The following is a 56,255-nucleotide window of genomic DNA, read 5'->3' on the forward strand; positions in this document are numbered from 1 at the left end:
ACGGCCAGCACCGGGGCACTGATCTGGCGGTAGATCGCCAGCGCCTCATCGACGCGGTAAAGCTGGGCGCTGGTGATCTTGTGCGCGGCTTCGCCGAGGATCTGCCATTTGCCCGCCGCGTCCGGCCGCGCCCAGTGCTGCGCCAGCCAGCCGGCCTTGTCGGCCGACAGGCGCGGGTTGGTCTTCATCAGGCGGCGTGCGACGCCGGCCACATCGTCATAGGTCTTGAGCGCCAGTTCGCCGCGCTGCAGGGTTTTGAGCTCGTCCATCCATTTGGCATAGCGGCCCGGCGCCTGTTCGGGCTGGCTGGGCGGCAGGCCGAAGCCTTCGAGGTTGATGAGCCGGCGTATGCGCGCGGGCCGCACACCCGCATACAGCATGGCGACGTTGCCGCCCATGCTGTGGCCGACCAGGTCGACGGGCCGCTCGCCCGCGTAGTGGTCGAGCAAAAAATCGAGGTCGGCGAGGTAGTCGGCGAACCAGTAGTTGTCGGCGGGGCTGCCCTCGGGGCCCGAGGCCGTCAGCCCGAAGCCGCGCCAGTCGGGCGCGATGATGCGGCGGCCTTGCGTGAAAGCATCCGAGAGGGCGTCGACCATGAACTGGTAAGAGGCGGCCACGTCCATCCAGCCATGGACCAGCACCAGCGGCGGCAGTTTGGAGTTTGCATCAACAGCACTGTCCCAGATCCGAACGTGGTAGTTGAGGCCGCGTATAGGGACAAACTCGCTGCGGGAAGATCGTTTTTCTTTGTACATTGGTCTGCATGATAAAGAGACATGATTCGAAGCGCAGTCAACACAGGGACAAGCTGACAGGCGCACAGCCCGATCATTACGCGGCAATGCATGCCGGCTTTCGCTGGCAAGTGGACGAATACTTCAACATTGCCGAGGCCTGCTGCGGCCGCTGGGCACGGGCCGAGCCCCGGACCGCCATACGCGTGCACAGGCCGGGCGCAAAAACCGTGCTTCACAGCTACCAGGAACTGCAGAAAGCCGCCGATGCGCTCAGCCAGGTGTTGACGGGCCTGGGCGTGCAGCGCGGCGATCGCGTCGCCATCGTGATGCCGCAGCGCCTGGAAACCGCGGTGGCCTATATGGCCGTGTTCCAGATGGGCGCGGTGGCCATGCCGCTGTCCATGCTGTTCGGTCCCGAGGCACTCGAGTACCGGCTGCAGGACAGCGATGCCGTGGTGGCCATCTGCGATGAAAGTTCGATTGACAGCCTCAAGGCCATTCGCGGTAATTGCCCGGCGTTGCGCACGGTGGTGGCCGCGGGCACGGCGCGGGGCCAGGGCGACCTGGACTACGAAAGTGCATTGGCGGCGCACAAGGGCGCGTTCACGGCGGTCAAGACCAAGGCCGAAGAAGGCGCGATCCTGATCTACACCAGCGGCACCACCGGCCCGCCCAAGGGCGCGCTGCTGCCGCACCGCGCGCTCATCGGCAACCTGCCGGGTTTTGTCTGCAGCCACAACTGGTTTGGCTTTGACGGTAAAACCAATAAAAAATCGGATGCCGTGTTCTGGTCGCCGGCCGACTGGGCCTGGACCGGCGGGCTGATGGATGCGCTGCTGCCCAGCCTGTATTTCGGCCGGCCCATCGTCGCCTTCAACGGCCGCTTCAGCCCCGAGCTGGCTTTCAGCCTGATGGCGGAGCAGGGCGTGACGCACACCTTTTTGTTTCCCACCGCGCTCAAGGCCATGATGAAGGCCTATCCCAAGCCTGCACAGCATTTCAGGATGACGCTGCAGGCCATGATGAGTGCCGGCGAAGCGGTGGGCGACGCCGTGTTCAGCTACTGCCGCGAGCAACTGGGCGTGACCGTCAACGAGATGTTCGGCCAGACCGAGATGAACTACGTGGTTGGCAACTGCAGCATGAACAGGGTTCATGGAGAGCGCAGCGCCGGGCCGCCCCAAGCAAGCTCAGCCCCCTCGGGGGGCAGCGCATTACACGAAGTGAAAAGCGTGGGGGCGTTTGCAGGTTGGTCGGCGCGCCCCGGCAGCATGGGCAAGGCCTACCCGGGCCACCGCGTCGCGGTGATCGACGACGAGGGGAATGAATGCGCGGTCGGTGTGCCTGGCGACGTGTCGGTGAACCGCTATGACGTGCACGGCGACCCGGACCCGATTTTCTTCCTGGGTTACTGGAAGAAAGACGCGGCCACAAATGGCAAGTTCACCGGCGACTGGTGCCGCACCGGCGACCTGGCGCGCCGCGACGCCGAAGGCTATCTCTGGTACGAAGGCCGGGCCGACGACGTGTTCAAGGCCGCCGGCTACCGCATAGGCCCCGGCGAGATCGAGAACTGCCTGGTCAAGCACGCGGCCGTCGCCAATGCGGCCGTGGTGCCCAAGCCCGACCGCGAACGCGGCGCGGTCGTCAAAGCCTATGTGGTGATTGCGCCCGACCAGGTTGCAGCCCGCGCGGCATATCCTGGCGGTGCGGCGCGCTTTGAGGAAGAGCTCACCGCGAAGCTGCAGGCCCACGTCAAGAACATGCTGGCGCCTTACGAGTATCCGAAGGAGATTGAATTCATTGACGCGCTGCCCATGACGACGACGGGCAAGGTGCAAAGGCGGCTGCTGCGCTTGCAGGAGGAAGAAAGATTCAAGGCGCAGCCGTCAACTTGAAACGACCATAAAAAAAGCACCTCAAGAGGTGCTTTTTTGTTCCAGCAGGGGCCGCGGAACTGGCTTTGCCAGGCCGCTAGCGCCTGTCCCCTGCAAGGGGAGAGGAGGCTACACGCAGTGAGCCTCAACAGGGGTGTGAAATTACCGGGCTGCGACCTGTTCGGCTACGTAAATCTCTACGCGGCGATTCTTGTCACGGCCTTGCTGCGTGGCATTGTCGGCCACCGGCTCACGCGAACCGCGGCCGTCCGTCACGATGCGGGTGCGGGCCACGCCGCGGCTGACCAGGTAGTCGCGGGCCGAATCGGCACGGTCTATCGACAGCGGGTTGTTGATGGCGTCGGAGCCGGTGTTGTCGGTGTGGCCGATGATGGTGACCGTCGTGACCGGGTTCTGGTTCAGGCTGGTGGCGAACTGGTTCAGGATGGGCGCGAAGTTGGACTTGATGGCCGAGCGGCCCACGTCAAACGACACGTCGCTGGGGATGTCCAGCTTCAGGCGGTTGTCGGTGGTCTGGCTCACGGCCACGCCGGTGCCCACGGTCGCTTGTTCCATCGCGGCTTTCTGGTCCTGCATTTTCTTGGACCAGATGTAGCCGCCGCCCGCGCCGACCGCGCCGCCCAGCACCGCGCCGGTAGCCGCGCCCTTGGAGCCGCCGGTGGCCGCACCCAGCAGCGCACCCGCAACCGCACCGATGCCGGCGCCCTTGGCCGTGCCCGACTGGGTTTCAGTCATGTTGGCGCAACCCGAAAGGGTGAAAGCGGCCAGGACCGCGCAGGTCAGGGAAGTGATGGTCAGTTTGTTCATGGAAATGCTCCTCGGGAAGATTGGACGATGCCGTTGTGAAGCTGTCTTGATGGATTCAGGATTCAGCCCGAACGGATTAAATCGTTGGTGTGTGAATACTAGGCAGGCAATTGGTGAGGAGTTGTAAGACAAGGGCGCGAATTGGGCTTCCAGCAAGCCGCGTGCGAAGCCCTTAAACTAGCCGCTTTGTGATCTTCGTCACATGGTTTTCCATTGACGCACAGCGCTTTCCTCCCGCCAATCCCCCTCTCCTTTACCGAAACTCCCATGAATAAAGTTCAACTCGGCTCCAGCGACCTGCAGGTGACCCCCATTTGCCTGGGCACCATGACCTTCGGCGAACAGGTGGATGAAAAAACCTCGCATGCCATCCTGGACCGCTCGCTGGAGCGCGGCGTCAATTTCATCGACACGGCAGAGATGTACTCGGTGCCGGCGCGCGCCGAAACCTGCGGTTCAACCGAAACCATCATCGGCAACTGGTTTGCCAACAACCCGTCGGCCCGCGCCAAGCTGGTGCTGGCCACCAAGGTCGCCGGCCCTTCGCGCGGCATGCCCTGGGTGCGCGAAGGCGGCGGCATGACGGCCAAGGACATCGTGGCTTCCTGCGACGCCAGCCTCAAGCGCCTGCAGACCGAGGTGATCGACCTGTACCAGATCCACTGGCCCGAGCGCCACGTGCCGGCCTTCGGCGCGCTGTACTACAACCCCGCGCAGGAGCGCTCCGCCACCCCCATCCATGAGCAGCTCGAAGCGCTGGCCGGCCTGGTGAAGGCGGGCAAGGTGCGCGCCATTGGTCTCTCGAACGAAACGCCTTACGGCGTGCACGAGTTCGTGCGCCTGGCCGAGCAGCACGGCCTGCCGCGTGTGGCCGCGGTGCAAAACCCGTACTGCCTGATCAACCGCACCGTGGAAAACGGCCTGGACGAAACCATGCACCGCCTGGGTGTCTCGCTGCTGGCCTATTCGCCGCTGGGCTTCGGCCTGCTGACCGGCAAGTACGACGAGTCGGGCACCGAAGGCCCGAACGCGCCCAAGGAAGCGCGCATCGCCAAGTTCGAGTCCACGCGCAAGCAGCGCTGGGGCCGCCCCGAGGCGCTGGCCGCCGCGCGGCGCTACAACGCGCTGGCGCGCGCCAACGGCCTCACGCCGACGCAACTCGCGCTGGCCTTCTGCTACACCAAGTGGCAGGTCGCGAGCACCATCATCGGCGTGACCTCGGTGGCCCAGTTGGATGAAGACCTGGACGCCTTCAGCACCAAACTGAGCCCCGAAGTGCTGGCCGAGATCGACAAAATTCGCTGGGAAGCGCGGGATCCTGCATTGTGAAAAGGCTCACGCGGTCTGCAGTCTTTTTTAGCTTGCTTGCCGCTGGCTCCCTGAGCGTCGCCTTGTCGAAATTCACGGGGGAACGGATCATCAATTTCAGGACCAACGAGTACTTGTTTGATCAGCGCTCCATCACGGCATTGAAAAGACACCTGTGCGCGGCGCAGGCGGATGGGGTTTCGATTGAACCCATCGTCGTGGTGGGGGACGCTGAGGATTCCGAGCGCGATGCCAATGCGTTGGCATGGGCAAGAGCCTCGAAAGTGGCTGCTGCACTGGAAGAAATCGGCATACCCAGAAAACTTCTTTTTGTCGGCATCAATCGGGCGGGTGGCCTGTCGCCAAGATTGGCTGATACCGGGAATCGAAAAGGAGTAGAGGTTTCCTTTCAAGGTTTCAGGGGAAAGCCGGTACTGGACTCTTGTGGTGAGGGCTTCAAGCCCTCTTAGCTTATGAAACGGCACGTCAGTGAAACGCCGGCCACGCAGCTGCTGAAGGCCAACAAGGTTGCCTTCACCGAGCACCCCTACGAATACCTGGAGCACGGCGGCGCCCAGCACAGCGCGGAGGTGCTGGGTTTTGATCCTTTCACCGTTGTCAAAACCCTGGTCATGCAGGACCAGGACGCCAAGCCCTTGCTGGTGCTGATGCACGGCAACCGCAAGGTGTCGACCAAAAACCTGGCGCGGCAAACAGGCGCCAAGTCGGTCGAACCGTGCAAACCGGAAGTTGCGAACCGCCACAGCGGCTACCTGGTCGGCGGCACCTCGCCCTTCGGCACGCGCAAGGCCATGCCGGTCTATATCGAGGAAAGCATCCTGGCCTTGCCTAAAATCGCCATCAACGGCGGGCGGCGCGGCTACCTCATCGGGATTGACCCGCAGGTCTGCGTCACATTGCTCGGTGCAAAATCGGTGAACTGCGCCTTAGAACCTGTTCTCAGCCTGGACAATGCCGCGGGCTACGGCTGAACTTCGGCCTGGGGCCGGCGGCCACCACACATAAAGAGGGAGACCCATGATTTACGCATATTCAATCGGCGCCACGCTGCTGGCTTACCTGCTTGGTTCACTGTCTTTCGCGGTGATTGTCAGCAAGCTCATGGGCCTGAGCGACCCACGCAGCTACGGCAGCAAAAACCCGGGCGCCACCAACGTGCTGCGTTCCGGCAGCAAACCGGCCGCCGTGGCGACGCTGCTGCTGGACGCCCTCAAGGGCTGGCTGCCGGTGGTGCTGGTCAAATGGTTCGGCGCCGACTACGGCCTGGGCGACGGCACGGTGGCCGCCGTCGGTTTCGCGGCCTTCCTCGGGCATTTGTACCCGGTGTTCTTCCAGTTCAAGGGCGGCAAGGGTGTCGCGACGGCGGCGGGCGTGCTGCTGGGCGTCAGCTGGATACTGGGCCTGGCGACGCTGGCCACCTGGGTGATCATCGCCTTCTTTTCGCGTTATTCCTCGCTGGCGTCCCTGGTCGCCGCGGTGTTTGCGCCCCTGTACTACCTCTTCGGCGACCGCGAGGCCTGGTACGTCGACAAGGCCATCCTGGTGGTGATGTTCGCCATCAGCGCGTTGCTGGTGTACCGCCACCGCGAGAACATCAGCAAGCTGATCAAGGGGACGGAGTCGAAACTGGGCGGCGGCAAAAAAAGCTGAGGCGCCATCACGGCGGGAATTGCCACCGTCCCTTGTGCCTAGAAGCGCCGGGTCAGGACCATCTCTTCATTGGTGCGATTCATCTGGAAGCGCGTGAGGAAGCTGTTGCCCAGCAAGACGAAGGGCATGTCGCGCGAGGCCACCACGGCGGGCACGTTGAAGACTTCCACATCGCCCACGCGCACGGAGCCGAGGTTGACCTGCCAGCCCACCGTCGTACCGTTGGCGGTGCTCAACTGGACGGTACGGCCCGCTTTGTAGTCGACGCCCATGCGGTCGGCGTCGGCCGCCGACATGGAAATGACGCTGGCGCCGGTGTCGACCAGGAACTGGGTGGTCTTGCCGTTGATCTGGCCGCTTGTCATGAAGTGCCCGTTGCTGCCCGCCATGAGCACGATTTTGTTGCCCTGTCCCGATTGGGTGCCCGCGCCGCCGCCGGCGCCGCTGCTCACGGGCGCCTCGCCCACCCGCAATGCGTGGCGCTTGCCGGAGAGTTCGACGACCGCCTGGTCGCCCGCGGTGGACACCACTTTGACGCCCTGGTGCGTCTCGCCGGGGGCCACCGTTTTGGGGGCGCCGCCGTCAACGATCAGCAGGGCCTTGTTTCCCAGCATGCCGGCCAGCTTGACCGATTGGGCCTGGGCCGCGCCGTGCAGCAGGGCCGAAGCCCCAAGCAGCAGAAACGCCAGCGTGCGCAATGCGCCACCCGGTGTCCACGCGAGGGACTTCATGGCTAGTCGCGGAAGTTGTTGAAGCTCAGCGGAAAGTCGCTGATCTCGGTACGGATCATGGCCATGGCGGCCTGCAGGTCGTCGCGCTTGGCGCCGGTCACGCGCACCGCGTCACCCTGGATAGAGGCCTGCACCTTGACCTTGCTGCCCTTGATGAGCTGCTGGATCTTCTTGGCCTGCTCGGCCTCGATGCCGTTGCGCACCTTGGACACCTGCTTGACCTTGTCGCCGCCGATTTTTTCGGACTTGCCGATGTCCAGGAAGCGGATGTCGACGCCGGCCTTGGTGAGCTTGTTGCGCAGGATGTCGTTCATCTGGTCGAGCTGGAAGTCGCTGTCGCCGACCAGCGTGATGTCTTTTTCCTTCAACTCGATGGAGGCGGAAGTGCCCTTGAAGTCAAAGCGCGTGCCGATTTCCTTGCCGGTGTTTTCCACGGCGTTTTTGACCTTGACCAGATCGGCTTCAAGAACGGTGTCGAAAGAGGGCATGGTGCGAGTCTTTGTTACGGGTGTTGGGGTGAGACAATCCCACGGATGTTAGTCGAGAAAAACGTTCCACTCCAGCATTCCAACAGCTTTGGCATCGTGGCCAAGGCCCTGAGCCTGATCCGCGTGGCCGATGAGGCCGATATCGCCGCCGTGCTTCAGGACCCGGCCCTGAAAGCCGCGCCCAAGTTCGTGCTGGGCGGCGGCAGCAACATCGTGCTGACCGGCGACGTCAAGCCGCTGGTGCTCAAGGTCGAAATCATGGGCAAGCGCCTCGTGGGCGAAACCGCCAGGGCCTGGATCGTGGAGGCGGGCGCCGGTGAAAACTGGCACGACCTGGTCACCTGGACCCTGCAAAACGGCTACCCGGGGCTGGAAAACCTGGCGCTGATCCCCGGCACGGTCGGCGCCTCGCCCGTACAGAACATAGGCGCTTACGGCGTGGAGCTGCAGGACCGCTTTGAATCCCTGGACGCCGTGGACCTGACGACGGGTCAGGCTTTTACCCTCAATGCCGCGCAATGCGCCTTCGGCTACCGCGATTCGGTGTTCAAGCACAGCAGCGCCGCGCCCGGCCCGGCCGGCCACGGCTTCGGCCTGGCGGACAAGGCCCTCATCACCCGCGTGCGCTTTGCCCTGCCCAAGGCCTGGAAAGCGGTGCTGGGCTATGCCGACATCGAGAAAAAGATGCAGCAGCTGGGTGTGCAGGCGCCCGAGGCGCTGCAGATTTACGAATGGATCTGCGAGATCCGCAAGGCCAAACTGCCCGACCCGCAGGTGATCGGCAATGCCGGCAGCTTCTTCAAGAACCCCACGGTCTCGCCCGAGCAGTGCGCCGACATCATCCAGCGCGAACCCAAGATCGTCCATTACCACCTGGCCGACGGCTCGGTAAAGCTGGCCGCGGGCTGGCTGATAGACGCCTGCGGCTGGAAAGGCAAGTCCATCGGCAACGCCGGCGTGTATGAGAAACAGGCGCTGGTGCTGGTCAACCGCGGCGGCACGGCCGACCCGGTGACCGGCGGCGAGGTCATGACTCTGGCCAAGGCCATACAAACCAGTGTCTACGAACGCTTCGGCATCCTGCTGGAGCCCGAACCGGTGGTGGTTTGATGGAGGGCCCAGCGGCGCATGAGCCGGTAGAGGGCGTTACAGCATGAGCACCCCCGGCACCCAGTACGCACTCTTTGAGTCGGCCGAGCCCATGCCGGTTGAGCAGCAGGTCGTCGCACCCGCAGATCGTCGATTCAGCGACTATGTGGTGTACGTGGATGAAAGTGGCGACCACTCCCTGGCGAGCATCGACCCCGACTACCCTGTATTTGTGCTGGCGCTATGTATTTTTCACAAGCGACATTACAGTGAAAAAATCATCCCTGCCGTTGAAAAACTCAAATTCAACTACTTCGGACATGACAGCGTGGTGCTGCACGAAAACGAGATTCGCAAGCAAAAAGGTGATTTCGCGTTTCTGAGCCACTTGCCAACGCGTAAGGAGTTCTTGGGACGCTTGTCATCCATCATGGATGCGAGCAACTTCATTTTGATTGCCTGCGTTGTGGACAAGGTCCGGCTAAGCCGAAGCGCCGGTGTGGCATCCAACCCCTACCATGTCGCCCTCGGCATCTGCCTGGAGGCGCTGCGCAACTTTCTCGCGGAGAAAAAGCAGGACCAGCTGAAAACCCATGTAGTGGTGGAGTGCCGGGGCAAGAGAGAAGACAGTGAACTGGAGCTTGAATTTCGGCGTATCTGCGATGGCGACAACCCGGGGAATAAGCACCTGCCGTTTGACATTGTGTTTGCCGACAAGAAGACCAATCTGGCTGGCTTGCAGCTAGCTGACCTGGTGGCCCGACCCTTGGGACTGAATTACATTCGCCCCGGGCAGGTGAATCAAGCCTTCGACTTGCTGAAACGCAAGTTCTATTGCGACGGAGGGCGAGATCACGTCGGCGTCAGTTACGACAATGTAGGGCTGATAATTTACCCACCCCAAAAAGCGAAAAGCCCCGATGAACCCACCGAGGCTGTAGCGCCGACCGGGAACCCCCAATCCACTTGAATGTTAGTTTAACCTAACGTACACAAATTGTGTAGGGCGTTAGCAGCCACTATGCTTTTGATAGCTTCTTGCAAACATCCCACAAGGGCTAGAGGCCAATTTGACGCAGAGATTCCGCCACGGCCGGGGCTTGCGCAGCTACAGTTACGCGGCTTACATTGCGCAGTTGGCTGAATAAGAAATCAGAGGGGAGGGGCGCATGCTGATTCATCATGGAGAGAGTGGGATATGGCTCAATTTACTGTATAAATGGCCAGTATTCAGGTGTTTCAACCATAAAGAAGTAACCCCATGACCAGAAAGCAGGCACCTGCCCTTGGGAAGGCTGCGGTTTCCCTCACCCGTTCCTCCGCTGCCGAATATTTGACCTTTGTTGCACCCAGTGGGCAGGATGGTGTGGAGGCCATTTATGCGGATCAATCCATCTGTTTGACCCAAAAGATGATGGGTACGCTGTACGACGTTAACGTGCGCACGGTGAATGAGCACCTGAAGAAGATCTTTTCCGACAGCGAGTTGCAAGAGGACTCAGTTATCCGGAAATTCCGGATAACTGCCTCGGACGGCAAGAGCTACGACACCCAGCACTACAGCCTGGTGGCCAGCGGTGAGCGCATCACACTTGAAACCATTCTGACTCCGGCTCCAGTGGAGCCAAGTAGCCCGAAAGGCAAGTCCATCGGCAATGCCGGCGTCTACGAGAAACAGGCGCTGGTGCTGGTCAACCGCGGCGGCACGGCCGACCCGGTGACCGGCGGCGAGGTCATGACCCTGGCCAAGGCCATACAAACCAGTGTCTACGAACGCTTCGGCATCCTGCTGGAGCCCGAGCCGGTGGTGGTCTGAGGCATGGCGCGGCTGGGCAATACCTACCGGGGGCTGCGGATGCCTCTGTGGCGCCGGCTGGCGCTGCGGTATTCAGGTTTGTCTGCCGTGTTGCTGGGCCTCGTCTGGGCTTGCCTGTTCCTGGTTTCGGTATTGTCTGGCTTGCATCCGGACGGGGCCATGCTGCTCATTCTTGTGCTGGCCTTTCCACTGTCTCTTGTCGCCATATGGGCGACCTCGGAGCGTCGCCGGCTGGTGCGTGAAGCGCCGCTGCCGTACTTTCTGAAGCAAAAGCTGGTCACCACGTACCCGCACCTCACCCTGCGGGACGCCGAGCTGGTCGAGCGCGGGCTGCGGCAGTTTTTCACCGCCTGCCAGCGCAGCAACAAGCGCTTCGTCGCCATGCCCTCGCAGGTGGTCGACAGCATGTGGCATGAGTTCATCCTCCACACCTCGGCTTACCGCGAATGGTGCGACCTGGTGATTGGGCGCTTCATCGACCATGTGCCGGCCGAAGTGCTGGGCCGGAAAGCCTCAACCAACGACGGCCTGCGCCGCGCCTGGTTCTGGTCCTGCCGCGACGAATCCATCAACCCCAAACAGCCCAGCCGTCTGCCGCTGCTGTTCGCGCTGGACGCCAAGTTCGCGATCCCCGGCGGCTTTGTGTACCTGGCCGATTGCCGCGGCGTGCGCCGTGACGGCGAACAGGCGCAGGCACAAGCCTATTGCGGGGAAAGCTTTTCGGACGGCAGCTACAGCGGCGACGCCGATGGGTTCGGCGGCAGCGAGTCTTCAAGCAGCAATGGTGACAGTTCCGGCAGTAGTTCCGACGGCAGCAGCGGATGCGGCTCGGGTTGCGGCGGCGGGGGTGACTAGCTGGGTGTCACCATCCGCGCGCTGTTCAAGCCTGTTTTCATACTTGCGCTTCGTATTAAAGATTGGTTTAAAAAGCCGCCCAAAGGCGGCTTTTTGACATACGCTATGTTTTTAATAGCTGCTTGCACCCGTCAGGCGGGGCTTAGTGCAATTTTGATACCGAAAATCCTGATTTTGGAGCCTTCAGAGCAGCTTTTAAAGCTTGTGGGTGCATTTGCCCCTGCAGCGCTTGTCAAAGGGCCAAAAAGAGGGAGATATTTAACACAAGGTTTTTTCACGTTAAAAATCATCCAAATATTTAACATGAAGGGGCCGGAGCCAGGCAAGGCGGTGTACTTCATCAATGACCCCTTGGTGAAGCTGCTCACGGAAGCAGAGGCCCCACAGGCGTAAGCCCTGACGCCGCGGGATATAGTCATCGCCAATAGGGGGAGAACACATGCTGCTCAAATCGGCCGACGACAAAAACAAACGCCTGGCATTGCTGGAAGACCTGCAAAAGTCCAACTTGCTGGACGCCCGCCAAAAAGAGTGGCTGCGCATTGAACTGCGCAACCTGACCGCCGGCATCAAGGGCGAGCGAGAAGCGGCCTTTCACCTCGACGGCCACTACAAGGACGGCCAAAACAACGTCCTGCTCCACGACTTGCGGTTCCAGATCGATGGGGAGGTGGCCCAAATTGATCATCTGGTCATCAATCGCACCGGCTACATGGTGCTGATTGAAACCAAAAACTACTCAGGCGACCTGGAAGTCAACGCCCATGGCGAATTCACCGTGCGATACGGCAGGGAGCGCTACGGCATTCCATCCCCTTACGAGCAAAGCCGCCGCCACGCCCGCATCCTGGGCAAGCTGCTGGAACGGCTTGAAATCAGCACCCGCACCGACAAGCTGCCCGAGTTTCATAACGTGGTGCTGATGCACCCGCAAGCCATCATTCAGCGGCCGGACGCCAAGGCATTTGACACCAGCTTTCTCATCAAGGCCGACCAGTTCCGCGCCTGGCATGAAAAGCTGGTGGACCGCATCGGTACGGGTGCTGTGCTCAAGGCCATGCTCAACATCCGCAGCCCAGACACCATCAAGGAATGGGGCGAGAAGCTTAAGCGCCAGCACCGTCCGCCAGACCTGCTGGACCTGCCAGACTTTATGCAACCCAAGCCTCAGTTGGCCAAGGCTGTGATGGAACCTCGGCCTTCACCGCCGGTGTTTGCAGCAGAACCCGCCGCCCCGGCACCCGCACAGCCCGATGCCTCATTGGCCAAAAAGCTGATCTGCGCCCATTGCCGTGAGAAGATCAGCTTCCCCGAAGGCAAGTTTTGCTGGAACAATGCCAAGCGTTTTGGTGGGTTGCAGTATTGCCGGGAGCATCAGGGGCTGTTTGCCCAATAACGAGGGAAGAATGGACAAGGACCAACTCAGTGAGCGCGATATCTGCACAAAGTTCATTACGCCGGCCATCGTGCAGGCTGGGTGGCAGCAGCATCAGTTCCGCGAAGAGGTGAGGTTCACTGACGGTCGTGTCATGGTGCGCGGAAAACTCGCAGCGCGTATCAAAAATCCAGACTCCAAAGGCGGTCCTAAACGTGCGGACTTTGTGCTCTACGCTAGGCCAAACGTTCCTCTCGCGGTGGTGGAGGCAAAGCAGGCGAAGTTTTCTGTTGGCCATGGCATGCAGCAAGCTTTGACCTATGCCGAAATGCTGGATGCCCCATTTGCCATCAGCAGCAATGGTGATGGTTTTTTGCTGCACGATCGTACGGGTATTACGCAACCCGTTGAACGCGAACTGCAGTTGAGCGAGTTTCCAGCATTCGATGACTTGTGGCCTATTTACCAGCAATGGAAGGGATTGACCGCACCAGCTGCTGTAAAACTCATTGAGCAACCGTATTACACAGACGGTAGTGGTCGTGAGCCGCGCTATTACCAGCGTGTGGCGATCAACCGCGCCGTCGAAGCGATAGCCAAAGGGCAGCAACGTGTGCTGCTGGTCATGGCTACCGGCACTGGCAAGACCTACACCGCATTTCAGATCATCTGGCGTATGTGGAAAGCAAAGGCCAAGAAACGAATATTGTTTCTTGCAGACCGCAACATCCTCGTCGATCAGACCATGCAACAGGATTTCGCCCCCTTTGGCGAGGTCATGCACAAGGTCACCAATCGCGAGATCAAGAAAAACTACGAGATCTACCTTGCTCTTTATCAGGCGGTTACTGGCAAGGAGGAGTGGAAGCAGATTTACAAGCAGTTTCCGGCTGATTTCTTCGATCTGGTTGTTGTTGATGAGTGCCATCGCGGCAGCGCCGCTGATGATTCCGCATGGCGCGACGTGCTCGACTATTTCAGAAGTGCCACGCACTTGGGCCTGACAGCCACGCCAAAGGAAACTAAGGAGGTCAGCAACATCACCTACTTTGGTGACCCTGTCTACACTTACTCGCTAAAGCAAGGCATTGAGGACGGTTTTCTCGCTCCCTACAAGGTCATCCGCATTGCCACCGATGTCGATGCGGTCGGCTACATGCCTGAAAAAGGAAAACTCGACAAGTTCGGCCAAGCAGTTGAGCAACGCCAATACAACACAAAAGATTTCGACCGCACGCTGGTGCTGGAGAACCGCACCAGGCTCGTTGCCAGCAAAGTGTGGGAATACCTCAAGGCCACCGACCCAATGGCCAAGACTATTGTGTTCTGTGATGACCAAGATCACGCCGAACGCATGCGGCAAGAGCTGGTGAAGCTCATTCCCGCCGCCGCCAGCAACCGCCGCTACGTGATGCGCATCACGGGCGATGACAATGAAGGCAAGGCTCAGCTCTCTTATTTCATAGACAACGACGAGCCTTACCCGGTCATTGCTACGACGTCCAAGCTGTTGACCACCGGCGTAGATGCGAAGACCTGCAAGCTCATCGTTCTGGACCAGAACATCAACTCGATGACCGAGTTCAAGCAGATCATCGGCCGTGGTACCCGCCTGCGTGAGGACTACCAAAAACTATACTTCACCATCATGGATTTCAAAGGCGCCACCCGCCTGTTTGCCGATCCTGATTTTGATGGCGAACCCGTGGTGATTTACGAGCCCACACCCTACGAACCCGTGGTGCCCCCAGAAGATACGACCCCATCGGGGGTTGGCGAGCCTCCGACCCCACCTTATGACCCCAGAACCATTGGAGGTGATGACACACCACCCGGTGGCAATACTGGCGGTGGTGGCGACGGTCGCACCAAGTATGTGATTGGCGATGTAAACGTGCATGTAGCTGTTGAACGTTCGCAATACCTCGACGCCGATGGCAAGCTCATCACCGAGGATTACCGCGTCTTGCTCAAAGATGAAATTCGCAAGGCGCTACAAGCGGAGTTCGGCACGATGTCGGATTTTTTGCGCCGCTGGAATGCCGCAGAGCGTAAGCAAGCCGTACTCGAAGAACTGGCCGATCATGGTGTACCTTTGGAAGTCCTGCAGCAGGCCGTCAGCAACGGCGAAGAACTGGACGCCTTCGACCTCGTTGCCCATGTTGCCTTCAACCAGAAGCCGCTCACCCGTCGCGAGCGCGCCAACAATGTCAAAAAGCGCGACGTGTTTGGTCAGTACGGCGAACAGGCGCGTGCCGTCCTAGAAGCCCTACTGGAGAAATTTGCCGACCACGGCGTGCAAGACATTGAAGACGCCAAAGTGCTCGAATTACCGCCTTTCGACCAATTTGGCAGCAAAACCCAAATTCGGCGCGGTATCTTCGGCGGCGTCGACCAATACACCCAAGCTGTGCAAGCACTTGAGCAAGCGCTCTATGAGCAGCCAGACCAGAAGCAAGCCTGAGCACCCGCCTCAGGTTCGATGAAAGAAAAAAAGACCCAATGAATCTCAGCAGTACCATCAAGTCCATTCAGGACATCATGCGCAAGGACGACGGTGTCGACGGCGATGCTCAACGCCTCGGCCAGCTCACGTGGATGCTCTTCCTCAAAGTGTTCGATCAGCGCGAAATTGAATGGGAAGACGACGCAAAGAGCGTCCGCAAGAAATACAAATCGCCTTTGCCAGAAGAATTCCGTTGGCGGAATTGGGCGGCTTATGTGTCTGGTAAAGATGGCAAGAAGCAGCCGCAAATTGCACCCAGCGAAATCATCAGCTTCGTCAACAACAAGCTGTTCCCCAAGCTCAAAGAACTGGATGCCAGCAAAGGCCCCCAGCATGCCGTGATCCGCAGCGTCTTTGAAGACGCCAATAATTACATGAAGTCCGGAACCCAACTCCTCGCGGTCATCGAGAAGCTGGAGGAAGCGATCCACTTTGACGACTTCAAGGAACGCGCGCAGCTTGGTGACGTATACGAGCAGCTTCTCAACGACTTGCGCGGTGCGGGCAATGCGGGAGAGTTCTACACCCCGCGCGCCATCACCGAGTTCATGGTCGAGCGCGTCAATCCTAGGCTTAAGGGCAATGAAAAAGTGCTGGACCCAGCCTGCGGAACCGGCGGCTTCCTAACAGCAGCGATTGATCACTTCAGCAAACAGATCAACACCAAATCCAAGGCTGACGACAAAAAGAAGATCGAAACCCTGATTCGCGGCTTCGAGAAAAAGCAGCTTCCCCACTTGCTCTGCACCACCAACATGCTGCTGCACGGCATTGACGTGCCCAGCCAGATCGAGCACCGCAACACCCTTGGCCGCCCCTGGAACGACTGGGCTGCGCACGAAAAGGTGATGTGTCTGATCACCAATCCGCCTTTCGGTGGATATGAAGACGATGGCGTAGGCAGTGACTACCCCGCAGCCGTCCGCACCCGCGAAACCGCCGACATGTTCATAGCGCTCATCGTCAAAAAGCTATTGGCAGAAAACGGTCGCGCAGCGGTTGTACTACCCGATGGCTTCCTGTTTGGTGATGGCATCAAAGGTACGCTCAAAGAAATGATGCTGCGAGACTGCAATCTGCACACAATCATCCGGTTGCCGAAGGGGGTGTTCGCGCCTTACACCACCATCAAGACCAACCTGCTCTTCTTCACCAAGGGTGCTGTGGTGGGCGAAGGTGAAGAGCACTTTCACACCGACACCATCTGGTTCTACGATCATCCCTACCCACCGGGTTACAAGAGCTACTCCAAAACCAAGCCCATTCAGATCGGGGAGTTTGATCCCATCAAAGAATGGTGGGGAAGTGAAGCAGGCAACTTTGCCAAGCGCGAAGCCTACGACGCCGATCCAGACATTACTGAAAAGCGAGCCTGGAAGTACGAGTTTGGCAAGACGCGCAAGCAGGCCAGCGCAGTTGCCCAGCCGCACTGGCATCGCTCGGAGCAGCTCAACAATGAAGCCAGCGCGCTCGAAAGCCGCGCACGTGATCTGCGAGACTCTATCAAGGGCATCACCGACCACGCCCAGCGCCGCCCTGTAGAAGATCAGATGGAAATGTTGTGGCCGCAGATCGAAGGCTTGCGCCTGCAAGCCCGCGACGCTCAAGCCGCAGGCGACCGCCTCTACTGGCCCATCTACAACCTCGACCGCAAGAACCCTTACGCAGCCGGAGAGGAAACTCACGACCCCGACCTGCTGCTGGAGAAGTACAAAGCCCTGCTCGGCCAGATCGAAGAAACCGAAAATCAGCTCAAAAGCGAGCTGGCTGCAGCTTTGGCGCATCACTTTACGGCGGAGGCCGCAGAAGAATGAGTTCCTGCTGCAAAACATCTCCGACACCGGCGACGCTTCCAGGGCGAATGGACAACGAACTGTTCAAGGACGAGCGAACGCCACGCGGCAAGCAAATTGTCTTCGCAGTGTCGAGACAATTGGAGACCGAATACCTCACCGCCCTGTCACCCAAGGAAGTGCTGCAAGCCAGGCTGCACGAAGCCGTTGCGCAATCGTGCGCGCGGCTGGAAAACCGCAGCGGGGAGCGCCATTGATGGACGCGCAACAATTTCTGGCCGAGTTCGGGCATATCGCGAATGCGCCAAACGGTGTTCTGCGTTTGCGTGAGCTGGTGCTTGTTTTGGCTATGCAGGGAAGGTTGCTGCCGCAACTACCGAATGAGCAAGCGAATGAACTTTTTGATACTGTAAAAAGAGAAAAACAGGAGTCCGTCAGTTCCGGTTTGATACGCCGTCCCACACCACTGCCTGGACTTATGAAGCGAGAAGAGCCTCATTCGATTCCAGGCAACTGGCTATGGGTAAGGTTCGGCGACATCGCAACACACAACTCAGGCAAGACGCTCGATTCGGTGCGAAACAGCGGCTTGCCGCGTGACTACATTACGACATCAAATTTGTATTGGGGCAGGTTCGATCTTACGAATGTAAGAACGATGCTCATTCGCGAGGAAGAGTTGGAAAAATGCTCGGCCAGGAAAGATGATTTGCTGATCTGCGAAGGTGGTGAAGCTGGACGAGCTGCAGTATGGACAGCCGACTACGAAGTTTGCTTCCAGAATCATGTCCATCGTGCAAGATTCTTCGGATCGATCAATCCGTTCTTTGCCTATCGCTTCTTCGAAAAACTGAATGCGACAGGTGAGAACAATGCTCATCGCAAAGGGATCGGGATTTCAAATCTTTCGAGCAAAGCGTTGGCGATGATTCCATTTCCGTTGCCGCCACTCGAAGAGCAAAATCGCATCGTTGCCAAAATCGATGAGCTGATGGCGCTGTGCGACAAGCTGGAGGATGAGCAGCAGAAACGCCGCAAACTGCAAAATAGCCTGCGCCAAGCCACTCTGCAAGCCCTTGCCAACGCCCAAAGTCCACACGAACTGCTAGCCAGCTGGACACGGCTGGAAGCGAACTTCGGCCGCTTGTTCAGCGCGCCAGAGGATGTGGTCACGCTCAAATTACTGATGCTAAATATGGCGATGCGTGGTTTTCTGGTTGACCAGTCTGGACTGGACACTTCAGCACACAAGCAGCTTCAGGCAGTTGAAGCAGAGCGACTGCAGCGAGTGGCCGACAGGATAATTAAAGCAAGTACCGCAATTCCATTGCCACGTACGGAAGAATTGCCTTATCTGCTCCCCAAGGGTTGGGCATGGGCAAGAGTCGCGGACTTAGTTGCAGTTGGTACAGGTGCAACGCCTAGAAAATCGGAGAACGATTACTACGGTGGAGAGACCCCTTGGTACACAAGCGCTGCAACCAATGACAAGTTCGCCCGCGTACCCGAAACGTACATCACCGAAAAAGCATTGCACGAGACCAATTGCAAGATATTTCCAGCAGGGTCTTTAATTGTGGCCCTTTACGGACAAGGAAAAACTCGCGGGCAAGTTAGTGAGCTGACCTTGGCAGGAGCAACAAATCAAGCGATTGCGGCATTGGTTTTTTTTGAAGCTTCAGTCAGAACAAAAAGGTTTCTGAAGTATTACTTCGAAAAAATCTACGACGAAATCAGACTACAAGCCGAAGGCGGGCCTCAACCCAATCTGAGCGTTGGAAAAATCAAAGAGACGTTTGTACCGCTTCCCCCGATCGAGGAACAAGAGCGAATAGTTGCTCGACTGAATGAGTTACTAGGGAAATGCGACGGTATGAGTGACCTGCTCAAGGCTAAGAATGCAGCGGCTCAGCAACTGGCGCGCGCTGCCGTCTCAAGTCTTACTGGTATTGCCGTCGAACAAGAGGAAGACAAACCCGTGAAAGTCCCGCAAACCGAATTGATTTCGAAGCTGCGTCTGGGCCAGGCGCCCAGCGTCAAGGAGCAAGCGCCTCTGGCCAGTATTCTGGCTCGCCACAAAGGCGAGCTTGCAACCCAAGACCTGTGGCAACGCTCCACGCTAGAGATCGATGCCTTCTACGCGCAGCTCAAGACCGAAGTCGCCCAGGGCTGGATCGAAGAGCCGCAGGTGGCTGATGTGCTTGAAAAAATCGAGAAGACCGATAAAGCCGAGGCCTGATGCAACTGCGCTATCTCGCCATTCCGCATTTCCGCAATCTGCGCGGCGCCGAGCTCACGTTTTCGACGCGACTGGAGGCCGTGTCCGGTCGCCCGGCAGAAGCGCCGCGGCCCATCCGCAGCCATGCGCTGATCGGTCAGAACGGCACGGGCAAATCCAACCTGATCGAAGCGCTAATCACTATCTTCCGCAATATCGATCTGGATGAGCCGAGTCATACGCTCGACAAGCAGCCACTGGATTACACGTTGGAATACGAGATTCGCGGGCGAATCGTGAAGCTGCAGGCCGACACGGCCAAACAGAAGCTGCCCTATGTATGGGTAGATGGCGAGAAGCAGTCGCAAGGCTGGTTGCTGAAAAACCGCGAGTTGTTGCCCTCCCATGTGTTTGCCTACTACTCCGGTCGCAATGAGCGCATTGAGGCGCTATTTCAGGAGCATCAGCGGCGCTTCAACCGTCGGCAGGAAATTGTGGTGGCAGAGAAGCTCACTGGCGAGGCGCTGGCCAGCCTGTATCGCAATGCGGACTTCGACGCCGAGGCCGCTGAAAAACTGCATCGCGACATAGAGAACCGGGATCGACAGTTGGGTGACGACCGCTTGCGCCGACTTTTCTACTGCCGAGGAGGACATAGCCAACTGGTGTTGCTGGCTTGCCTGCTATCCGATGACCCGGTCTTCCAGAACGTGCTGAAGAACCTGCACATCGAGTCATTGGAGTCCGCGCTGTTTGTGCTGAAGGAGCCGCATCGCTTGCGCACCAAGCGACGCGAGAGCAAGTTCGAGGAAAACGAACTCAACGAGGGCGACCCACGCTTCTGGTACGCGCGTGGCAATGTGGTGAGCGAGTTTCTGGACAAGCTATGGCAGGTAGCCTGGGCACCGATTGCACAGGAGGTGGACAAGCAGATCGATTTCCGTGGCCGCACCGAGAAGCAACGCCAGCTCTACCTCTATGTGCCCAGCCAGGCCAAGCTCAAGCAATTGGGCGAACTGGTGGGCGGCACTGACAGTTTTTTTCGCTATGCCGAGGGGGCCTATATTGGCGACCTGATCGAGGAGGTGCGCATCACGGTAAAGAAGCGCGAGCTGGGTGACGGGCATGATGGCAAGGTCAGTTTCACCCAGCTTTCGGAAGGCGAGCTGCAGATGCTTACGGTATTGGGCCTCATGCGTATCACGCGTGACGATCACTGCCTGTTCCTCCTCGACGAGCCCGATACCCATCTCAACCCACTGTGGAAGCTGCGTCTGCTTGACGAGATCAACGATGCGATGAGCAACGAGGCGGGTTTGGGCGCAGCGGGAGAATCGCAGGTGCTGCTGACCACGCACGACCCGATTCTGCTGGGGAACTTGCAGCGCGAGCAAGTGCATGTGATACGGCAAACTAATACTGGCACTGAGATTGAGGTACCCAGCATTCATCCGCAAGGGATGGGGGTCGCCGGACTGCTCAAAAGTGAGCTTTTTGGCTTGCCATCGACCCTCGATCAGCAAACGTTAAAAGATCTGGATCGTCGGAACGAGCTGTTGGCCAAGGAGGCCAGAGGCGAATTAATTGAGGGGGAACCTGACGAACTGGAGGGACTCAAGGATTACCTAACAGATTTGGGTTTTGCGCGAGAGTATCGCGACCCGCTTTATCAGCTGTTCATTCAGAAGATGTACGAGGCGCGTAGTTTGCCGATGGCTGAGTTGCTAACGCCTGAGCAACAGCAGCAGCAAGACAAGCTGGCTGAAGAAATTACGAAAGCCATGACGGCTGATAAAAGAATGAGTGAGATGGCTTCCTTGGCAAAGGCCTTGAAACCAGAGACGGGGGAGTCTGCGTGAGGCCCGTGCGTATTCCTGTTGGAAGTACTCCACCGCAGAATTGGATGGATGAGGCGCAGGCCCTTACGGAGCAGCTCAAGAACGCTCCTGATGACAAGACGCGAATCGCCTTGGTATTCGCGCATCGAAAGTTGTGGCGAGATCCACGCCTATTGAATTGGCTTACCGAAATTCACCATCACAAGTGTTGGTATAGCGAAGCTAAGGAGTCGGTATCGTCCTATCACGTCGACCACTTCCGGCCCAAAGGCCGTGCGGCACAGATTGATAAGACAGAGCGGCCTGGTTACTGGTGGCTGACGTTTGATTGGAAGAACTACCGGCTTGCTGGGCAGCTACTGAATGTCAAAAAGCGGGATCTGTTTCCGGTCCAGTTACCTGGTGTGGCACAGGCTGCTTTGCCTCTAACCCTTCAGGCTGAAGGTTCTCTTCTGATTGACCCGCTGACCAATGACGCGTGGTTTATGTCATTTGAGCGGATAGATGACGAAGCATGCTTGGCAACAGCTTGCCCGGGCTTGACTCAGCCGAAGACTGATCGCGTAGCACTGACTATCGAAATCTTGGGCTTGAATCGATTGCCCATGTTGAATAGAAACCGAGCAGATGTTTGGGATCGTTGTTTGGAGAGAATCAAGGAATACAACGATGCAGACACTAACCCCATGATTCATACTCAGGAAGCGTTACGCCTTGTCGCGGCACGAGGGTTAGCGCAGCTTTGTGCGGAAGATCAGGAGTTTTCATCCGTAGCTAAAGCCTGTGTCGATAAACAGGCTCCGACGGAGCTGCGCATGCTGGTGAATGATCTGCTTACGCACCCCGAATTGCTGAAGATCGCAGCTTAACTATGCCCATCCACCATGCCATCTGGCGCGTCGGCGAAACACCAATCCTGCTGAACACCACGCGCCTGACCAGCGAGCAGCAGCTCGAAGACATGATCGTGCGTGATCCGCGCATCCTCTCCAGCGAATGGATGTTAGTTGGGCGACAGGAGCGCACCAGCGACGGTGGCATTGTTGACTTATTGGCGATCGCTCCTGATGGTTCGCTGGTGTTGATTGAGCTCAAGCGGGGTCGTACACCACGGGATGTGGTGGCGCAGGCACTGGACTATGCTGAATGGGTATCGCGGCTTACAGCGGACCGGTTGGTGCAGATCTATGCGCGGTTCTCGAATGGTGGGCGGCTGGAGGATGCTTTCTATAGTCGGTTTGGTGCGATGCTGGACGAAGAGTCTTTGAATCAGTCGCATCAAATTGTGTTGGTGGCGGCGGAGTTAGATCCAGCCACCGAGCGCATCGTGAGCTACTTGAATGCGCGTGATATTCCAATCAATGTGATGTTCTTCACCGTGTTTCAGCACGGTGATGAGCACTTGCTGAGCCGGGCATGGCTACTTGACCCCGGCGAGACGCAGGTCAATGCGGCGCAGACAAGCAGTGCGCTTACTGGCGAGGGGCGTGAGCCATGGAATGGCGAGTTTTACGTGTCTTACGGACACCGCAGCTGGGAAGATGCACTTCGCTTTGGCTTTGTGAGCGGCGGTGGGGGGGCTTGGTATAGCCAAACGCTGAAGCTGCTTCAGCCGGGCGACCGGGTCTGGGTCAAGATCCCCGGAACGGGATATGTGGGTGTTGGCAGGGTGCTCGAGCCGGTGCAACCGGGTACATCATTTCTTGTGAAGACGCCAACAGGCGAAAAGCCAGTTCTAGAGGTTTTGCAAAACGCGGAACACTACATGTCGCTGGCTGGCGACGCGGAGCGTGCCGAGTACTTTGTTCGGGTTCAATGGCTCGACACTCGCGAGGAAAAAGGCGCAATCAATGAGCTAGGTTTGTTCGGAAACCAGAACACCGTATGCAAACCGACTAGCCCCAAATGGCGACATACTGTGGAGCGCTTGAAGACACTCTTCAAGCATTGGGATAGCAAGTAGTACGGAAAAAACAAAGCCCACCAGGCTCTCGTCTGGTGGGCTTTGTTTTTTAAGCTAAGTCAGTTCTGACTTACTTACCCAGCTTCAAAAAGTCATCCCCCTTGCCCAACTCCAGCAACCCGGCATTGGAATAAATCCCCAGCTTGTCACGCGTGTCCACGATGTCCAGGTTGCGCATGGTCAGCTGGCCGATGCGGTCGGCCGGCGAGAAGGGCGCGTCCTCGACTTTTTCCATGCTCAGGCGTTCGGGCTTGTAGGTCAGGTTGGTGGAGACGGTGTTGAGGATGGAATAGTCGTTGCCGCGGCGCAGTTCGACCGTGACTTCGCCGGTGACGGCGCTGGCCACCCAGCGCTGGGCGGTTTCGCGCAGCATGATGGCCTGCGGGTCGAACCAGCGGCCCTGGTACAGCAGGCGGCCGAGCTTGCGGCCGTTGTCGCGGTATTGTTCGATGGTGTCTTCGTTGTGGATGCCGGTGACCAGGCGCTCGTAGGCGATGAACAGCAGCGCCAGACCCGGGGCTTCGTAGATGCCGCGGCTTTTGGCTTCGATGATGCGGTTTTCGATCTGGTCGCTCATGCCGAGGCCGTGGCGCCCGCCAATGCGGTTGGCTTCCAGGATCAGTTCGACCAGGCTGCTGAAGGTCTTGCCGTTCAGCGCGACGGGGCGGCCTTCTTCAAAGCGCACCGTGACTTCCTCACGCTTGACCTCGACGTCGTCTTTCCAGAAGGCCAGGCCCATGATGGGGTTGACGATCTTCATGCCGGTGGCCAGGTGTTCCAGGTCCTTGGCCTCGTGCGTGGCGCCCAGCATGTTGGAGTCGGTGGAGTAGGCTTTTTCGGCCGACATCTTGTAGCCGAAGCCGGCTTGGGTCATGAAAGCCGACATTTCGGCGCGGCCGCCCAGTTCGTCGATGAAGAGCTGGTCCAGCCAGGGTTTGTAGATCTTCAGGTCGGGGTTGGTCAGCAGGCCGTAGCGGTAAAAGCGCTCGATGTCGTTGCCCTTGAAGGTGCTGCCGTCGCCCCAGATGTTGACCTGGTCCTCTTTCATGGCCGACACCAGCATGGTGCCCGTCACGGCGCGGCCCAGCGGCGTGGTGTTGAAGTAGGTGACGCCGGCGGTGGTGATGTGGAAGGCGCCGCTTTGCAGGGCGGCAATGCCTTCGGCGGCCAGCTGGTTGCGGCAGTCGATCAGGCGGGCTTTTTCGGCGCCGTACTGCATGGCCTTGCGCGGGATTTCGTCATAGTCGGGCTCGTCGGGCTGGCCGAGGTTGGCGGTGTAGGCGTAGGGGATTGCGCCCTTGAGCTTCATCCAGTGCAGTGCGGCGCTGGTGTCGAGACCGCCGGAAAAGGCGATGCCGACTTTCTGGCCGGCGGGGAGGTTCTGGAGGATGGTGGCCATGGAGGATTCCTGGAAGATGCTGGAGGATGCGTAAAGAGGGGATCAGCCGAAATGGCAGATGTAGTGGTAGGCCGCTTCGCCTGCGGCAACGCGGATCTCGAATTTGGCGTTGCCGGGCACGCTGAATTTCTCTCCGGCCGAGGACTTGACCCAGTTCTCGCTGCCGGCGAGTTTGTATTCGCAGGCGCCGGCCACGCATTCCATGATCTCGGGCGCGCCGGTGCTGAAGGTGAGGGTGGCCGGCAGGATCACGCCCACCGATTTTTTGCTGCCGTCGGCAAAAGTGATGCCATGGCTCACGCATTTGCCGTCAAAGTACACATTGGCCTGGGTGCTGACGCTGACGTTGTCGATTTTTTCGGTGGGCATGGGAGGCTTGGAAAGTGAAAAAAGGCGAAGAGGGCGAAGAAAGGGCCGGGGCCGGCAGGAAACACCGCGCATCGCGGCCCGGCGCTCAAAACCGCTGATTTTAGGTCACGCGCAGGCCCCCGGGCCGGGCCGGCGCTGAATCCGTTGGGCGCCCTGTCGCGTATTCCCTTCAATGCCTGACAATGTTGTCCATGAAACCAGAAAGCCCGGATATTCAATTGATTGCACTGATTGACCGTGTGGCCCAGGCCGATGAATCGGCTTTGCGGGAGCTGTACGAGCTGACCTCGTCCAAGCTCTACGGCGTCGCGGTGCGCGTGGTGACGAACCGCGAATGGGCCGAAGACGTGCTGCAGGAGGCTTTCCTGAACATCTGGCGCATTGCCGGCGACTACAAGGCGACCCTCTCGCCGCCCATGGCCTGGATGGGGCTGGTGGTGCGCAGCCGCGGCCTGGATTTCTTGCGGCGCCGGGCCTCGGACCGCGCCGACCTCATGCAGGAACTCGACGACGTGATTTCCGATACCGTGGCGGGCGACTCGCCCAACCCCATGGACACGACACAGGCGAGCGAACAGGCCTGGGCCCTGCACCAGTGCCTGGGCCAGCTGGAACACAAACAGCGCGAAGTGGTGAGCCTGGCGTATTTGCGCGACCTGAGCCATGGCGAGCTGGCTGAGCAATTGAAATTGCCGCTGGGCACCGTGAAGACCTGGATACGCCGCGGCCTGGAACAGCTGCGCGGCTGCATGGCGAGGTTCGCATGAATATGGCCCCCACTCTTGTCGCTTCGCGTACTACGCTGCCCCCCGAGGGGGCTAATTTTCCTTGGGGCGGCCCGGCGGAAAATTTATGAATATCCAGAACAACCCCTCCCTCATGGACCAGCTGGCGGCCAGCTATGCGCTGGGCACCTTGCGTGGCGGCGCGCGCCGCCGTTTTGAGACACTGGCCCGTGACAACGCCACGCTGCGCGCCGCGGCGCTGGTCTGGCAAAGCCGCCTCGCGTCCGTGGCCGAACTGCAGCCGCAGGAGGCGCCCAGCCCTGTCGTGTGGAAGCGCATTGAAAACCTCGTGAAGGCCGACAAAGAAGCGCGCGCCATGCACGCTGCACGAGCTGCTCCGGCGGCCGGCGGCTGGTGGGCCAGCCTGGGCCTGTGGCGCGGCGGTGCTGCGGCGGGTGCGCTGGCCACCGTGGCGGCGGTCGTGGTCGGCCTGAATGTCAACGGCCGGCTCAGCGGCCAGGTCAGCGAACTGACCGCCAGATTGACAGCCGCGCCCGAGATCGAATACGTGGCCGTGCTGACCGATGACAAGGCTTCGGCCTCGCTGCTGGTGACCTTTGACCCCAAGAACAAAACCCTTGCGCTCAAGCGCGTCGGCGGTTTCAGGGAGCAGCCTGACAAGTCCCTGGAGCTGTGGGCCCTGCCGCCCGGCGCTGCGCCCAAATCGCTGGGTGTGCTTGGTGCCGACCCCGTGGTTCGCCTGACCGCCGCGGGCACCGATATGCGGCAGGTGCCGGCACTGGCGATCTCGCTGGAACCCAAGGGCGGCGTGCCAGCGGGCAGCGGGCCTAGCGGGCCGATATTGTTTAAGGGCGCGCTCATCGAGACGCCGAAGTAAGGGCATAGCGAACGTGCAACAAAAAAAGGGCGTCAGTGACGCCCTTTTTTGATTCAGCCGAAAGGCGGTTTTAGCGCCAGCGGCCGTGGCCGTGGCCGTAGCCCCGGCTGTAGCCGAAGTTCAGCGAGACGCCGATGGGCGGGTAATACGGTGCGTAGTAAGGCCGGGGATAGTAGGCCGGGTACACAGCGGGCTGTACATAAACCGGCTGTGCATAGGCCGGTTGCACATAGGTCGTGCCTTGCTCGACGACGTAGCCCGGTTGCACGGGAACCGTCTGGTTGTAGGCCTGGGGCTGTGGTGCGGACTGGAAGGTCTGCGGCGCGGGCGTCATCGCGCCGACGGGCGAGACCTGCAGGCGCACATACTGGCCGGGGTCGGTGGCCATCTGGGTGGTGTACTGAGTGCCCTGGTATTCATAGACCACGTTGAAGTGGCTGGGGCGGTTTTCGTAGTAGGTCTGCGTCGTGCATTGCTGCATGTTCTGGACCTGGTTGTTAGAGCCCTCGATGCGGTCGCCGATCATGGCGCCGCCGACCAGGCCGATCACCGTGGCCACCGCACGGCCGCCGCCATTGCCAATGGCGTTGCCGGCTGCGCCGCCGGCCAGGGCGCCCATCAAGGCACCCGCGCCTGAATTGGGGGACTGCGTGATGACCGGCTGGTTGCTGCACACCTGGCGCGGCACGGCGACCTGTTGCACCACCGGCGTGCTGGAAATCACGCGCGCCAGGATGTCCATGGCGGAAGCCGGCACGGCGGCAAAGCCTGCGGCTGCGGCGAGGGTGGAGAGGACGAGTGCTTTTTTCATGGTTCAAACCCTTTTCAGCAAATGGCTGAAGTTGCGCCGCCCGGTAGGCCTGCCCGGGGTGCGGGCGGCGGCTCTGGCAGCTAAGACGATTTTAGTAAGTCAGAGTCGTTTTGGGGCTTTGAGTTCGGTAAATCGGCGGTAAAGCTGCCTGGGGACAGTGAATCACGGTTCTGGCGGGCAAAAAACGTGAAAAAGCACGCGGTTTAACGTGGGTTCAGACCCGAGCCGCCCAGGCCGCGGCATCAAACCCGACCGTCATGTCCTTGCCCCAGTCGACAACGGGACGCTTGATGACGCTGGGATTGGCCAGCATCAAGGCCTGCGCGCCGGCGCTGTCCTGTGCGCCGGCCTGCGTTGCCGCGTCCAGCTTGCGCCAGGTCGTGCCCTTGCGGTTGAGCAGCGTTTCCCAGCCGGCGGCTTGCGCCCAGCGCGCCAGTTGGTCGGGCGGGACGCCCTGCTTTTTGAAGTCGTGGAACTGGTAGTCGACGCCGTGTTCGGTGAGCCAGGTACGGGCCTTTTTGACCGTGTCGCAATTGGGGATGCCGTAAAGAATGATCATGCGGTGATTCTGGCAGATGCAAGGGGGCGCGGGCGGGCCGACGCCAAGGCTGGAATAATGAAACGACGACGCCTTGCCCGCGCCCTGTTCGCCTCAACACTTCACGGATTGCCCTTCATGACCGCTGCCTCGGCCACGCCCCCTGATTCTTCTGAAACCGTCCTGTATCCGCCCATTGAGCCCTTTCGCACCGGCGTCCTGGAAACCGGCGACGGCCATTCAGTCTATTGGGAGCTCTGCGGCAACCCCGATGGCAAACCGGCGGTGTTCCTGCACGGCGGCCCGGGCGCGGGCTGTTCGCCCGAGCACCGACGCCTGTTCGACCCCGAGCGTTATTGCGTGCTGCTGTTCGACCAGCGCGGCTGCGGCCGTTCGCGCCCCAGCGCGTCGCTGGACAACAACACGACCTGGGACCTGGTGGCCGACATCGAGCGCCTGCGTGCGCTGCTGGGCGTGGAGCGCTGGCTGGTGTTCGGGGGCTCCTGGGGCAGCACGCTGGCGCTGGCCTATGTGCAAAAGCACCCGGCCCAGGTGTCCGAACTGATCCTGCGCGGCATCTTCGCGCTGCGGCGTGCCGAGGTGCTGTGGTACTACCAGGAAGGGGCGTCCTGGCTGTTCCCCGACCTGTGGGAGGGTTTTCTCGCGCCCATTCCCGAGGCCGAGCGCGGCGACCTGATGGCCGCCTACCGCAAACGCCTGGTCGGCACCGACAGGGCGGCGCAACTGGCGGCCGCGCGCGCCTGGAGCCTCTGGGAAGGCCAGACCATCACGCTGCTGCCCGACCCGGCCTTTACCGCGCTGCACGGAGGCGACGACTTCGCGCTGGCCTTCGCGCGCATTGAAAACCATTTTTTCGTGCACGCCGGCTGGCTCGAAGAAGGCCAGCTGATACGTGACGCGCACAAGCTGGCCGGTATTCCCGGTGTGATCGTGCAGGGCCGCTACGACATCGCCACGCCGGCCAAGACCGCCTGGGATTTGCACCGTGCCTGGCCCGAAGCGGACTTCCAGCTGGTCGCCGATGCCGGCCATGCCTTCAATGAGCCCGGCATCCTGCAAAGACTTGTTGCTGCAACGGACCGTTTCGCCAAATAAGCTCGAACACCCCCGTTGACGCTCACTGCGTGTAGCGTCCTCCCCCCCTTGCAGGGGGCGGCGCCTGCGACCGGCAAAGCCGGACCGCGGCCCCTGCTGAACAAGGGAAAAAGCGTTTTGCGACAATGCTGGGCTGTATGCAAAACCTGAAAACTCTCGACGACTGGCTGGCCTACTGCGAGCACCTGCACCCCGTGGGCATAGACATGGGCCTGGTGCGCATCAGCGCCGTCGCCAAACGCATGGGCCTGGCCTTCGATTGCCCCATCATCACGGTGGCGGGCACCAACGGCAAGGGTTCGACCTGCGCCATGCTCGAAGCCATCCTGCTGCAGGCCGGTTACCGCACAGGCGTGTTCACCTCGCCGCACCTGGTGCATTTTGAAGAGCGTTGCCGCGTGCGCGGCGACATTGTGAGCGCTGCCGCGCTTGTCGCCCAGTTCGAGCGCGTCGAGGCGGCCCGCACGCAGGGCGAGGCGATTTCGCTGACCTATTTTGAATTCACCACCCTGACCATCCTGCAGTTGTTGGCCGATGCGAAGCTGGACGTGGTGATCCTGGAAGTCGGCCTGGGCGGGCGGCTGGATGCCGTCAACATGCTGGACGCCGACTGCGCGGTGATCACCAGCATAGACCTGGACCACATGGAATACCTGGGCCCGGACCGCGAAAGCATAGGCCGCGAAAAAGCCGGCATCATGCGCGCCGGCAAGCCTGTCATCGTGAGCGACCCGGTGCCGCCGCAAAGCGTGATTGACCACGCTGCCGCAGTGGGCGCTGACTTGTGGCGCTTCGGCACGGATTTCAATTTCTCGGGCGACAAGCAGCAGTGGGGCTGGGCCGGGCGCGGGCGCCGGTATGCGGGGCTGGCCTACCCGGCGCTGCGCGGGGCCAACCAGCTGGTCAATGCCTCGGGCGTGCTCGCGGCGCTGACGGCCTTGCGCGACCGCATTCCGGTGACGGCCCAGGCGGTGCGCAACGGCCTTTCCATGGTCGAGCTGCCCGGGCGTTTCCAGATCGTGCCGGGCCAGCCCACGCTGGTGCTGGACGTGGCGCACAACCCGCATTCGGTGGCCGCGCTGGCCGAAAACCTCGACGCCATGGGTTTTTACCCCTGCACCCACGCGGTGTTCGGCGCCATGGCGGACAAAGACCTCGCCCCCATGCTGGCCCGGGTGGGGCCCCTCATCGACAAGTGGTATTTCACCGATTTGCCGACGCCGCGCGCTGCCACGGCGGCCGATTTGCAGGCGCGCTGGAAGGCGGCCAATACCCGTCCCGACGCCACCTCCGGCACCTATTCATCCCCCGAAGCGGCCCTGCAGGCGGCGGTCGGGGCCGCGACCCCCGCTGATAGAATTGTCGTGTTCGGCTCGTTCTACACGGTGGGCGGCATCTTGAAGGACGGCGTGCCGCGTCTTTTGGCCCCGCACCTGGCCAGCTAAAGCCGTACACACCGGCCCGGCCGGGTGTTTTGCAGGGCCTGGAGCCCACGTTCACCGCCAACGTCACCCCTTATCGGATTCAAGCCACACCATGCCGTTTTTCAACTTCCGCCGGGGCGGCTCCAACACTGCCCCCAATGCCGGGCCAGCCGCTCAACCGGAAAGCGTGGAAGTGATGCGCAAGCGCGCCAAGCACCGCCTGATCGGCTCGGCCGTGCTGGTGCTGATAGGCGTGGTGGGTTTCCCGCTGCTGTTCGACACCCAGCCCCGGCCCATCCCGGTCGACATTCCCATCGAAATCCCCGGCAAGAGCACGGTCAAGCCGCTGGTGGTGCCGGCGGCCACGGCGCCTGCCGCAACAGCGACCCCCACACCAAACCCGACCCCGGCCGAAAAAGTGGCCGCCAACGCCAGCCTGGCGCCCAGGGAAGAAATCTTGCCGTCCAAACCGGCTGTTGCCGCTTCCGCGCCTGTGGCCAAACCCGAGCCCAAGCCCGAACCGAAGCCAGTGGCCAAGCCCGAACCGAAGCCTGAAGCAAAGCCTGAACCCAAGCCGGCCGCCAAACCCGCCGCTGCCAATGCCGACGCGGCCCGTGCCAGCGCGCTGCTCAACGGCACGACGCCGCCGCCCGCAGCCGCCGCTGAGTCTGAAGGCCGGCTGGTGGTGCAGGTGGGCGCTTTTGCCGACGTCGCCAAGGCGCGCGAGGCCCGCCTGAAACTCGAAAAAGCCGGTTTGAAGACCTATACACAAGTCGCCGAAACCAAAGACGGCAAGCGCATACGGGTCCGTGTGGGGCCGTTTGCCACCAAGGCCGAGGCTGAAAAAGCGGCCGGAAAAATCAAGGCCCTTGATTTGCCCGCCGCCATCCTGACCTTGTAATCAGTACTGGCTGATTCGTGACGGCTGTTGACTGGGTTTTGCTGGGGGTGCTGGTGTTTTCCATGCTGCTGGGCGCATGGCGCGGCCTGGTGTACGAGGTGTTGTCGGTGCTGGGCTGGGTGGTGTCGTTTTTTGTGGCGCAATGGTTTGCGCCCGACCTGGCCACCCGATTGCCCGTGCAGTCCGCCTCCGACCCGGTGCGCTACGCGGCGGCGTTTGTGCTGATTTTCATCGCCACGGTGTTCGCGGCGGGGCTGCTGGCTTTCATCTTCAAGAAGCTGGTTGCCGCCATCGGCCTGGCCCCTGTGGACCGTGTGCTGGGCGCCGCCTTCGGCGTGTTGCGCGGAGTGATTTTGCTGCTGGCGGCGACTGTCGTGATCGACATGACGGCGCTGAAAACCAGCAGCTGGTGGCAGGAATCCAAGGGCGCGCCGGTGCTGGCGGCCACGCTTAAAGCCCTGAAGCCGGTGCTGCCTGAAAAATTTGCGAAATATTTAACCTAACTTTGAAGAGTCAACTCATCATGATCGGAACACCATGTGCGGGATAGTCGGCGTCGTCAGCAAAGCCCCGGTCAACCAGCTCATCTATGACGGCCTGCTGCTGCTGCAGCATCGCGGCCAGGATGCCGCCGGCATCGTCACGCAGCAGGGGCGCAAGTTCTACATGCACAAGGCCAAGGGCATGGTGCGCGACGTGTTCCGCACCCGCAACATGCGCGCGCTGCCGGGCACGGTGGGCTTGGGCCAGGTGCGCTACCCGACGGCCGGCAACGCCTACAGCGAAGACGAGGCTCAGCCCTTTTACGTCAACGCGCCCTTCGGCCTGGTGCTGTCGCACAACGGCAACCTGACCAACGCGGCCGAGCTCAAGGCCGAGCTCTTCAACACCGACCACCGCCACATCAACACCGACAGCGACTCCGAAGTGCTGCTCAACGTGCTGGCGCACGAACTCGAAAAAACCACGCGCGGCCTGCCGCTCAAACCCGTCGACGTGTTTGCCGCCGTGCGCGGCGTGCACAAGCGCGTGAAGGGCTCTTATGCCGTCGTCGCGCTGATCGCCGGCCACGGCCTGCTGGCGTTCCGCGACCCCTTCGGCATCCGCCCCCTGTGCATAGGCCGCGGCCAGAACGAGGGCGGCGACACCGTCATGGTGGCCAGCGAATCGGTGGCGCTGGAAGGCACCTCGCACCAGTTCGAGCGCGACATCGCGCCGGGCGAGGGCGTGTTTGTGGACATGGACGGCGTGGTGCACGCCGAGCAATGCGCACCTAACGCAAAACTCAATCCCTGCATCTTTGAATTTGTCTACCTGGCGCGTCCCGACTCGGTGCTGGACGGCATCTCGGTCTACCAGGCCCGCCTGAACCTCGGCGAGACGCTGGCCAAGCGCGTGGTCTCCACCGTGCCGCCCAGCGAGATCGACGTGATCATCCCGATTCCCGAATCCAGCCGCCCCAGCGCCACGCAGCTGGCGCACCTGCTGGGCATTCCCTACCGCGAAGGTTTCGTCAAGAACCGCTACGTGGGCCGCACTTTCATCATGCCGGGGCAGGGCGTGCGCAAGAAATCCGTGCGCCAGAAGCTCAATGTGATCGCCAGCGAGTTCAAGGGCCGCAACGTGCTGCTGGTCGACGACTCCATCGTGCGCGGCACCACCAGCCGCGAGATCGTGCAGATGGCGCGCGACGCCGGCGCCAAGAAGGTCTACCTGGCCAGCGCCGCGCCGCCTGTGCGTTTCCCCAACGTCTACGGCATCGACATGCCGACGCCGGGCGAGCTTGTGGCGCATGGCCGCACCGTTGAAGAAATCCGCGAAGTGATTGGCTGCGACGCGCTGATCTACCAGGACGTCGACGGCATGAAACGCGCGATCGGCTCGCTGAACACCAAGCTCGACGGCTTCGACGCCTCCTGCTTTGACGGCGTTTACATCACGGGCGACGTCACGGCCGAAACCATTGCCGCGATGAACTCGCAGCGCGCCGACACCGCCGAAAAAATCGGTGAAGACAGCGACGTGGACGTGTCCCGTCTGGCGCTGCCCAATCCGCAGGAAGCCTGAGCATGACGACCAAAAGAAAGCTGCCCGACAACCTGCACCGCGACACGCTGGCCGTGCGCGTCGCGCTGGAGCCCAGCCAGCACGGCGAGAACTCCGAAGCGCTGTACCTGACCAGCGGCTTTGTGCAGCCCGATGCCGAAACCTCGGCGCGGCGTTTTGCAGACCCGACGGAAGGCTACACCTACGGCCGCACCTCCAACCCCACGGTGACCAGCTTTGAGCGCCGCCTCGCCGCGCTCGAGGGCACGGAAGCGGCCATAGGCGCCTCGACCGGCATGGGCGCTATCCTGATGATGTGCATGGGCCTGCTCAAGGCAGGCGACCACGTGATCTGCTCGCGCTCCATGTTCGGCTCGACGATTGCGCTCATAGGCCGCGAGTTCGGCAAGTTCGGCGTCGAGACCACGTTTGTGTCGCAGACTTATGTGGCCGAATGGAAGGCCGCGTTGCGCCCGACCACCAAGCTCTTGTTTGCCGAAACGCCGACCAACCCGCTGACCGAAGTCTGCGACATCCGTGCACTGGCCGACCTGGCGCACAGCGTGGGCGCATTGCTTGCAGTCGACAACTGCTTTTGCTCGCCCGCGCTGCAGCGCCCCGTCGAGTTCGGCGCCGACCTCATCATCCATTCTGGCACCAAGTACCTCGACGGCCAGGGCCGCGTCATGGCCGGCGCGATCTGCGGCCCGTCCAAATACATCGTCGACGTGTTCGGGCCTATCGTGCGCACCGCCGGCATGACGCTGGCGCCCTTCAACGCCTGGGTCGTGCTCAAGGGCCTTGAAACCCTGAGCATCCGCATGCAGGCCCAAAGCGCCAACGCGCTGGCCGTCGCGCAGTGGCTGGAAACCCAGCCCGCCGTGGCGCGCGTGTATTACCCCGGCCTGCCGTCGCACCCACAACACGCGCTGGCCATGCGCCAGCAGTCGGGGCTGGGCGGCGCGGTGCTGGCCTTCGACCTGCGCGGCGGCACGCCCGAGGTGGCGCGCGCCAATGCCTTCCAGGTGATCAACAGCACACAGGTGCTCAGCATCGCCACCAACCTGGGCGACACCAAAACCATCATCAGCCATTCGGCCACCACCTCGCACGGGCGCCTGAGCGAAGAACAGCGCCAGGCCGCCGGCATAGGCCAGGGCCTGATCCGCCTGGCCGTCGGGCTGGACCACGTGGACGACATCAAGGCCGACCTTTCGCGCGGCCTGAACAGCATCGCATGACAGCCCCCATGACCCAAAAGACCCGCACCCGTTTCGCCCCGTCACCGACAGGCTTTATCCACCTCGGCAACATTCGCTCCGCGCTGTACCCGTGGGCTTTTGCCCGCGCCACCGGCGGCGACTTCATCCTGCGCATTGAAGACACCGACGTGGAGCGTTCCAGCCAGGAAGCCGTCGACGTCATCATCGAAGGCATGCGCTGGCTGGGCCTGAACCACGACGAAGGCCCGTTCTTCCAGATGCAGCGCATGGACCGCTACAAGGCCGTGCTTGCTCAGATGCAGACGGACGGCCTGGTCTACCCTTGCTACATGAGCGTGGCCGAGCTCGACGCCCTGCGCGAAAAGCAGATGGCGGCCAAGGAAAAGCCGCGCTACGACGGCACCTGGCGCCCCGCCCCCGGCAAAACTCTGCCGCCCGTGCCCGAAGGCGTGCAGCCCGTGCTGCGCTTCATGAACCCGCAGGGCGGCAGCGTGGTCTGGGACGACAAGGTCAAGGGTCGCATCGAGATCAGCAACGATGAACTCGACGACCTGGTGATCGCGCGGCCCGACGGCACGCCGACCTACAACTTCTGCGTGGTGGTCGACGACATCGACATGGCCATGACCCATGTGATTCGCGGCGACGACCACGTCAACAACACGCCGCGCCAGATCAACATCTTCAAGGCCCTGGGCAAGGAGCCGCCGGTGTATGCCCACCTGCCGACCGTGCTCAACGAGCAGGGCGAAAAGCTCAGCAAGCGCAACGGCGCCAAGCCGGTGACGCAGTACGCCGCCGAAGGCTATTTGCCCGATGCCATGGTCAATTACCTGGCGCGCCTGGGCTGGAGCCACGGCGACGACGAAATCTTCAGCCGTGAGCAGTTCATCGCCTGGTTCAACCTCGACCATCTGGGCAAGAGCGCCGCGCAGTTCGACGAAGCCAAGCTGCGCTGGGTCAATGGCCAGCACCTCAAGGCCATGGCCGACGACAAGCTCGCCGAAGCGGTTATGCCCTTCCTCGCGGCGCAGGGCGTCACAGGCCAGGACGCGGCCTGGGTCGCGCGCGGCTGCGGCCTCCTCAAGGACCGCTGCAGCACGCTGGTGGAACTGGCCGGCTGGCTGCAACGCCTGGTCACCGGCGGCCAGCCCGGCGCGGAAGACCTCGCCACGCACGTGACCGACGCCGTGCGTCCCGCGCTCGCCAAACTCGCGGACGCCTTGGGCGCCGCCGAGTGGAGCAAGGCTGCGATTTCCGCCGCCATCAAGCAGGTGCTGGCCGACACCGGCCTGAAGATGCCGCAGCTCGCCATGCCCGTGCGCGTGCTGGTTCTGGGCACGCCGCAAACCCCCTCGCTGGACGCGATTCTGGAGCTCATGAAGCGCGAAGATGTGGTCTCCCGGCTCAAGCTTGTTTGAAGGTTTGAAAAAGATCAAATTTTCGGGCTATAATTCAAGGCTCGACACAATTGCAGGGCAACTTGCAATGCTTGAAGGGGGTATAGCTCAGCTGGGAGAGCGCTTGCATGGCATGCAAGAGGTCAGCGGTTCGATCCCGCTTACCTCCACCAAAGTTTGTCGCGAAGAATTTGAAGTTAGCCGGGACTTTGTGTCACCACAAAAGCCCGTCCGGAAGTTCCAAGGTTTTGACCCTATCGTCTAGAGGCCTAGGACACCACCCTTTCACGGTGGCTACAGGGGTTCGAATCCCCTTAGGGTCGCCAGCATTCATCACCTCGTGTGGTGTCCAAGGCGCAAGTTGACAACCGCAGTCCCGCAAGGGCCAGCGACTTGGCTCGAAAGAGCGAATGTTGTCACTACCAGGAGTGGTAGTTCAGTTGGTTAGAATACCGGCCTGTCACGCCGGGGGTCGCGGGTTCGAGTCCCGTCCACTCCGCCAAATCCGAAAGGGCTTGCAAGATTTCTTGCAGGCCCTTTTTCTTTGGGCGTCGCCGGGCGCTGCCCCACAATGCATCCCATGCGCAAACATCTTTCCGAAACCACCGGCCTGCAACGGCTCACCCTGGGACTGGTCACCGGGCTGATCGTCGCGGCGCTGCCGTTGCCCCTGGGCTGGCAATTTTGCGGCCTGCTGGGCTGGTGCGCCGGCATAGGCGTTTACCTGGGGCTGGCCTGGTGGCTGTGCGTGCGCTTTGATGCCAAACGCACGCGCGAACGCGCGCAGGCGCAGGACGAACCCAGTGTGGTGCTGTTTTTGCTGATGCTGCTGGCCACCATGGCCTGCGTCGCGGCCATCACGGTCGTGATGCAGCAGGCCAAAGACCTGTCGGGCATGGCGCGCGCGCTGCATATCCTGTTGTGCGTCTCGGCGCTGGCCGCTTCCTGGCTGTTCATCCAGACGATTTACGCTTTCCGTTATGCCCACCGCTACTACCAGGAAGAAAAGCTCAACGAACCCGACGGGCCAGGCCTGTGTTTCCCCGGCGGGCTGGACCCGGACTATTTCGACTTTCTCTACTACTCCCACGTGGTCGGCATGACCTCGCAGGTTTCCGACGTGCAGGTCACCTCGCGCGAGATGCGCCGGCTTACGCTGGTGCACAGCGTGCTGTCTTTTGGGTTCAACATGCTGGTGCTGGCGCTCAGCATCAATGTGGTGGCGGGGGCGTTGCAGTAAGCGCCCACCGGCCCTTTTATTTCACGGTGGCCACGTAACGCGCGTAGAGCTTCCCTGCGAGCTTCTGCATCACATCATCCGTGTTCGGCGTCGCGACATTGGTCATGACGACGATGGACGCGTCGCGCTCGGTGTCCACCCAGATATAGGCCTTGTTCATGTTGTTGGAGCCGCCGTGGAAGGCCACGGGGTAGGCCGTCCAGGCCATCTTGGTGGAAGCCCAGCCCAGCGCGTATTGCGCTGCGCCCGCTACGGTGGTGGATGAGGTCGAGGCTGCCGACATGGAGACCACCGGCGTCACGAGTTTTTTCATGGTTTCGGGCTTGACCAGGAAGGGCGCGCGTTTGCCTTGCCCTGCCATCCAGCTGCCCCAGCGCGCGAAGTCGAGCACCGACATGTGGGCGGTGCCGGCCGGGCTGATGACCAGCGGGTTGTCTGCTTCTGGGCCGCCCAGCATGGGCTTGAGTTTGCCATCGACCAGCGTGTGGCCCAGCGGCGCGTCCATGCGGCCCAGCGTGGCCTGCGGGCCCAGGCCCGCGCTGGTCAGCTTGAGCGGCTTGAACACGCGCTCGAAGATCAGTTCTTCCCAGGATTTTTCACCGACGCGCTCAATCATCGCGCCCACCAGCGTGTAGCCGAGATTGGAATACGCGAAGCCGGTGCCGGGCTCGCGGGCCAGGGGCTTGGTGGCCACCTGCTGCAGCATCCAGTAGCGCTGCTCGTTGAGGTTGCCCGGCTGCCGCACCGCCTTGGCCAGCAGCACGTCGAAATCTTCGTTGTCCGATGGAAAGCCGCTGGTGTGCGACAGCAACTGGCTGAGGGTGACGCGGCTCACGCCGGCGTCCATGCCGGCGGCCAGTTCGGGGAAGACCTGGGCCAGCGTGCTGTCCCATTGCAGCTTGCCGCTTTCCACCATCATGGCGGCCAGCAACGCAGTCATGGCTTTGGTGTCGGAGCCGATGTGAAAGCGGTCCTGGTGCGTGACGGGGATGCTGGTGCCGACGCGGCGCGTGCCGCCCGTGCCCACGGCCATCAGCTTGCCTTTGCTCACCACCGCGGCCGCCAGCGCGGGGAAGCCTGCCTCTTTGGCTTCAGCCGTGACCATCGCATCGAGTGAGGCCTGGGCCCGTGCGCTGCCGATGCAGGCCAGCAGGCAAATACCCGTGAGCAGGGCGCGCAGGCCCGCTGGTGAAGTCAATGGGGTACGGCGCAAAGCCGCTCGGCCGTGTACGTGAGACTGCTGCATGTGAATCGCCCTCGTTGGAATCAGATGGTTTTAAGAACCATGATTCTCACCCAGCTTGGGCGACATTCGTATGACCACGTATTACAGCTGAAACAGCTGCTTCTTCAGCGCCATCTTGTCTTTCTTGCGCAGGCTCGCTTCGGACTTGCGGTGCGAGCCGGCCTTGCGCTGCGCCGCTGGCGCCACCAGCGGGTTGCGCGGCTTGGGCGCGGTCAGCTTGAGTTTGGTCTTGCGGGCCGAAGTCATCGTGGCATTCAGGCCTTGCGGCCCAGCTTGAGCAACCCGGTCGACAGCGCCGTGCCGAACACAATCACCACGGCGCAGATCAGCATCCAGGCCGTCACGTGTTCGCTGAGGAAGAGCACGCCATACAACACCGCGAACACCGGCACCAGGAAGGTGACCGACAGCGCGCGCGGCGGGCCGGCGTTTTCTATCAGGCGGAAAAACAGGATATAGGCCACGCCGGTGCAGACCACGCCCACAGCCAGCAAAGCCAGCCAGGCGTGCGCGCCCGGCATCTGCGCGGGCCACAGCCAGGCGGCCGGCAATGCCAGGCCCAGGGTCGCGCCAATCTGGCTGCCGGCTGCGGTCACTAGCGGTGGCATGCCCGAGAGGTAACGCTTGGTGTAGCTGGCCGAGATGCCGTAGCAGACGCAGGCCAGCAAACAGGCCAGCACGGCCCAGCCCGGCGCCACGCCCGAGGCGTCGGGCTTGAAGGTGGCCTTGTCCCAGGCCAGCATGGCGACGCCGGCAAAGCCGACGATGAGGCCCAGGATGCGCGAGGCGTTGGGTTTGTCCTTGAGCCACAGCCAGGCGATCAGCGCGCCGAACATGGGCACGGTGGCGTTGAGGATGGCCGACAGGCCCGTGGTGATGGACAGCAACGCAAACGAGAAACAGGCAAACGGGATGCCTGAGTTCAGCACGCCGATGAAGAAAATTTTCTTCCAGTTTTTCTTCAGCTCCGGCAGCAGCCCGCGCAGCCACACGATGGGCAGCAGGAACAGCGCGGCGATGCCCACGCGCACGGCGGCGGTCGGCAGCGGGCCGAACTCCACCGTGCTGATGCGCATGAACAGAAAGGATGAGCCCCAGATGGCGGCCAGCATCACAAAATCGGCGACCCAGCTTTTGGGTTGGGTGGCGGCCGCGCCCAGGGGCGCGGCGACACCGGAAGGACTGGAACTCACAGCATGGTCTCCTGCAATGCGCCTTCGAGTTTCAGCAAGGCGGTTTTGCGGTGCAGCCCGCCGGCGTAGCCCGTCAGCGAGCCGTCGGAGCCCAGCACGCGGTGGCAGGGCACGATCACGCTGACCGGGTTGCGCCCGACCGCCGCGCCCACCGCGCGCACGGCCGCGGGTTTCCCGATGTTCTGGCTCACCTGGCCGTAGCTCAGCGTGCCGCCTTGCGGGATGGCCAGCAAGGCCTGCCACACCGACTGCTGGAAGGCCGTTCCGTGGCCCAGGTCCAGCGGCAGGTCAAAGGTCGTGCGCGTGCCGGCATAGTATTCAGTGAGCTGCTGGATAGTCTGCTTGAGCACCGGATGCTCCGGGTCTTCGCGCCACACATAAGGCTTCACGAGCTGCGGCGGCAGGTGGCGCTGGCCGGCGAACCAGGTGCCTGCCAGGCCCTTGTCGGTTGCGGCAATGATCATTTCGCCCAAAGGGCTGTGGAAGGTCGTCTGGACGATGGAGTTGTCGAATTTCATCTTGTTCACCTTTGAATGGTTTCGAGTTTCCGCTGTATCAGGCCTGTTCCGGTCCTGATACAGCTGCTTTGACTGGCTTGTCTCTTTTTTTTGCGGGGCAAAGGCTGGCTCGATCATTCACCGGCGATGTTCGCGCCTCAGCGCTGAGCCGTCCAATGAAATCGAGGCGCCGCATTCATTCCGCCCGCGCATGAATCCCATGTCGTCGCTGTGCGCCGTCAGCCGGGGCGCTCCAGCGTGCCGCTCCAGGCGCGTATCACCGCATAGCTGCGCCAGGGTTTCCAGGCGTGCGACGCCGCTTCGGCCTCGCGTGCCGGGTTCTTCTGCCCCTGCACGCCCAGGGCCTTGTGCAGCGCCACGTCACCCGCCGGAAAGGCGTCGGGCCAGCGCAGCGCGCGCATCGCGATGTACTGCGCGGTCCAGTCGCCTATGCCGGGCAATTCTTTCAGCGTGGCCAGCGTGGCGTTGACGTCGGCGCCGCTGTGCAACTGCAGGCGCTTGTTGGCCACGGCTTGCGCGATGCCGACGATCGCGGCCTGGCGCTGCTTGACGATGCCCAGTTGCCCCAGCGCGTCGCCGCTGGCCGCGGCCAGCACGGCGGGCGCGGGGAAGAGCCGCGTCAGTTGGGGCCACGGCGTTTCGACCGGTTCGCCGAAGCGGTCCACCATGCGCTGCGCCAGCGTGCGTGCGGCGGCCACGGTGATCTGCTGGCCCAGCACGGCGCGCACTGCGAGTTCATAACCATCCAGCGCGCCCGGCACGCGCAGGCCGTCGCCTTCGGGAAAAGCGTCGTGCAGCACGCTGTTGATGGCGGCCGGGTCCGCGTCCAGGTCGAAGGTGGTGCGCACGCGGCGTATCACCAGCGGCAGCACTTCACGCAGCGAATCGCTCACGCGCAGCACCAGCCGCGACCGCTCTTCTTCGAAACTCGCCAGCAGCCAGCCTGTGTGCAGCTTGCCGCCCGATTCGATGCTGAAGGTCCGGCCCAGGCAGGGTTGTGTTGCATCGGCGTCGATGAACTCGATGGCGGCTATGCAGCGCTTGCTGAAGAAAGCCAGCATGGTCTGCACGTCATAGGGCGGGCGGTAGCCCAGCCGTATGGTCGCGCCTTCGCCGACCTTGCCGGTGCGCTCGGGGCCCTGGCGCCGCAGCTGCGTGGGGTTGAGTTTGTAATGTTCTACAAAGGCCGCGTTGAAGCGGCGTACGCTGGCAAAGCCGCTGATCAGCGCAATCTGCGTGATGGGCAGGTTGGTGTCGGCCAGCAGCTGCTTGGCGGTGTGCAGCCTGTGCGTCTGCAAATACTGCATGGGCGAGACGCCGAACTGCGCCTCGAAGATGCGCCGCACGTGGCGGTCGCTCACGCCCAGCCGCGCGGCGAGTTTTTCGACCGAGGGCCCTTCTTCGGTCCACACCTCGGGCTCGTCCAGCAGGCGCGCCGCCTGGTGCGCCAGGATGTAGGACGCATCCTGGATGGACCACACTACCGAATGCGGCGCCAGTTCGGGCCGGCAGCGCAGGCAGGGGCGAAAGCCGGCGTTCTCGGCCTGTGCCGCGTGGTGGAAGAAACGGCAGTTCTCGCGTTTGGGGGTTTTCACGCTGCAGACCGGGCGGCAGTAGATGCCGGTGGAGGTCACGCCGGTGAAAAAGCTGCCGTCAAAACGCGCGTCTCGCGCCTTCAGGGCGAGGTAGCAGTCGTTGTCGGCAAGAGGGGTGTTTTCACGGTCCATGGGGGAAATGATACGCCGCAGGGTGGTTGATACTAGCCGTTTTCGGACATGTCCCTGAGCCCCTGTGGACCCCTCTCTTTCCGGTGAATTCGGGGTTCGCAATAGTCTGAACGGACTGCCCGGAAACGGTTGCCGCCTACAGGGGATGGCCGGGGCGCCACCTACAATCAAATTCACTCACTTCCAGCAGTTCTCCGTACCCCCCAGGAACCTCACCCGATGCAAATCAACCCGTCTATCTTCAAGGCCTATGACATCCGCGGCGTTGTGCCGTCCACCATCCATGAAGAGATGGCTGAAGCCTTGGGCAAGGCCTTTGGCATGGCGGCGCTGGCGGAGGGTGAAAAAGCCGTGGCCGTGGGCCGCGACGGCCGGCTCAGCGGCCCTTCGCTGAGCGCGGCCCTGATGCGCGGCCTGGCCGCCACCGGCATAGACGTGTTGGACGTGGGCATGGTGACCACGCCCATGCTGTATTTCGCCGCCAGCACGCTGGCCAACTCGGGTATCCAGGTCACCGGCAGCCACAACCCGAAAGACTACAACGGCTTCAAGATGGTGCTGGCCGGGCGCGCGATCTATGGCGAGGAAATCCAGGCGCTGCGCCGTGTCATCGAGGGCGACAAGTGGGTGCTGCCTTCGCAAGGCGGGACCATCCGCCAGGTCGACGTGGGCACTGCGTACCGCGACCGCATCGTGTCCGGCATCAAGCTGGAGCGCCCGCTGAAAATCGTCATTGATTCCGGCAACGGCATTGCCGGCGCTTCGGCGCCCGCCATCTTTCGCGCGCTGGGCTGTGAAGTGACTGAACTGTTCAGCGAGGTGGACGGCAACTTCCCCAACCACCATCCCGACCCCAGCAAGCCCGAAAACCTGCAGGACCTGATCAAGGCCCTGCAAAGCGGCGACGCCGAACTGGGCCTGGCTTTTGACGGTGACGGCGACCGCTTGGGCATCGTCACCAAGGACGGCCAGAACATCTACCCCGACCGGCAGATGATGCTGTTCGCCCGCGACGTGCTGTCGCGCGTGCCGGGCGGAACGATTCTGTTCGACGTCAAATGCTCGCAGCGCCTGGCGCCCGAGATCGAAGCCGCCGGCGGCGTGCCCATGATGTACAAGACCGGCCATTCGCTGATCAAGGCGAAGATGAAAGAGGTCGATTCGCCGCTGGGCGGCGAGATGAGCGGCCATATCTTCTTCAAGGAACGCTGGTATGGCTTTGACGACGGCACCTATGCCGGCGCCCGCCTGCTTGAAATCCTGAGCCGCGCACCCGATGCCGGCATTGTGCTCAACGCCTTGCCCACCAGCTTCAGCACGCCTGAATTGAACGTGGCCTGCAAGGAAGGCGAGCCCCACACCGTCGTGGAGGCCTTGATCAAATCGGCGAAGTTCGCGGCGCCGGCCAAGATTTCCACAATCGATGGCGTGCGCGTCGATTGGCCCGACGGCTTTGGCCTGATCCGCGCGTCCAACACCACGCCGGTGCTGGTGCTGCGCTTTGAAGGCCATACCCAAGAGGCGCTGGAACGCATCGAGGCCGATATGCTGGCCCTGCTGCGCAGCGTCAAGCCCGATGCCAGCTTTGCGGCTGCGGCGCATTAGGCCCACCCCTGTCCAGGCTCACTTCGTGTAGCCTGTTCCCCCCTTCCAGGGGGCGGCGCCTGCGGTCTGGCAAAGCCAGTCCCGCGGCCCCTACTGGTGGCGCACTCGAACTCTTAAACCCAGCATGAGCCGTGGAACCGGCTTTGCCGGGCCACAGGCGGGCGGCCCCCTCGGGGGGCAGCGACCCACACGCAGTGGGGGAGCGTGGGGGCCATGTTCTGGGCCATAGAATGGCCTTTCATGAAAATTCTCCTGGTCAAGCTGTCGTCCCTGGGCGATGTGGTGCATACCCTGCCCGTGGTGCAGGACATACGCGCCGCGTTCCCTGAGGCGCAAATTGATTGGGTGGTGGAGAAGTCTTTCGCCCCGCTGCTGGCACGCAGCGAAGGGCTGCACCGTGTGATTCCCTGCGAAATCCGCCGCTGGCGCAAATCCTTCTGGACAAGCGCGACGCGGCAGGCCTGGGGCGCTTTCAAGGTGCAGTTGCAGCAGGAGGCTTATGACGCCGTCATCGACCTGCAAGGCCTGACCAAATCCGCGCTGGTGGCGCGGCTGGCCCGACTGGCGCCCGGCGGCAAACGTTATGCCCTGGCCAACCAGACCGACGGTTCGGGTTATGAGGCGCCCACACGCTGGGTGGCCGACGTGGCGATTGCCGTCGAGCCGCACATCCATGCGGTGATGCGCTCGCGGGAGCTGGCGGCGCGCGCGCTGGGCTACACCCCTGCGGCTGCGACGCACTTTGGATTGAAGGTGCCCGCAAGGCCCGCAAAGACCCATGACCACTTCCCCAAAGGCCGTATCGCGTTTGTGCACGGCACCTCGCGCGCCGACAAGGAGTGGCCGCTCAGCCACTGGGTCGCATTGGGGCAACGCCTGAACACGGCCGGCTACCAGGTGCTGCTGCCGCACGGCAATGCCGCCGAGCTGGCCACCAGCCAGGCGATTGCCGAAGCGCTGAACGCCACAGCGCCGGATTCCGCCGTGGTGCCGCCCCTGTTGCCGCTGGACGCACTGGCCGAAGAACTTGCGCAGTGCACCGGGGTGGTCGGCGTGGACAGCGGCGTCAGCCACATCGCCGTCGCGCTGGACCTGCCGCACGTGCAGATCTACAACTTCGACACGGCCTGGCGCACCGGGCCTGATGCGTTCGGCCATGGCGGCCGGCAAACCAGCGTGTTTGCGCAGCCCGCGCCGGGTGTCGATGCCGTCTGGCAGGCCTGGCTGGCGTGCGGCGCGGAGGTGAACGCATGAGCGCCCTGATCCTGAAACTCTATTCGCTGCTGATGTGGCTGGGCCAACCCTTGCTGCGCCGCAAGCTGGCGCGCCGCGCCAAACAGGAGCCGGGCTACCAACAGGCGGTCGAAGAGCGTTTCGGCCGCTACACACAGCCGGCCGAGGTGGTGTCCGAGCTGGTCTGGGTGCATGCCGTGTCGCTGGGCGAAACCCGCACGGCGGCGCTGCTGCTCAAGGCCCTGCGCGCGCGCAACCCGGGCCTGCGCATCTTGCTGACGCACGGCACCGCCACCGGGCGCGCCGAGGGCGTGGCGCTGCTGCAGCCCGGCGACGTGCAGGTGTGGCAGCCCTGGGACAGCCCGGGCGCGGTCGCCCGGTTTTTCACGCACTTCAAGCCGCGGCTGGGGCTGTTGATGGAAACCGAAATATGGCCCAACCTGGTGGCCGGCGCGCAGACTCGCGCCATGCCGCTGGTGCTGGTCAACGGCAGGCTGTCGGAGAAATCCCTGCAGCAGGCGCTCAAGATGTCGCCGCTGTCCTTCCCTGCTTATGCCGCGCTGTCGGCGGTGTTTGCGCAGACCGACGACGACGCGCGCCGCTTTCGCCAGGCCGGCGCCGTGGTGAGCGGTGTGTTCGGCAACCTCAAATTCGATGCCTCGCCGGACGAAGCCCAGCAGGAAAAAGGCAAGTCCTGGCGCCGCGCGCTGGCGCAGCCGGTGATGATGTTCGCCAGCTCGCGAGAGGGCGAGGAAGAAATGTTCCTGAAGCAGATCAGTGCCGTAGCCCAATCGGAAAACCAGCAAGGCGCCGGCAAAAATGCAGCGATCGACGTCCGGCCCGAACCTGAGCCGCAAGCGCAGGCAGAAGGCATGGGAAGCCGCTTCAAGGTACTGCTGGTGCCGCGCCATCCGCAGCGTGTCAATGAGGTCGAGGCGCTGGTGGTGCGGCATGGCCTGCGCGTTTCACGGCGCTCAGGGTGGGACGATGCCGCAGGCGGCCCGGCTGGCGACGATGCGCAGCATGCCGACGTGTGGCTCGGAGACTCGCTGGGCGAAATGGCGCTGTATTTCGCGATGAGCGACGTCGCCTTGCTGGGTGGCAGCTTCGCGCCGCTGGGCGGCCAGAACCTGATCGAGGCGGCGGCCTGCGGCTGCCCGGTGGTGATGGGACCCCACACCTTCAACTTCACCGAAGCCGCCGAGCTGGCGGTGGAGGCCGGCGCCGCCCGGCGCGTGGTCGATATGGAGCAGGGCGTGCGCGTCGCGCGGAAGTGGATGGACAGGCCCGACGCCTATGCCGCGGCGGTGGCTGCGGGGCTGGCCTTTGCCGACCGCAACCGTGGCGCCACGGAGCGCACGGTCAATGCCTTGCAAACTTTTCTGGCACCGGGCAAAGCAGCATAGGCCATGCCCGAAAACTTCCAGGATTCTGAAAACTCACCGGAAGGCGGTCCGAAGAAACGCCGCGTTCCGGTCTGGTTCTGGATGCTGCTTTTTATGGCGGCCTGCCTGGCCGGCTTCGGCGCCTACGTGATCGCGACGCTGCCCTGAGCGGGGGGGCGACTGCGTTAGCTGCGCTTGGGAAGCACCTGGTGGCAGGTGCAATTGCCCCAAGCGTACAAATGCAGATGATGCGCCCAGTCGCGCAGCGTGGCCCAGGCGCCGCCGGTGGCGACTTCCCAGGGCGTGAGGCCGAACATGCCCAGGCTGATGGAGGGCTCCGCCGAGACCACCGAATGCCAGGTGCGCTTTGGAATGAACAGGGCATCGCCGGCTTCAACGCGGGCGTGGTAGCCATGGGCTTTTTCGAAGGACGCGAGTTCACGGACCTGTTCGGGCAGGCGCGAGACGTTGATGTCGCTGAGCGTGGCGCCCCAGTCGTACTTGGCGGCCGGGCACATGTGCTGGCGCTGGTCCGGTGAAAAAAGAATGAATTCCTTGACGCCCTGCAGCTGCACAAACCAGTTGTGCGGGAAATCGTTGTGCAGGCCGGTCACGGTATTGGCCGGGCCCATGAAGACGTATTCCCAGGTCATGCGGCCGGGCCACAGGCTTTTGATGAGCAGGTCGCGGCGCAACTCGGGGTATTTCTCAAGGATGTCCCACTGCGCCAGGTACAGGGTCGTCGGCTTGAACGACTGCATGTGGGCCCAGTTCAGGTGAAAGCGCTCGCCGGGTTTGTAGCCGTCCCGCACCGGCTTGGGCAACAGGCCGGCCATGGGGTCGGGCGCGCGCTGCGCCGCCTTGCCGAGTTCTCGCAGATAGGGCGCGACCGGAAGGAAAGGGCGGCCCTTGGTGACGCCCTGTTCGACCAGGCCGTCGGTGAATTTGACCGGCACTTCGGCGCCTTTGCCGGCACAGACGTCGGCGAGGAATTCAAACGACCATTTTTTCCAGGCCGGCCAGTGGTGGATGCCGCCCTTGACCAGCACGGGTTTGTCAAACGGCGGCCGGCGGCCCGCGCGTTTGAGCTCTTCCCAGGTGGTTTCCTCGATCAGCTCGAAGCTGGGGCCTTTGGGCGCGTGTAGCGGCGCGTCGGTCACGCGTTCGGCTTCAATCGGCAAGGGCAGGGGACTGTTTGCGGGCATCAACATGGAAATTCTGGCCCGGCTGGGCCTTTGTTGGAGTGGTGTGAGCCGTAGCGGGGATTCAGGGGGCCAGCAGCGCGTTGATTTTCTGCAGGTCTTCCGGCGTCAGCGTGCCGTTGGCCTGGCGCAGTTTCAGGTCGCCCAGCAGCACGTCGTAGCGCGCCTTGGCCAGGTCGCGTTTGGTCTGGAACAGCTGGCTTTGCGAGTTGAGCACGTCGATGTTGATGCGCACGCCGACCTGGTAGCCCAGCTTGTTGGCGTCCAGCGCGCTCTGGCTGGACAGCTCGGCCGCTTCCAGCGCCTTGACCTGGCCCTGGCCGGACTGCACGCCGAAGTAGGCGGTGCGCGTGGCCTGGGATACGGTGCGCCGCGCGCCTTCGAGGTCGCTTTTCGCCTTGTCGCGCAGCGACAGGGTTTCGCGCACGCGGTTTTGCGTGGCGAAGCCGGCGAACAGCGGCACGTTGAGCAGCACGCCGACGTTGGTGGTGTTGGTGCGGAAGGCAAACGGCGGGATGGTGGTCGCCGTGCCCGATGGATTGCGCGTGACGTTGTAGCTGGCCTGCAGGTCAACCGTGGGCTTGTGGCCGGCTTCGGCCTTGTTCACTTCCAGTTCCGCGATCTCGACGTTGCTCTGCGCCTGGCGGATGCTGGGGTGCACCAGTTCGGATTGCTCGACCCAGGTGTTGACGTCGGCGGGCGTGATGACCGGCAAGCCGACGGGCGTGGCCAGGGGCTTGGGCTGGGTTTCGCTTTTGCCGACCAGCGTGTCGAGCGCGATTTTTTTGACGCGCAGGTCGTTCTCGGCGGCGAGCTCCTGGGCGATCACCAGGTCGTAGCGCGCCTGCGCTTCGCGCGTGTCGGTGATGGTGGAGGTGCCGACCTCGAAGTTGCGCTTGGCCGAGGCGAGCTGCTCGGCCACCGCGGCTTTCTGGGCGCGCACAAAGGTCAGGGTGTCCTGCGCGGCCAGCACGTCGAAGTAAGCCTGGCTGGTGCGCACGACGAGGTCCTGGTCGGCGGCCTGCAGCTGGGCGCCGGCCAGTTCCACTTGCCGGGCGGCCTGCTGGTAGGTGGCCCAATTGGCGGGGCGGTACAGGGGCTGGGAAAGGTTCAGCGCGGCATTTTGTGTGTTGAAGCTGCGGTCTATGACGGGGGCCGTGTTTTCAAACCCGGTGCGCGTTACGCCGGCCGAAATGCCCGCCGTCGGCAGGATGCCGGCCTTCGCCTGGTCGGCCCTGGCGAGGTTGGCGTCGTATTGCAGCTTGGCTGACTGGTAAGACGCATCGAAGGCGCGGGCCGACTCATACAGCTCAACGAGACTCTGGGCCCGGGCCAGCGGCGCCATGGCCAGCAGTGCGACGGCGGCCGCAATCGACAAGGGCAACATCGCCGGCTGGGCCGGCAGTTTCTTGGGCGTGGTCATAAAGGTCCTGAAGAATGAATGAATCGGCAGATAAAAAAACAGGATCAGTACAGCGGCACGGACCGGTCCACCTGCTGCGACCAGGCGTCTATGCCGCCCTGCAGGTTGACGACTTCGGTGAAACCGCTTTGCATCAGATAGTTGGCCACCTGCAGGCTGCGCATGCCGTGGTGGCACAGGCAGGCAATCGGCTGGCCGGTGCCGGCTTCCTGCAGCTCGGCCAGGCGCGCCGGGATGTCGCGCATCGGGATGTGCACCAGCCTGAAACCGTCTTCTTTCACCGAGGCCGTCTGCAACTCCCAGGGCTCGCGCACGTCCAGCACCACGGGCAGGGCGGGCGCGCCGTCAGCGGCGTTGTCGCGCCAGGCGGCGAAATCGGCGAGGTTGAGCTGGGGGATCATGGGCGGCGCTTTCGGGGTTGTCGCAGATTTCAGAAGCTGAAGGCCGAGGGTTCAGGGAAGTTCAACAGGCGCGGGGCCACGGTGTCCCAGGCCTGGGTGGTGCGCCAGGCGTCTTCGCCCACGCGCGTGACCAGCGTGGCGCGCATCATGGGTTCAAAGCCCACGATGGCGCTCAGGCGGCCGCCCACCTTGAGCAGAGACAGCAGCGAAGCAGGCACCTCGGCGACCGAGCCGCTCAGCACGATCACGTCAAACGGGCCGCGCAGCGGGTCGTTGCTGGAAACGGCTTGCGCCAGCCTGGCGGCGCCGTCGCCGGTGCGCACTTCGGCGTTGTAGACGCCGGCGCGTTGCAGGTTGTCGCGCGCGGTCTGTGCCAGTGTGGGGTCGATCTCGAGCGAGATCACATGCTGGCCGCGGTGCGCCAGCAGGGCGGCCATGTAGCCGGAGCCGGCGCCGATCTCGAGCACTTTTTCGTGCTTTTGCACGGCGAGTTCCTGCAGGATGCGGGCTTCGACCTTGGGCGCCAGCATGTACTGGCTGGGGTTGGCCTGGGGCGGCAGCGGGATTTCCATGTCCACAAAGGCCAGCGCCTTGTGGGCGGTGGGCACGAAATCTTCGCGCTTGACCACGGCGAGCAGGGAGAGGACCTGGTTGTCCAGCACTTCCCAGGGGCGGATTTGCTGCTCAATCATGTTGAAACGGGCTTGTTCGTAGTTCATGGCGGACCTGTGGGTTGGCGAGATAGGAGGAGAAATAAGGGAAGAAAGAGGGGTGAAGAGGGTGTTCACGAGATCAACCTTTGATTTTAGCGGCCGCCCATGACGGGCGCGGGGTGAGCATCGGGCCGGATTTTGGGGCCGAACTTGCGCTTGAACCACTGGGCCAGGTCGTCCAGGTAGCAATAGGTGACGGGCACCACCACCAGCGTCAGCAGCGAGGAGGTGATCACGCCGCCTATCACGGCCTGGCCCATGGGGGCGCGCTGCTCGGAGCCCTCCGTCAGGGCAAAGGCCAGCGGCACCATGCCGAAAATCATCGCCAGCGTGGTCATCAGGATGGGGCGCAGCCGGACCTTGGCGGCATGCAGCAGGGCTTCGCCGCGCTCCATGCCCGGCACGCGGTGGCCGTCCACGTCCAGCCGGTCGGCGCGCATGCGGATGGCGAAGTCGACCAGCAGGATGGCGTTCTTGGTGACCAGGCCCATCAGCATCACCACGCCGATGATGGAGAACATCGACAGCGTGGAGCGGAACAGCAGCAGCGCCAGCACCACGCCGATCAGCGTCAGCGGCAGCGAGGTCATCAGCGCCATCGGCTGCAGAAAGCTCTTGAACTGGCTGGCCAGGATCATGTAGATGAACAAAATCGCCATCACCAGCGCGGAGACCGCGTAGCCGAAGGACTCGGCCATGTTCTTGGTGGAGCCGCTGAACTGGTAGCGGTAACCGGGCGGGAAGTTGAAGTTGTCGAGCACGGCCTTGATGTCGTTGGACACTTCGCCGGCCGAGCGGTTGTAGACGTTGGCGTTGATGGCGACTTCGCGCGCCATGTCGCGGCGGTTGATCTGGTTGGGGCCGGTGGTCTCTTTCACGGTGGCGACCTGGTTGAGCCGGACTATGCGCGAACTGCCGTCGGCGTTGCTGCCCATGCTGCTGCTCATGAAGGGGAGCCGCTCCAGGTCCTGCGGCGCGGTGCGGGCGCCGGGCGCCAGACGCACGTTGACGTCGTATGTCTGGTCGTCGGGCGCGCGCCAGTTGCCGACAGTCTGCCCGGCCACCAGGGTGCGCAGGGAGGCGGCGATCTGCGACACCGACAGGCCCAGGTCGGAGGCGGCGTCGCGCCGCACGTCGACCTCGATCACCGGCTTGTCGGCCTTGACGCTGGAGTCCAGGTCCACCAGGCCGGGGATGTCGCGAATCCTGTCGGTGACGGCGCGCGTGAGGCGCTCAAGCTCTTTCAAGTCAGTGCCCTGCAGCGAGAACTCGACCTGCTTGTTGCCGCCCACCGCGTCGAGCAGGCCGACGTGCGTCACCGTGATGCCGGGCACCTGCTTGAGCCGCTCGCGCAGCACACCCGACATCTCGTCGACGCTGCGCGTGCGCGCCTTGCGGTCCACCATGCGCACATAGATGCTGGCGTACATCTTGCCCTGCGCGTTGCCGGTGTTGAGCGTGGCCAGCGTGTATTTCACTTCCGGGAACTCACGCACGATGGCTTCAACCTGGCGCGCCTTGGCCTCGGTGTTTTCCAGAGACGAGCCCACCGGCGTGTAGAAATTGAGCGAGGTTTCCGAGAAGTCGGCCTTGGGCACGAACTCGGTGCCCAGCAGCGGCACCATGAAGATACTGGTGACAAAAATCACCAGCGCCAGCGCCAGCGTGGCCAGCTTGTGGCCCAGCGACCAGCGCAGGATGCCCTGGTAGCTCTCGCTCAGGGATTCGGTGGCGCGGTCGAACCAGCCGGTGACGCGGCCTATGGTCTTGTCGTAGAAGGTGACGGGCGCATCGCGCCGGCCGTGGGACTCAATCGCCGGGTCGTGCCAGATGCTGGAGAGCATGGGATCCAGCGTGAAGCTCACGAACATCGAGATCAGCACCGCCGCCACGATGGTCACGCCGAACTCGTGGAAGAACTTGCCGATGATGCCGCCCATGAAGCCGATGGGCAGGAACACGGCCACGATGGAGAAGGTGGTGGCCAGCACGGCCAGGCCGATTTCCTGCGTGCCGTCCAGCGAGGCGCGGTAGGGGTCCTTGCCCATCTGCACGTGGCGCACGATGTTCTCGCGCACCACGATGGCATCGTCGATCAACAGGCCCACACAGAGCGACAGCGCCATCAGCGTGATCATGTTGATGGTGAAGCCGAACAGGTTCATGAACAAAAAGGTGCCGATGATGGAGATCGGCAGCGTCAGCCCGGTGATCACGGTGGAGCGCCAGGAATTGAGGAACAGGAAGACGATGAGCACCGTCAGCAGCGCGCCTTCGATCAGCGTGCGGCGCACGTTCTCGACCGCCACGCGTATGGGGCGCGAGCCGTCGGTGATGAGTTCCAGCCGCGCGCCCGGAGGCAGCAGCGGCTGCAGCTCGGCCACGGCCTTGTTGAGGCCGTCGACCACGGCAATGGTGTTTTCGTCCTGCGCTTTCTGCACCGACAGCAGCAGCGTGCGCTGGCCGTTGTAGAGCGCCAGGCTGTCGAGTTCCTGCGCGCCGTCGGAAATGCGGGCGACCTGCTCGACGGTGACCGGCGCGGCCGAGCCGCCGGCCATGCTTTTGCGCGCCACGATGATCTTGCCGAAGTCTTCGGGCCGCTTCATGCGCGCGTCGATCTTGACGACGCGCTCCTGCTGCAGCGAGCGGATGGCGCCCACCGGCAGGTCCTGGTTTTCGTTGCGCACGGCGTTGACCACCTGGTCGGCGCTGATGCCCAGCGACTCCATGGCCTGCGGGTTGAGGTAAACGTTGATTTCGCGCTTGGTGCCGCCCACCAGCGTGACGGAGCCCGCGCCGCGCACGTTTTCCAGCCGTTTTTTGAGCACCTGGTCGGCCCAGTTGGTCAGCTCGACGGCGTCCATGGCCTTGCCCTGGCCGGCGTTGGGCAACACCGCCACCGACCAGATGGCGCGGCTGGCCGGGTCGAAGCGCAGCACGCGTGGCTCCTTGACTTCATCGCGGAAGCTGGGCCGTATGGCCGCGATTTTTTCGCGCACGTCCTCGGCGGCGCGGCGGCCGTCGATGTAGAGCTGGAACTCCATGATGACGACGGACTGGCCTTCATAGCTGCGCGAGGTCAGCGCATTGATGCCGGCAATCGAGTTGACGCCTTCTTCAATCTTCTTGGTGACTTCGCTTTCGACGATTTCAGGCGAGGCGCCGGGGTATTCGGCGGTGATGACCACCACGGGGAAGTCGATGTTGGGGAACTGGTCGACCTGCATGCGCTGGTACGAGAACAAACCCAGCACCACGATGGCCAGCATGACCATGGTGGCGAACACGGGATTCTTGAGGCTGACCTGCGTGAACCACATGCGCGTGAGGCCTCAGGGAACCGGCTTGGCGGGCGTGCTGGCCGCGGGCTGCGCGGAGCCCGCCGCGGCCAGCTGCGTGAAGCGGACTTTGGTGCCTTCGCGCAGCGCGCCGATGTCGCCGCGAACGACGAGCGCGCCGTCTTCCAGGCCCTTGACGGCCACCACGGTGTCGCCGCCGGCGGCGCCGCGCGCGCCGAGTTCGACGCTCTTGTGCACCACCACACCGTTCTCAACCACCTGCACATAGGGCGCGGGTTTGTCGGTGCGTACCGCGCTGACGGGCACCGACAGCAGCGAGGCGCGCGCCGTGCCCAGTGTGCCCTGCGCGAACAGGCCCTGGCGCAGCGGCGGGGCGCTGGCGTCGCCGGTGGCGCCGGGGTTGTCAATGGTCAGGTAGGCCAGCACGCTGCGGCTGCCGGCCTGCGCGCTGGGGTTGATGCGCGCGACGACGGCGCTCACGGGCTGGCGGCTGCCTTCGATCTGCAACTGGGCGCTCTGGCCCACGCGCACGTCCATGGAGTCGCCCGCGCTCAGCGTGGCTTCGAGTTCGAGTTTGCTCAGGTCCACGATTTCGACAATTTTGGTGTCTATGCTCACGCGCTCACCGGGCTGCGCCAGGCGCTGCGACACCTGGCCGGAGATCGGCGCCTTCAACACGGTGTCGTCCAGCGACTTGCCGGCGACGTCGGTCGCTGCCAGCGCGGCCTTGTGGGTGGACTTCGCGGCGTTGAGGTTGGCCAGCGAGGTGTCCAGCGCGGTCCTGGAGATAAAGCCCTGGTCGACCAGCGCCTTGTTGTTGTCGTACTGGCGCTGCACCACGTCGACTTGCGCCCTGGCGGACTCGGCCTGCTCGCGCGCCTGGCGCACGCGCGACTGGTATTCGGTGGCGTCTATGCGCGCGATCACCTGGCCGGCCTTGACCACGTCGCCTTCGCGCACCGCCAGGCCTTGCAGCTCGCCGGGAACGCGGGCCTTGATGACGGCGGAGTTGACGGCCTTGAGCGAACCCGAGACCGGCAGGCCCTGGACGACTTCACGCATCTGCGCCTTGACCACGTCGGTGGCGGCCAGCTCCACCAGGCCCGCGTCCTTGACGGCGCTGCTGGCGGCCAGTGCCTGCTGCTGCGCCTTGCGCGCGGACAGCGCGCGCAGCACGCCCACCGCAATCAGCAGCACGATGAGCCCGGCGACAGCCCACTTGATCCAGCGCTTCATGCCACGGCTTTCCGGTTCGCCCGTGCAGCGACGGCCGGCGTGGAGATGCCGTTCAGGATGGTGTCCACCTGGAAGGCGATGTATTTTTTGGGATCCATCTCCCTGTCGCTGCTCACACACACGCCGGCGGAGTGCCGGGACAGGGTCAGGAAGATCATGGGCGCGACCACCAGGTAGACGGCGTAGTCCAGGTCCATGGGGCGGAACTCGCCGCGGTCCATGCCGCGCTGCAGGATGCTGCGGATCAGCGCCTGGCCGGGCATGATGACTTCCTGCTGGTAGAAGGCCGCGATGTCGGGGAAATTCTTGGCCTCGCTCATCATCAGCTTGGTCAGGCCCGAAGCGCGCGTCAGGCCCACCCGTTCCCACCAGCTGTTCATGCAGTAGGCCAGCAATTCGGGGGTGGTGCCTTCAAAGACGTCGAGTTCGGCGCGCCATTCGGTGAAGCGGCCCGAGATGTTTTCGCGCACCACGGCCTTGAACAGCTCTTCCTTGCTCTGGAAGTAGAGGAACAGCGTGCCCTTGGACACACCGGCGCGGGCCGCGACTTCCTCCGCGCGCGTGGCGGCAAAGCCTTTTTCCACAAAAAGGTCGAGCGCGGCATCGAGCAATTCGCCCGGGCGTGCTTCCTTGCGGCGTTCACGTTTGGCGGCGACCGCGGTGGTGTCGCTGAAGAGTTTGGAAAGTGACATAGTTACTGACTGACTGGTTAGTAATATATCTGCTTACTTTCCGACCGTCAACCCAAACCCCGTAGGCTACACCGGGGTGGTCGGGGTCCTTGCCCGTTTAAGTAAACCGGCGGTAAAGCCCCGCTGGCGCTGCTTGGCGCCACCAAGGTATGCGGACCGAGCGCTTACGCCGGCAGGAAGCGGCCCATGGCGAGGGCCAGCCACTCCCGCAGCACCTGCCGGGAGGCCTGCAGGCCCTGCGCGGAGGGCAGCCATTCCAGCAACTCGCTCTGCGCCGGCAGCACATAGCCCATGGGGGCGGGCGTGACGGCCAGGCCGGCCTGCTCAAACGCCAGGACGGCGCGCGGCATGTGCCAGGCATGGGTCACCAGCGCAATGCGTTGCACGCCGTTCCGCTGCAGCAGCGGCGCCAGCAGGCGCGCATTGCCGGCCGTATCGCGCGACTCGGATTCGCTCCAGCGCAACGCCAGGCCGTAGTCCTGCTGCAGGGTGCGCGCCGCGACTTCGGCTTCTGATTCTTTTTGTGAACTGTGGGCCGCCCAACCCAGGCCGCCCGTAAAGGCCAGCGGCAGGCCGGACTGCCGGGCCAGCCAGGCGCCGTAACGCAGCCGCGCGGCGGTGGCCGCGGCCGGCTGGCTGCGGCCGTATTCGGGCGCCACGGGCTGAACGTCGCCACCCAGGATGACGATGGCCTGCACCTTGCGTGCTTTCAGATCGGCAAGGTTTAGCGGGGCGAATTGCGGCAAGGCCGTGCGGGCCAGCCACACCGCCGTGCCGTGGCAGCTGAGCAGCGCGAGCAGCAGCACGGAAACCGTCGCCAGCGTGAGCCCGCTTCTTTTTTTGTTGCACCACGCCAGCAGCAGGCCCAGCAGGGCCAGCAACAGCAGCGAGGCCGGCGGCAAGGCCAGGCCGGCCAGTACGGGCTTGAGTGCGCCTAACTCCATGGCCGGCCGGGAAAAGCGCTACTTAATAGAAGGCCTGCAAGCCGGTCTGCGCGCGGCCCAGGATGAGCGCGTGCACGTCGTGCGTGCCTTCGTAGGTGTTGACGGTTTCCAGGTTGATCATGTGGCGGATCACGTGGTATTCGTCATGGATGCCGTTGCCGCCGTGCATGTCGCGCGCCATGCGGGCGATGTCCAGCGACTTGCCGCAGCTGTTGCGCTTGATCAGCGAGATCATTTCCGGCACGGCCTTGTCCT

General features: G+C 62.6%; 53 protein-coding genes, 3 tRNA genes and 1 pseudogene (1 of these 57 running past the window's edge). 35 read left to right on the plus strand and 22 right to left on the minus strand.

The annotated features are described in order from the left end of the window. Positions 1 to 755 (minus strand): alpha/beta hydrolase (locus ACLV8F_RS01080; RefSeq protein WP_411882399.1); only part of this gene is annotated, 755 nt, incomplete at its 3' end. 86 nt (positions 756 to 841) lie between these two features. Here ACLV8F_RS01080 and ACLV8F_RS01085 point away from each other — a divergent pair. Next, positions 842 to 2,635, plus strand: coding sequence for an acyl-CoA synthetase (locus ACLV8F_RS01085; RefSeq protein ID WP_411882400.1), 1,794 nt, complete (start codon positions 842 to 844; stop codon positions 2,633 to 2,635). 141 nt (positions 2,636 to 2,776) lie between these two features. Here the strand turns inward: ACLV8F_RS01085 and ACLV8F_RS01090 are convergent, their stop codons facing one another. Continuing rightward, on the minus strand, positions 2,777 to 3,442 hold the full coding sequence (locus ACLV8F_RS01090) for an OmpA family protein (RefSeq protein WP_411878190.1): 666 nt from the start codon (positions 3,440 to 3,442) through the stop codon (positions 2,777 to 2,779). A gap of 267 nt (positions 3,443 to 3,709) precedes the next feature. On the opposite strand from ACLV8F_RS01090, the gene ACLV8F_RS01095 reads away from it, so the two are divergent. The 4 genes from ACLV8F_RS01095 to plsY all read left to right on the plus strand — a co-directional run bounded on the left by ACLV8F_RS01095 (position 3,710) and on the right by plsY (position 6,421). Next, the gene (locus tag ACLV8F_RS01095; RefSeq protein ID WP_411882401.1) at positions 3,710 to 4,771 is read left to right on the plus strand and encodes an aldo/keto reductase; all 1,062 of its coding nucleotides are present in this window, start codon (positions 3,710 to 3,712) and stop codon (positions 4,769 to 4,771) included. 62 nt (positions 4,772 to 4,833) lie between these two features. Further along, positions 4,834 to 5,220 (plus strand): hypothetical protein, encoded by a 387-nt coding sequence (locus ACLV8F_RS01100; RefSeq protein WP_411882402.1) that lies wholly within the window; start codon positions 4,834 to 4,836, stop codon positions 5,218 to 5,220. A gap of 3 nt (positions 5,221 to 5,223) precedes the next feature. Beyond that, positions 5,224 to 5,742, plus strand: a complete 519-nt coding sequence (locus ACLV8F_RS01105) for an aminoacyl-tRNA deacylase (protein ID WP_411882403.1) — start codon at positions 5,224 to 5,226, stop codon at positions 5,740 to 5,742. A 46-nt stretch (positions 5,743 to 5,788) separates the two neighbouring features. Beyond that, entirely contained in the window at positions 5,789 to 6,421 is a 633-nt protein-coding gene (plsY, locus tag ACLV8F_RS01110) for a glycerol-3-phosphate 1-O-acyltransferase PlsY (protein WP_411882404.1), read from the plus strand. Between the two features lie 38 nt (positions 6,422 to 6,459). On the opposite strand, the gene ACLV8F_RS01115 is transcribed toward plsY, so the two are convergent. Together ACLV8F_RS01115 and ACLV8F_RS01120 are read right to left on the minus strand one after the other, a co-directional pair. Continuing rightward, complete coding sequence (locus tag ACLV8F_RS01115) at positions 6,460 to 7,152, minus strand: TIGR02281 family clan AA aspartic protease (protein WP_411882405.1); 693 nt, start codon at positions 7,150 to 7,152, stop codon at positions 6,460 to 6,462. Between the two features lie 2 nt (positions 7,153 to 7,154). Next, positions 7,155 to 7,640, minus strand: a complete 486-nt coding sequence (locus ACLV8F_RS01120) for a YajQ family cyclic di-GMP-binding protein (RefSeq protein WP_411882406.1) — start codon at positions 7,638 to 7,640, stop codon at positions 7,155 to 7,157. Between the two features lie 45 nt (positions 7,641 to 7,685). Between ACLV8F_RS01120 and murB the strand changes: the two genes are divergently transcribed. From murB to ACLV8F_RS01185, 13 genes and pseudogenes are all read left to right on the plus strand, one after another. Continuing rightward, complete coding sequence (murB, locus tag ACLV8F_RS01125) at positions 7,686 to 8,750, plus strand: UDP-N-acetylmuramate dehydrogenase (RefSeq protein WP_411882407.1); 1,065 nt, start codon at positions 7,686 to 7,688, stop codon at positions 8,748 to 8,750. A gap of 43 nt (positions 8,751 to 8,793) precedes the next feature. Further along, a complete protein-coding gene (locus tag ACLV8F_RS01130; RefSeq protein WP_411882408.1) occupies positions 8,794 to 9,699 on the plus strand; it encodes a DUF3800 domain-containing protein in 906 nt (301 codons plus the stop codon). Positions 9,700 to 10,365: 666 nt separating this feature from the next. Next, a pseudogene (locus tag ACLV8F_RS01135) lies at positions 10,366 to 10,545 on the plus strand (UDP-N-acetylenolpyruvoylglucosamine reductase); the annotation flags it as partial. Positions 10,546 to 10,704: 159 nt separating this feature from the next. Further along, a complete protein-coding gene (locus ACLV8F_RS01140; protein WP_411882409.1) occupies positions 10,705 to 11,400 on the plus strand; it encodes a glycine-rich domain-containing protein in 696 nt (231 codons plus the stop codon). Between the two features lie 93 nt (positions 11,401 to 11,493). Beyond that, complete coding sequence (locus ACLV8F_RS01145) at positions 11,494 to 11,793, plus strand: hypothetical protein (RefSeq protein ID WP_411882410.1); 300 nt, start codon at positions 11,494 to 11,496, stop codon at positions 11,791 to 11,793. Positions 11,794 to 11,881: 88 nt separating this feature from the next. Beyond that, on the plus strand, positions 11,882 to 12,796 hold the full coding sequence (locus tag ACLV8F_RS01150) for a nuclease-related domain-containing protein (protein WP_411882411.1): 915 nt from the start codon (positions 11,882 to 11,884) through the stop codon (positions 12,794 to 12,796). Between the two features lie 10 nt (positions 12,797 to 12,806). Next, positions 12,807 to 15,239 carry an EcoAI/FtnUII family type I restriction enzme subunit R gene (hsdR, locus tag ACLV8F_RS01155; protein ID WP_411882412.1) on the plus strand — a complete coding sequence of 811 codons (2,433 nt, stop codon included), beginning with the start codon at positions 12,807 to 12,809 and terminating at the stop codon, positions 15,237 to 15,239. A 38-nt stretch (positions 15,240 to 15,277) separates the two neighbouring features. Beyond that, positions 15,278 to 17,095, plus strand: a complete 1,818-nt coding sequence (locus tag ACLV8F_RS01160) for an N-6 DNA methylase (protein ID WP_411882413.1) — start codon at positions 15,278 to 15,280, stop codon at positions 17,093 to 17,095. A 47-nt stretch (positions 17,096 to 17,142) separates the two neighbouring features. Next, the gene (locus ACLV8F_RS01165) at positions 17,143 to 17,331 is read left to right on the plus strand and encodes a hypothetical protein (protein WP_411882414.1); all 189 of its coding nucleotides are present in this window, start codon (positions 17,143 to 17,145) and stop codon (positions 17,329 to 17,331) included. Continuing rightward, complete coding sequence (locus ACLV8F_RS01170; RefSeq protein ID WP_411882415.1) at positions 17,331 to 19,313, plus strand: restriction endonuclease subunit S; 1,983 nt, start codon at positions 17,331 to 17,333, stop codon at positions 19,311 to 19,313. The genes ACLV8F_RS01165 and ACLV8F_RS01170 overlap by 1 nt, the downstream gene beginning before the upstream one ends. Continuing rightward, positions 19,313 to 21,151: an AAA family ATPase gene (locus tag ACLV8F_RS01175; protein WP_411882416.1), complete on the plus strand. Its 1,839-nt coding sequence runs from the start codon at positions 19,313 to 19,315 to the stop codon at positions 21,149 to 21,151. Before ACLV8F_RS01170 ends, ACLV8F_RS01175 begins: the two co-directional genes overlap by 1 nt. A gap of 44 nt (positions 21,152 to 21,195) precedes the next feature. Next, complete coding sequence (locus ACLV8F_RS01180) at positions 21,196 to 21,999, plus strand: hypothetical protein (protein WP_411882417.1); 804 nt, start codon at positions 21,196 to 21,198, stop codon at positions 21,997 to 21,999. Between the two features lie 2 nt (positions 22,000 to 22,001). Continuing rightward, a complete protein-coding gene (locus tag ACLV8F_RS01185) occupies positions 22,002 to 23,093 on the plus strand; it encodes an endonuclease NucS domain-containing protein (protein ID WP_411882418.1) in 1,092 nt (363 codons plus the stop codon). A 70-nt stretch (positions 23,094 to 23,163) separates the two neighbouring features. On the opposite strand, the gene argG is transcribed toward ACLV8F_RS01185, so the two are convergent. Further along, the gene (gene argG, locus ACLV8F_RS01190; protein ID WP_411882419.1) at positions 23,164 to 24,492 is read right to left on the minus strand and encodes an argininosuccinate synthase; all 1,329 of its coding nucleotides are present in this window, start codon (positions 24,490 to 24,492) and stop codon (positions 23,164 to 23,166) included. Positions 24,493 to 24,534: 42 nt separating this feature from the next. Beyond that, on the minus strand, positions 24,535 to 24,861 hold the full coding sequence (locus ACLV8F_RS01195) for a pyrimidine/purine nucleoside phosphorylase (protein WP_411882420.1): 327 nt from the start codon (positions 24,859 to 24,861) through the stop codon (positions 24,535 to 24,537). A gap of 191 nt (positions 24,862 to 25,052) precedes the next feature. Here ACLV8F_RS01195 and ACLV8F_RS01200 point away from each other — a divergent pair, with 191 nt between their 5' ends. Continuing rightward, on the plus strand, positions 25,053 to 25,628 hold the full coding sequence (locus tag ACLV8F_RS01200) for an RNA polymerase sigma factor (RefSeq protein ID WP_411882421.1): 576 nt from the start codon (positions 25,053 to 25,055) through the stop codon (positions 25,626 to 25,628). Between the two features lie 85 nt (positions 25,629 to 25,713). Next, positions 25,714 to 26,484: an anti-sigma factor domain-containing protein gene (locus ACLV8F_RS01205; protein WP_411882422.1), complete on the plus strand. Its 771-nt coding sequence runs from the start codon at positions 25,714 to 25,716 to the stop codon at positions 26,482 to 26,484. 70 nt (positions 26,485 to 26,554) lie between these two features. Here ACLV8F_RS01205 and ACLV8F_RS01210 read toward each other — a convergent pair whose 3' ends face one another. Further along, positions 26,555 to 27,295, minus strand: coding sequence for a glycine zipper 2TM domain-containing protein (locus ACLV8F_RS01210; RefSeq protein ID WP_411882423.1), 741 nt, complete (start codon positions 27,293 to 27,295; stop codon positions 26,555 to 26,557). Positions 27,296 to 27,509: 214 nt separating this feature from the next. Continuing rightward, positions 27,510 to 27,854: an ArsC family reductase gene (locus tag ACLV8F_RS01215; protein WP_411882424.1), complete on the minus strand. Its 345-nt coding sequence runs from the start codon at positions 27,852 to 27,854 to the stop codon at positions 27,510 to 27,512. 162 nt (positions 27,855 to 28,016) lie between these two features. Between ACLV8F_RS01215 and pip the strand changes: the two genes are divergently transcribed. From pip to ACLV8F_RS01270, 11 genes are all read left to right on the plus strand, one after another. After that, positions 28,017 to 28,949, plus strand: a complete 933-nt coding sequence (gene pip / locus ACLV8F_RS01220) for a prolyl aminopeptidase (protein WP_411882577.1) — start codon at positions 28,017 to 28,019, stop codon at positions 28,947 to 28,949. A 137-nt stretch (positions 28,950 to 29,086) separates the two neighbouring features. Further along, entirely contained in the window at positions 29,087 to 30,394 is a 1,308-nt protein-coding gene (gene folC / locus ACLV8F_RS01225) for a bifunctional tetrahydrofolate synthase/dihydrofolate synthase (RefSeq protein WP_411882425.1), read from the plus strand. A gap of 91 nt (positions 30,395 to 30,485) precedes the next feature. Further along, entirely contained in the window at positions 30,486 to 31,274 is a 789-nt protein-coding gene (locus tag ACLV8F_RS01230; protein ID WP_411882426.1) for an SPOR domain-containing protein, read from the plus strand. Between the two features lie 17 nt (positions 31,275 to 31,291). Further along, positions 31,292 to 31,777 carry a CvpA family protein gene (locus tag ACLV8F_RS01235; RefSeq protein ID WP_411882427.1) on the plus strand — a complete coding sequence of 162 codons (486 nt, stop codon included), beginning with the start codon at positions 31,292 to 31,294 and terminating at the stop codon, positions 31,775 to 31,777. 34 nt (positions 31,778 to 31,811) lie between these two features. Further along, positions 31,812 to 33,341: an amidophosphoribosyltransferase gene (purF, locus tag ACLV8F_RS01240; RefSeq protein WP_411882428.1), complete on the plus strand. Its 1,530-nt coding sequence runs from the start codon at positions 31,812 to 31,814 to the stop codon at positions 33,339 to 33,341. A gap of 2 nt (positions 33,342 to 33,343) precedes the next feature. Further along, positions 33,344 to 34,561: an O-succinylhomoserine sulfhydrylase gene (locus ACLV8F_RS01245; RefSeq protein WP_411882429.1), complete on the plus strand. Its 1,218-nt coding sequence runs from the start codon at positions 33,344 to 33,346 to the stop codon at positions 34,559 to 34,561. An 8-nt stretch (positions 34,562 to 34,569) separates the two neighbouring features. Then, the gene (gene gltX / locus ACLV8F_RS01250; protein WP_411882430.1) at positions 34,570 to 35,964 is read left to right on the plus strand and encodes a glutamate--tRNA ligase; all 1,395 of its coding nucleotides are present in this window, start codon (positions 34,570 to 34,572) and stop codon (positions 35,962 to 35,964) included. A 76-nt stretch (positions 35,965 to 36,040) separates the two neighbouring features. Continuing rightward, positions 36,041 to 36,116 (plus strand) — tRNA-Ala (locus ACLV8F_RS01255). A 77-nt stretch (positions 36,117 to 36,193) separates the two neighbouring features. Beyond that, positions 36,194 to 36,269: transfer RNA gene (locus tag ACLV8F_RS01260), tRNA-Glu, on the plus strand. 99 nt (positions 36,270 to 36,368) lie between these two features. Further along, positions 36,369 to 36,445: transfer RNA gene (locus ACLV8F_RS01265), tRNA-Asp, on the plus strand. Between the two features lie 78 nt (positions 36,446 to 36,523). Next, positions 36,524 to 37,183 (plus strand): DUF1345 domain-containing protein, encoded by a 660-nt coding sequence (locus ACLV8F_RS01270; protein WP_411882431.1) that lies wholly within the window; start codon positions 36,524 to 36,526, stop codon positions 37,181 to 37,183. Positions 37,184 to 37,199: 16 nt separating this feature from the next. On the opposite strand, the gene ACLV8F_RS01275 is transcribed toward ACLV8F_RS01270, so the two are convergent. The 5 genes from ACLV8F_RS01275 to ACLV8F_RS01295 all read right to left on the minus strand — a co-directional run bounded on the left by ACLV8F_RS01275 (position 37,200) and on the right by ACLV8F_RS01295 (position 41,867). After that, positions 37,200 to 38,381 carry a serine hydrolase domain-containing protein gene (locus ACLV8F_RS01275; RefSeq protein ID WP_411882432.1) on the minus strand — a complete coding sequence of 394 codons (1,182 nt, stop codon included), beginning with the start codon at positions 38,379 to 38,381 and terminating at the stop codon, positions 37,200 to 37,202. A gap of 129 nt (positions 38,382 to 38,510) precedes the next feature. Further along, a complete protein-coding gene (locus ACLV8F_RS01280; RefSeq protein WP_411882433.1) occupies positions 38,511 to 38,675 on the minus strand; it encodes a hypothetical protein in 165 nt (54 codons plus the stop codon). An 8-nt stretch (positions 38,676 to 38,683) separates the two neighbouring features. Then, positions 38,684 to 39,622 carry a DMT family transporter gene (locus ACLV8F_RS01285; protein WP_411882434.1) on the minus strand — a complete coding sequence of 313 codons (939 nt, stop codon included), beginning with the start codon at positions 39,620 to 39,622 and terminating at the stop codon, positions 38,684 to 38,686. After that, entirely contained in the window at positions 39,619 to 40,140 is a 522-nt protein-coding gene (locus tag ACLV8F_RS01290) for a methylated-DNA--[protein]-cysteine S-methyltransferase (protein ID WP_411882435.1), read from the minus strand. The genes ACLV8F_RS01285 and ACLV8F_RS01290 overlap by 4 nt, the downstream gene beginning before the upstream one ends. A 218-nt stretch (positions 40,141 to 40,358) precedes the next feature. Next, positions 40,359 to 41,867 carry a DNA-3-methyladenine glycosylase 2 family protein gene (locus tag ACLV8F_RS01295; protein WP_411882436.1) on the minus strand — a complete coding sequence of 503 codons (1,509 nt, stop codon included), beginning with the start codon at positions 41,865 to 41,867 and terminating at the stop codon, positions 40,359 to 40,361. A 219-nt stretch (positions 41,868 to 42,086) separates the two neighbouring features. Between ACLV8F_RS01295 and ACLV8F_RS01300 the strand changes: the two genes are divergently transcribed. The 4 genes from ACLV8F_RS01300 (at position 42,087) to ACLV8F_RS01315 (ending at position 46,258) form a co-directional block, all read left to right on the plus strand. Continuing rightward, positions 42,087 to 43,472 (plus strand): phosphomannomutase/phosphoglucomutase, encoded by a 1,386-nt coding sequence (locus ACLV8F_RS01300; RefSeq protein ID WP_411882437.1) that lies wholly within the window; start codon positions 42,087 to 42,089, stop codon positions 43,470 to 43,472. Between the two features lie 240 nt (positions 43,473 to 43,712). Next, the gene (waaC, locus tag ACLV8F_RS01305; RefSeq protein WP_411882438.1) at positions 43,713 to 44,726 is read left to right on the plus strand and encodes a lipopolysaccharide heptosyltransferase I; all 1,014 of its coding nucleotides are present in this window, start codon (positions 43,713 to 43,715) and stop codon (positions 44,724 to 44,726) included. Then, positions 44,723 to 46,111 carry a 3-deoxy-D-manno-octulosonic acid transferase gene (locus ACLV8F_RS01310; protein WP_411882439.1) on the plus strand — a complete coding sequence of 463 codons (1,389 nt, stop codon included), beginning with the start codon at positions 44,723 to 44,725 and terminating at the stop codon, positions 46,109 to 46,111. The genes waaC and ACLV8F_RS01310 overlap by 4 nt, the downstream gene beginning before the upstream one ends. A 3-nt stretch (positions 46,112 to 46,114) precedes the next feature. Next, positions 46,115 to 46,258, plus strand: a complete 144-nt coding sequence (locus ACLV8F_RS01315; protein ID WP_411882440.1) for a hypothetical protein — start codon at positions 46,115 to 46,117, stop codon at positions 46,256 to 46,258. Positions 46,259 to 46,275: 17 nt separating this feature from the next. Here the strand turns inward: ACLV8F_RS01315 and ACLV8F_RS01320 are convergent, their stop codons facing one another. The 9 genes from ACLV8F_RS01320 to ACLV8F_RS01360 form a co-directional block, all read right to left on the minus strand. After that, positions 46,276 to 47,301, minus strand: coding sequence for a cupin-like domain-containing protein (locus ACLV8F_RS01320; RefSeq protein WP_411882441.1), 1,026 nt, complete (start codon positions 47,299 to 47,301; stop codon positions 46,276 to 46,278). 55 nt (positions 47,302 to 47,356) lie between these two features. Then, entirely contained in the window at positions 47,357 to 48,715 is a 1,359-nt protein-coding gene (locus tag ACLV8F_RS01325) for a TolC family outer membrane protein (RefSeq protein WP_411882442.1), read from the minus strand. Between the two features lie 44 nt (positions 48,716 to 48,759). Next, positions 48,760 to 49,116 (minus strand): rhodanese-like domain-containing protein, encoded by a 357-nt coding sequence (locus ACLV8F_RS01330; protein ID WP_411882443.1) that lies wholly within the window; start codon positions 49,114 to 49,116, stop codon positions 48,760 to 48,762. A gap of 29 nt (positions 49,117 to 49,145) precedes the next feature. Continuing rightward, positions 49,146 to 49,835 carry a protein-L-isoaspartate O-methyltransferase family protein gene (locus tag ACLV8F_RS01335; RefSeq protein ID WP_411882444.1) on the minus strand — a complete coding sequence of 230 codons (690 nt, stop codon included), beginning with the start codon at positions 49,833 to 49,835 and terminating at the stop codon, positions 49,146 to 49,148. Between the two features lie 86 nt (positions 49,836 to 49,921). Continuing rightward, positions 49,922 to 53,149 carry an efflux RND transporter permease subunit gene (locus ACLV8F_RS01340; RefSeq protein WP_411882445.1) on the minus strand — a complete coding sequence of 1,076 codons (3,228 nt, stop codon included), beginning with the start codon at positions 53,147 to 53,149 and terminating at the stop codon, positions 49,922 to 49,924. A gap of 12 nt (positions 53,150 to 53,161) precedes the next feature. Then, positions 53,162 to 54,364 carry an efflux RND transporter periplasmic adaptor subunit gene (locus tag ACLV8F_RS01345; protein ID WP_411882446.1) on the minus strand — a complete coding sequence of 401 codons (1,203 nt, stop codon included), beginning with the start codon at positions 54,362 to 54,364 and terminating at the stop codon, positions 53,162 to 53,164. After that, positions 54,361 to 55,056 (minus strand): TetR/AcrR family transcriptional regulator, encoded by a 696-nt coding sequence (locus ACLV8F_RS01350; protein ID WP_411882447.1) that lies wholly within the window; start codon positions 55,054 to 55,056, stop codon positions 54,361 to 54,363. Before ACLV8F_RS01350 ends, ACLV8F_RS01345 begins: the two co-directional genes overlap by 4 nt. A 164-nt stretch (positions 55,057 to 55,220) precedes the next feature. Beyond that, entirely contained in the window at positions 55,221 to 56,000 is a 780-nt protein-coding gene (locus ACLV8F_RS01355) for a YdcF family protein (RefSeq protein WP_411882448.1), read from the minus strand. A 22-nt stretch (positions 56,001 to 56,022) separates the two neighbouring features. Continuing rightward, positions 56,023 to 56,255, minus strand: partial view of an acyl-CoA dehydrogenase gene (locus ACLV8F_RS01360; protein ID WP_411882449.1) — the final stretch only. The gene runs 964 nt beyond the window's last position; the window shows 233 of its 1,197 coding nt (coding positions 965–1,197); its start codon lies beyond the right edge, outside the window; its stop codon occupies positions 56,023 to 56,025.

The organism is Polaromonas sp. YR568, from assembly GCF_943369675.1.
GTDB lineage: Bacteria > Pseudomonadota > Gammaproteobacteria > Burkholderiales > Burkholderiaceae_C > Polaromonas.

Coding starts and splice junctions, on each gene's coding strand:
- ACLV8F_RS01085 (WP_411882400.1), top strand. CDS start 842: ATGCATGCCGGCTTTCGCTGGCAAGTGGACGAATACTTCAACATTGCC.
- ACLV8F_RS01090 (WP_411878190.1), bottom strand. CDS start 3,442: ATGAACAAACTGACCATCACTTCCCTGACCTGCGCGGTCCTGGCCGCT.
- ACLV8F_RS01095 (WP_411882401.1), top strand. CDS start 3,710: ATGAATAAAGTTCAACTCGGCTCCAGCGACCTGCAGGTGACCCCCATT.
- ACLV8F_RS01105 (WP_411882403.1), top strand. CDS start 5,224: ATGAAACGGCACGTCAGTGAAACGCCGGCCACGCAGCTGCTGAAGGCC.
- plsY (WP_411882404.1), top strand. CDS start 5,789: ATGATTTACGCATATTCAATCGGCGCCACGCTGCTGGCTTACCTGCTT.
- ACLV8F_RS01115 (WP_411882405.1), bottom strand. CDS start 7,152: ATGAAGTCCCTCGCGTGGACACCGGGTGGCGCATTGCGCACGCTGGCG.
- ACLV8F_RS01120 (WP_411882406.1), bottom strand. CDS start 7,640: ATGCCCTCTTTCGACACCGTTCTTGAAGCCGATCTGGTCAAGGTCAAA.
- murB (WP_411882407.1), top strand. CDS start 7,686: ATGTTAGTCGAGAAAAACGTTCCACTCCAGCATTCCAACAGCTTTGGC.
- ACLV8F_RS01130 (WP_411882408.1), top strand. CDS start 8,794: ATGAGCACCCCCGGCACCCAGTACGCACTCTTTGAGTCGGCCGAGCCC.
- ACLV8F_RS01140 (WP_411882409.1), top strand. CDS start 10,705: ATGCTGCTCATTCTTGTGCTGGCCTTTCCACTGTCTCTTGTCGCCATA.
- hsdR (WP_411882412.1), top strand. CDS start 12,807: ATGGACAAGGACCAACTCAGTGAGCGCGATATCTGCACAAAGTTCATT.
- ACLV8F_RS01160 (WP_411882413.1), top strand. CDS start 15,278: ATGAATCTCAGCAGTACCATCAAGTCCATTCAGGACATCATGCGCAAG.
- ACLV8F_RS01165 (WP_411882414.1), top strand. CDS start 17,143: ATGGACAACGAACTGTTCAAGGACGAGCGAACGCCACGCGGCAAGCAA.
- ACLV8F_RS01170 (WP_411882415.1), top strand. CDS start 17,331: ATGGACGCGCAACAATTTCTGGCCGAGTTCGGGCATATCGCGAATGCG.
- ACLV8F_RS01175 (WP_411882416.1), top strand. CDS start 19,313: ATGCAACTGCGCTATCTCGCCATTCCGCATTTCCGCAATCTGCGCGGC.
- ACLV8F_RS01180 (WP_411882417.1), top strand. CDS start 21,196: ATGGATGAGGCGCAGGCCCTTACGGAGCAGCTCAAGAACGCTCCTGAT.
- ACLV8F_RS01185 (WP_411882418.1), top strand. CDS start 22,002: ATGCCCATCCACCATGCCATCTGGCGCGTCGGCGAAACACCAATCCTG.
- argG (WP_411882419.1), bottom strand. CDS start 24,492: ATGGCCACCATCCTCCAGAACCTCCCCGCCGGCCAGAAAGTCGGCATC.
- ACLV8F_RS01195 (WP_411882420.1), bottom strand. CDS start 24,861: ATGCCCACCGAAAAAATCGACAACGTCAGCGTCAGCACCCAGGCCAAT.
- ACLV8F_RS01200 (WP_411882421.1), top strand. CDS start 25,053: ATGAAACCAGAAAGCCCGGATATTCAATTGATTGCACTGATTGACCGT.
- ACLV8F_RS01205 (WP_411882422.1), top strand. CDS start 25,714: ATGAATATCCAGAACAACCCCTCCCTCATGGACCAGCTGGCGGCCAGC.
- ACLV8F_RS01210 (WP_411882423.1), bottom strand. CDS start 27,295: ATGAAAAAAGCACTCGTCCTCTCCACCCTCGCCGCAGCCGCAGGCTTT.
- ACLV8F_RS01215 (WP_411882424.1), bottom strand. CDS start 27,854: ATGATCATTCTTTACGGCATCCCCAATTGCGACACGGTCAAAAAGGCC.
- folC (WP_411882425.1), top strand. CDS start 29,087: ATGCAAAACCTGAAAACTCTCGACGACTGGCTGGCCTACTGCGAGCAC.
- ACLV8F_RS01230 (WP_411882426.1), top strand. CDS start 30,486: ATGCCGTTTTTCAACTTCCGCCGGGGCGGCTCCAACACTGCCCCCAAT.
- purF (WP_411882428.1), top strand. CDS start 31,812: ATGTGCGGGATAGTCGGCGTCGTCAGCAAAGCCCCGGTCAACCAGCTC.
- ACLV8F_RS01245 (WP_411882429.1), top strand. CDS start 33,344: ATGACGACCAAAAGAAAGCTGCCCGACAACCTGCACCGCGACACGCTG.
- gltX (WP_411882430.1), top strand. CDS start 34,570: ATGACCCAAAAGACCCGCACCCGTTTCGCCCCGTCACCGACAGGCTTT.
- ACLV8F_RS01270 (WP_411882431.1), top strand. CDS start 36,524: ATGCGCAAACATCTTTCCGAAACCACCGGCCTGCAACGGCTCACCCTG.
- ACLV8F_RS01280 (WP_411882433.1), bottom strand. CDS start 38,675: ATGACTTCGGCCCGCAAGACCAAACTCAAGCTGACCGCGCCCAAGCCG.
- ACLV8F_RS01290 (WP_411882435.1), bottom strand. CDS start 40,140: ATGAAATTCGACAACTCCATCGTCCAGACGACCTTCCACAGCCCTTTG.
- ACLV8F_RS01295 (WP_411882436.1), bottom strand. CDS start 41,867: ATGGACCGTGAAAACACCCCTCTTGCCGACAACGACTGCTACCTCGCC.
- ACLV8F_RS01300 (WP_411882437.1), top strand. CDS start 42,087: ATGCAAATCAACCCGTCTATCTTCAAGGCCTATGACATCCGCGGCGTT.
- waaC (WP_411882438.1), top strand. CDS start 43,713: ATGAAAATTCTCCTGGTCAAGCTGTCGTCCCTGGGCGATGTGGTGCAT.
- ACLV8F_RS01310 (WP_411882439.1), top strand. CDS start 44,723: ATGAGCGCCCTGATCCTGAAACTCTATTCGCTGCTGATGTGGCTGGGC.
- ACLV8F_RS01315 (WP_411882440.1), top strand. CDS start 46,115: ATGCCCGAAAACTTCCAGGATTCTGAAAACTCACCGGAAGGCGGTCCG.
- ACLV8F_RS01320 (WP_411882441.1), bottom strand. CDS start 47,301: ATGTTGATGCCCGCAAACAGTCCCCTGCCCTTGCCGATTGAAGCCGAA.
- ACLV8F_RS01325 (WP_411882442.1), bottom strand. CDS start 48,715: ATGACCACGCCCAAGAAACTGCCGGCCCAGCCGGCGATGTTGCCCTTG.
- ACLV8F_RS01330 (WP_411882443.1), bottom strand. CDS start 49,116: ATGATCCCCCAGCTCAACCTCGCCGATTTCGCCGCCTGGCGCGACAAC.
- ACLV8F_RS01335 (WP_411882444.1), bottom strand. CDS start 49,835: ATGAACTACGAACAAGCCCGTTTCAACATGATTGAGCAGCAAATCCGC.
- ACLV8F_RS01340 (WP_411882445.1), bottom strand. CDS start 53,149: ATGTGGTTCACGCAGGTCAGCCTCAAGAATCCCGTGTTCGCCACCATG.
- ACLV8F_RS01345 (WP_411882446.1), bottom strand. CDS start 54,364: ATGAAGCGCTGGATCAAGTGGGCTGTCGCCGGGCTCATCGTGCTGCTG.
- ACLV8F_RS01350 (WP_411882447.1), bottom strand. CDS start 55,056: ATGTCACTTTCCAAACTCTTCAGCGACACCACCGCGGTCGCCGCCAAA.
- ACLV8F_RS01355 (WP_411882448.1), bottom strand. CDS start 56,000: ATGGAGTTAGGCGCACTCAAGCCCGTACTGGCCGGCCTGGCCTTGCCG.